Origin of the sequence: Variovorax ureilyticus, assembly GCF_037889935.1 — a bacterium.
GTDB lineage: Bacteria > Pseudomonadota > Gammaproteobacteria > Burkholderiales > Burkholderiaceae_C > Variovorax > Variovorax ureilyticus.
In genome coordinates, this window is record NZ_JBBKZU010000007.1 from 1 (window position 1) to 56145 (window position 56145).

Sequence of the window (56145 nt, forward strand, 5' to 3'; positions counted from 1 at the left end):
GCCCGTCATGAGGATGAGCGTGTTGCCATCGGGCCTCGCGCGGGCTGCGGCGGCGCTCGCGATGTTGCCGCCGGCGCCCGTCTTCGCATCGACGATGACCGGCTGGCCGAGCTCGCGCGACAGGCCCTGCGCGACGAGGCGCGCGATGGTGTCGGCATTGCCACCCGGCGCGAAGCCTTGCAGCAGGGTGATGGGCTGGTCCGGCGCGGCGGCGGCGCCTGTCGCGATGCAGGCGGCGAAGGCCGCCTGCAGCAAGGCTCTGATCATTTGTGTCTCCTGTTCTTTTGATGGGGCGAACCGCGGATCGCCCTTCTCTCTCTCTCTCTCTCTCGATGCGAGCCGCGGCTCAGCCGCCTTGCCGCTCGTAGCCGGTGCTGCCGCCGAAGAGCGTGTGGCGCTGCGACCAGTCGTGCGTCTTCTCCCACAGCGCGAGGACCTGCGGCGCCTCGTCGACGAAGGACTGCAGGCGCTTCGCGTCGCGGCAGGTGCGGGTGGTCAGCTCCAGCCGATGGCCCGAGGGATCGAAGAAGTAGATCGAGCTGATGAAGTCGTCATGGTTGGTCGGCCCGACCACCTTGAGCCCCTTCGCCTCCAGGTCGGCCTTGGCCTTGACCAGCGTGTCCATGTCCTCGACCTCGAAGGCGAAGTGCTGGATCCAGTCGGGCGATTCCATGTCCTTGACGTTGCCCGGATCGCGCGGGCATTCGAAGAAGGCGATGTTGCTGCCGTCCTCCATCTCGAAAAAGATGTGCACGTGCGGGCTGTACTTGCCGGTGGAGGGCACATGGTCCTCGCCCATCGCATGGGAGAACTTCAGGCCCAGCACCTCGGTGTAGAAGGTGGTCGTCTCGCGCGCGTCGCGGCAGCGGTACGCGGCATGGTGGAGTTTCTTGCACAGCATGGCGTCCTCCTCAGGCCTTCGCGACGGCGTTGTCGATCGCGCCGAAGATCGACGCGCCCCCGGCGTCGAGCATCTCGATGCGCACGCGATCGCCAAAGCGCAGCCATGGCGTCGTCGCACGGCCGGCGGCGAGTTCCTCGTCCGCGCGTTTTTCGGCAAGGCAGGCGTAGCCGGTCTCCGGATCGAGGTTCGACACCGCGCCCGCGCCGATGATCGTGCCCGCGCTCAGGCTGCGCGTGCGTGCCGCATGCGCGATGAGCGCCCGGTAGGTGAAGAACATGTCGCGCGCTGTGTTGGCGCGGCCCATCGGCTGGCCGTTGATCGACGAGAGGATCGGCAGGTCGAGCTTCTCGCCATCCCAGGCCGCGCCGAGTTCCTCCGGCGTCACGGCCACCGGCGAGAACGAGCTCGTCGGCTTGGCCTGCATGAAGCCGAAGCCCTTGGGCAGCTCGGTGCGCGTGATCGTGCGCAGCGTGAAGTCGTTGAGCAGCATCAGCAGCTTGATGTGGCCCGAGGCCTGCGCGGCGGACGTGCCCATCGGCACATCGCCCACCACCACCGCGAGCTCGGCCTCGTAGTCCAGGCCCAGTGACTCGTCGGGAACGACCATCGGATCGCGCGGACCGATGAAGCGGTCCGACAGACCCTGGTACATCAGCGGGTCGGTCTTGTAGTTCGGCGGCATGTCCGCGCCGCGCGCCTTGCGTGCCTTCTCCATGTGATGCAGGTACACCGAGCCGTCGAGGAACTGGAATGCGCGCGGCAGCGGGCTTGCGAGCTGCTGCGGATCGATCGCGAAGGACCGCGGCTCGTCGCCCCGGGTCAGCGCGGCGTACACCTCGGCCAGCGCGGGCGCGGCGCGGTCCCAGTCTTCGATGGCCTGTTGCAGCGTGGCGGCGATCTGCGGGACCCGCACGCCGCGCGAGAGATCGCGGCTGACCACGACCAGGGTGCCATCGCGGCCGCCTTCCTTGAGGCTTGCCAGTTTCATGTGTGTTTCTCCAGATGCGTTGTTCGACGCAAATTGTGGAAACACGCGCATCGCGGCAAGCCCGGATTTCCGCCCAGCGGAAACGACTTGCGAGGGCCGCCTCGCCCGCTATCCGCCCGGGCGCAAAGGCACTGGCGCGACCGTGATCTCGTTGCGACGATGGTCCGGAGAATTCAGAGGGCTCGATTCTGAAATGACCAGCCAGGTTGCACTGACGCCGAACAGCGCAATTGCAAGCCAACGCACGGCGCGCGCCTTCCAGACCGCCAGGATTCCAAGTGTTGCTGAACTTGCAGCCAGGCCGAGCAAGGCAGGATCGTGCATGGAATGAGTATTTCTTCGCCGAGGTCGGGGAGGTCAGCGGAGGTCAGTGGGAGCGATGTTCACGGGCGTCGCGCGGCGCGAAGCTGCGCGATGGCCGAAACCACCGCATACCGATGGCGGGGTACGCGAGCGGGCCGCTGGGAAGCAGACGCATACGATCCTATCGACCCTGGCTCAACCGTCGGGCACCTTGTTCGGTGAGATAGACGCATCCATGTCGATCGACCGCCACAAGCCCATTGGAGAGCAGGCGACGTGATATGCCTTTTGCTTCCTCCGGAGTCGACTCGCCCGATCGCCCTGCCAGCGCCTGAAGTCGGTTCCACTGCGCATCGTTCAGTTGAATCTTCCTGTCCGGTCTCATGATCTACAAAGCGCATCCTGCCCTCAGGGCGCCATTCTTATGGCCCCGCAGGGGCACGACGTATGTCATTTGACATGGACCCCATGCTCCGAAACCCTAAGGTGCTTGACCCGCGCGCAGGCGTTCCGGCAGACGCTCGCGCTTCCCTCCTACGTCTCATCCGCGTGCTCGGACGGAGCCTGCGTCTCCCATGTGCACGGTTGTCGGGACTTGCGTTTGTCGCGCATCGAAGCGCGGCGAGGCGGTCGCGGCGTGAGGTGACTGGCGAGGCCGATCCGGCCGTACTTCGCAGCATGAAAGGAGAACGGGATGACCGACAACGAGGGCCCCGAGATGGCGCGCGCCGAGTTGGCGCGGTCGAGAGCGGCGCTGCTGTCGCTGATGGGCTACAGAAAGGTCGATGAGCCCTCGGGCGTGGCAAGGATGGAACGACTCCCCACGTTGCGGCCGGAACGGGAGACGGCGCTTTCGCTCGCTCGCCCCGTGGTCGGCAGATGGTGGACTCATCATCCGGCCCATGACGCCGTCGAGCTCGCAAAGCCTCTCATGGAGGATCTCGCACGCAAGCATCCTTGGCGGTTCGTCGCGTTCGGCGCCGGCGCGGGTGTCGCGATGGTGCTGCTCAAGCCGTGGAAATGGGTGCCTGCGGTCGCGGCGGCAGGCCTGCTGCTCGGATGGAGCATGCGCTGAGCGCGAAGAGCCGGCGGTCCCTGTGTGCGTCGTCGCTTACCTGCTTTGAAGGCTCGACCCTACTTGCGCGTTTCGAGGACTCCAAAGAATCGCACGATGTCCAACACGGAGAAACCAAATGCTCAGATGGGCCATCATCTTCGCGATCATTTCCCTGGTTGCCGGAGTCTTCGGTTTCACCGGCATCAGCGCCGGCGCTGCCGGCATCGCCAAGTTCTTCTTCTTCATCTTTCTGATCGTCACGATCATCTTCTTCGTGCTCGTAGCCATGGGAATTGGCGCAGTTGCCTGAATCGAGTACGCCAGCGGCCTCTGCCGCTCGAACCGCAGACGTGAGCGGCTCAGGAGGCCTTCCCTCTCAAGGAAAAATCAAATGTCTAATCCCTGGACGACAAGCAATCCATTCATGAGCATGTGGCTCACCGCCGCGAATCAGGTGATGGCGGCGACACGCGGCGTGATGGCCGCGGAGATGCAGCGCCAGACCGCAGCGATGCAGGCAGAGTTCGAAAGACAAGTCGTCGACTTCTGGACGGGTGGCTGGATGACGAGTCCCCAGATGAAACCGCGCCGTCGGCGCTGAGCCGGGGGCTTGCGCCGGAATGATCTTTTCAGCCAAGGAGAAACACCATGGGACTGCTCGACTTGCTACACCAGGCGGTCGCCGGAAATCCGGAGGCCCACTTCGATCAGGTGGTGCAGAAGGCATCGCCCGATGAGCTCGGAGCAGGACTCGCTGCTGCGATGCGCTCCGACCAGACGCCGCCTTTCGGCGACATTGTCGGAAAGCTCTTCAACGTATCTTCTTCGGCGCAGAAGGCAGGCTTGGTGAACCAGATACTTGCTTCGCTGGGACCGGCGGCACTGTCAGCGGCGGAGGGCGTCCTGGGGCATCTCCTCTCCCCCGGTCAGACACAGTTGACTCCGGACCAGGCATCACAACTGACGCCCGGGCAGGTCACCAGCATCGCCTCGCACGCGGAGCAGGCGCATCCAGGCGTGGTCGACGAGGTGAGCCGGTTCTATGCGCAACACGCGGGGCTCATCAAGCTGATCGGCGGTGCAGCCTTGGCGGTGACGCTCGCCAAGATGAAGGAGCACGCGACACAAAGCCCGCCTGAGAAGCCGTGATCTGCGGACCCCCGGATTCCACCTGATCTTCCTTCGATCCCGTTCGCCCGTGGCCGCCGCGCAGGGATGGCGCCGGGGCCCTCGTCGATGCACACGGCGGGGCGTCGTGCTCGGGCCGTGCAGGGACTCGCCATCGTGGCGGGTCGATCGACTGGACCTTCTGGCGCACGGTGCCGGATGCATGGACGCTCGCCGGCGCGGCGCTCATCATCGCGAGCGGCATCTACCTCGTGCGGCGCGAATTGCCGCCGGGCGATCGGCTCTGAGGCGCCCTCAGGCATCGACGCCCGTATGGCGAGACGCGAGCGACGCGCGGGTCGCCTCCAGAAGCTTCCTGGCCCCGACGACCTTCCGCGTCGCCGTGATGCCGCCCAGGAAACCGAGAAGGGAAACGACCACCACCAGGGCGGCAACGAGGGGGTGATTCGTGCCCACCAGGTGATAGGCCCAGAGACCCCCCAGCACCACGGCTCCGATACCGCCGAGATTCGACCCGGCAGGCCTGCAGGCGATTTCACCCGTCTCGTGATTCACCCATCCGATCAGGCTCTGCCAATCGCCGGGGCGTTCGAGCACCGCGGTGATCGTCATGCCGGCCTCGATCCGCGGCGATCCGGCAACCGCGACGCCGCGCACCTCGACCTCTTTGGCCTGAAAACCGAACACCGTCGATGGCACGCGGCCTCGCCGCGCTCCGCGAACGATGTCGAAGACCCGGTCGAAGGTGATGGTGATCTCGTGCATGCGCCAAGGCTATCCGGTTTCAAGCCGGCGGCGGCGGCCTCAGGCCCTGCGCTCCAGCACCTGCAACGTGGGGCGCTCGCCGCTGGCCTTGCCGGTGATGGGTGGGTTCGGCAGCCGGGCCTCGCCCGGTTCGATGACGAAGTGATGGTCGAGCGAATACCACGGGCCGCCGACATCGGCGTCCGGCGCCGGCTCGTCGGTGTGCAGCACGTACTGGCCGATCAAGGCTTGCGTCACGCCGAACTGCACATCGGTGTCGAGCCGCGGGTCGTCGCTCGAATAGACCTGCGAGAACTGTGTCTTGAAGCCCGGCTTGTAGATCATGAAATGGATGTGGGCCGGCCGCATGTTATGGCGGCCTTGCGCGCGCAGCAGCGCCCCGACCGGGCCGCTCAAGGGGATCGGGTAGCCCGCGGGCTTCACGCTCCTGAACGCGATGTGGCCGCGCGCATCGGTGGTGAGCTTGCCGCGCAGGTTCATGTCGGCCTGCGCCGGGTCCTGGTTCTCGTAGAAGCCCTCCGCCGAGGTATGCCACACATCGACCTCGGCGCCTTCCACCGGGCGGCCTGCGTTGTCGCGCACCCAGGCGTTGACGAAGATCGGCGCGCCCGGCGTGGGCGAGCGGACGATCGACTCCCCGTTCGCCGTCGCCGGCGAATGCATGCGCCAGAAGGGGCCCATGAGGTTCGCAGTCGTCTCCGTCTGGCCGTGGTCGCCGTTGTTGAGCAGGCAGACCAGCGCCGATACACCCAGCGATCCGGCGGCGAGGACCACTTCGTTGTGCGATGCGGTGGTCAACTGCCCGAGCTGGGCGATGAGGCCACAGGCCTGATGGAATTCGGCCTCGGTCAGCCTGGCATCGCGCACGAAGCCGTGCAGGTGCTGCACCGCCGCGGTCATGATGTCCTTGAACCGCGGGTCGTCGCTGCGCGCCAGTTCGTTCAGCACCGCGGTCGTCACGTCCTGTTGCGTCTTGATGATCACGGGGAGACTCCTTGCCTTGGCGGATCACGATACTACCGAGTGCGAAGGGGCTTGTTGCGGAAGGACCGGAGGCGTCTTCAATATGGTCCGCCGGAAGTCAGGAAGGCGCCGGAAGCTCGGGTCCGAGTGAAATTCCTTCGCTCATCGACCACTGGAGAACCATCATGGGATTGCTCGATTTGCTGCAGCAGGCAGTTGGCGGAAATCCGGAAGCTCACTTCGACCAGGTCGTGCAGAACGCATCGACCGACCAGCTCGGCGCAGGTCTCGCCGCCGCGATGCGCTCCGACCAGACCCCGCCTTTCGGCGACCTCGTCGGAAAGCTGTTCAACGTCTCCTCGTCATCGCAGCAGGCGGGCATGCTGAACCAGATCCTCGCCACGCTGGGCCCGGCCGCGGTGTCGGCGGCGGCGGGCGGCGCCCTGGGCCGCGTCCTCGCGCCGGGACAGACCCAGTTGACGCCGGACCAGGCCTCGCAGCTGACGCCCGGGCAGGTCACCGAGATCGCGGCGCACGCCGAGCAGGCGCATCCGGGCATCGTCGACGAGGTGAGCCAGTTCTACGCGCAGCACGCCGGGCTCATCAAGATGATCGGCGGCGCGGCGCTGGCAGTGACGCTCGCGAAGATGAAAGAGCACGCGACCCAGCGCTGAGCGCGTCGCGGCCGCCAGCGACTTGCCATCGGACCCGCCGGCCCGGAGAATTCCTCCCAGCACGGCCGCATGCGGCTGGCGGATGCGATGAACCCCGACCCTGCCCCTCCCGTCGCACTGGTCGTCGACGACGAGCCGGTGACCCGCCTGATGGTGAAGCGGGCACTGGAGAAGCTCGGCTGCGCACCGGTTCTCGATGCCCCCGACGGCATCGCCGCGCAGAAGATCCTGCGCGAGCGCCCGGATGTCGCGCTGGTGCTGACGGACATCATGATGCCCCGCATGGACGGCCTGGAACTGCTGCGCTGGGGGCGCGAGGCGGTGCCGGACGCCATGTGGATCGTGCTGTCAGGCCTTGAAACCTTCGACTCGGCAGTGACCGCGATCCGGCTGGGCGCCTTCGACTTCCTGCCGAAGTCGCCCCATTCGGAAGAGATGGCCGTTGCAGTGCGCAACGCGCTGGAGCGGCGCCACCTGCTGGCCGAACGCGAGCGCCTGCATGGCGAACTGCAACGCAAGGTCCGACAGCTCGAGGAGACCTCCGAGGTGCTGCGCCGCGACCTCGAACGGGCGGAGGTGATCCAGCGCGCCCTGCTGCCTCGCAGCCCGCCGCCAATGGAGGGTTATTGCATCCAGGCGGTCTACCGGCCGGGGCAGCACGTCGGCGGCGACCTCTACGACGTGGTGCGCCTGGGTGAGCGGCATCTGGCCTTCTACCTGGCCGATGCCACCGGGCACGGGGTGACCTCGGCGATGCTCTCGGTGCTCTTCAAGCAGCGGCTGGTGCTGGTGGACCCCGCGACAGGCATCGCGCTGCCGCCGGCCGAGGTGCTGGCCGCGGTCAATCGCTCGATCTGCGAGGCGCATGCCGCACCGGGCCTGTTCCTGACCGCCGTCTTCGGCCTGCTGGACACGGGGGAGTCCAGCCTCACGCTGGCATCGGCCGGCCACCCGCCGGTGCTGCACGCTCGCGAGGGCCGGCCCACGCGCCTGATCCGCCGCACGGGCCCGGCGCTCGGGCTCGCGCAGGATGCGCAATTCGGCGAGGAGCGGATGCAGCTCCTGGCGGGGGACCGCATTCTTCTCTACACCGACGGGCTCCTGCCCTCGGGCTCGGAGCGCGAACTGGACCTGCTGCAACAGGTGCTCGAGAGGCCGCTCGCCAGTGCGCAGGAAGTGATGACGGATCTTCACCGCCAGGCGCCGGCAGACGCCGACCGGGACGACGTGACCATCCTGCTCATCGATGCGCACGCGGGCGCCTCCTGGTTCGACAACGGCGCCGAGACCCCTGCAAGCGACGCGCGTGGCGCCCTGCGGGCCGGGGATGAAGTCGTCTTCTACGGCGAGACGGACCATGCCGCCTACGTGGGGCTGCGCGGTCGCGCGACATGGATGCATTGCGATGCCTTCCACGAAACCGCGCTGACCGTGCTCGATGGCGGCCGCCGCCTGGTGCTGGACCTCTCCGGGTGCGAGTACCTGGACAGCACCTGTCTGGGCACGGTGCACGAGCTGGTCGCCCGCGGCGGCGTGTCGCTCGCGGGCGTGGCACCTGCGGTGCGCGGGCTTTTCGAGGAGCTGAGCATGCAGCAGGTGCTCGACGCGATCCGCGATGACCTGCCCGCCGCGCCCGAGATGCACCCGTTGGGTACGGCGAGCGACCACGCCGCCCCGCAGGAGCGGATCCTGCGCGCGCACGAGGCGCTGTCCGCGCTGAGCGAACGCAATCGCGAAGAGTTCAAGGACGTCGTCGAATCGCTGCGCAGCGAACAGGGTGGGCCCGCATGAGCCGCCCGGCCGCTCCGAAGGCGAATACCGAAGCGCTGCTGCGCGGAGATTACCCAATGACCACCGCCGTTCGCGTACTGCATCTGGAGGACGACCCGGCCGATGCGGAACGCATCCGCAATGGACTGCGGGGCGAGGACGTGACCTTCGAGATCGTGTGGGTCCGCAACCGCGAAGACTTCGCCGCCGCACTGCAGCAGCAACCCTTCGACCTGGCGCTGATCGACAACGAGGCGGGCGGCGTCGACCTGATGCACCGGGTGCGTCAGCAGCATCCGGAGATGCCGCTCATCATGATCACCGCGCACCTCCTGACCGAGGAGGAGGCGCTGGACTGCATGAAGGCCGGCGCGACGGACTATGTGCTCAAGGACCGCCTGCGTCGTCTGGGTTTCTCGATGCGGCGGGCGTTCACCGAAAGGCAGCAGCGCAAGGCGCTGCGGCAGGCCGAAGAGGAATTGCGCGCCCTGAACGCCGACCTGGAGGCGCGCGTGCACCAGCGCACCGCCGAACTCGAAACCGCCAATGCGTTCCTGAACTCGGTGCTCTATCACATCCCCTATCACATCATTGTCAAGAACGCCGACGACCTGACGATCGTGCGCGTCAACCGCAGCTTCGAGGAATTGAACGGGCGCCGCGAAGAGGAGGTCGTGGGGAAGACCGTCCACGACTTCGTGGTCTCCAAGGAAGAGGCCGACTTCTTCGCCGCCAAGGACAGGGAAGCCATCGCGCTGGGCCGCGAAGTGGACATTCCCGCGGAGCCCCTGCATGCGCGCGACGGCAGCGTGCGCGTGCTCCATGCGAAGAAGCTCCCGATCCTCGACGAGACCGGCCGCGCGCGCTACGTGCTGACCCTGTCGGAGGACGTGACGGAAAAGAAGCGCAAGGAGCGCGAGATCGAGCGGCTCAACGCCGCGCTGGCGCAGCGAAGCGAAGAGGTGGAAGCCGCCAACCGCGCCAAGGGCACCTTCCTGGCGACCATGAGCCACGAGATCCGCACGCCCATGAACGGCATGCTGGGCATGCTGGAGCTCCTGAGCCTGACCGAGCTCGACGCCGAGCAGCGCGAGACGCTCGGCTTGGTGCGCGAATCGAGCCGCTCGCTCTTGCGGGTCATCGACGACATCCTCGACTTCTCGAAGATGGAGGCCGGCAAGCTGGAGGTGCGCCCCGAGGTCGTCTCGATCAAGCGCCTGATCGAGGAGGTGCACAGCATCTATCTCGGCAACGCCAGCAGCAAGGGACTGATCGTGCGGCGAATGGTGGACGCGCGCATCAGTCCGGCGCTCCGGGTCGATCCGGTGCGCCTGCGGCAGATCCTCAACAACTTCGTCAGCAACGCGATCAAGTTCACCACCGAAGGCTGGATCGACATCAGCGTGCAATGGCTGGGACGTGCGGACGGACAGGAGCGCCTGCGCTTCGAGGTCAAGGACACCGGCGTCGGCATCTCGCCGGAAGACCAGCAGCGGCTGTTCCAGCCTTTCACGCAGGCGGAAGGCGATGCGGCGCGGCGGCGGCCGAGCGGCACCGGGCTGGGGCTGGTCATCTCGCGGCAGCTGGCGCAGTTGATGGGCGGCTCGATCCGCCTGGAAAGCGAGCACGGCCGGGGCACGACGCTCATCCTGGAGCTGTCGCTGCCCATCGCGGAGCAGCCGCCCGGCAGCGGCGACGGGACCACGGGCGCGCATGCGGTCGACACCGCCGCGCGCCGCATGGCGCCCAGCACCGCGCAGGCCGAGACGGAAGGCACCCTCGTGCTGCTCGTCGACGACCACCCGGTCAACCGCATGCTGCTCATGCGGCAGGTGCGGGCGCTCGGCTATGCCGCCCAGACCGCCGACGACGGCGTGCAGGCGCTGGAGATGTGGAAGTCAGGCCGCTTCGGGCTCGTCATCACCGACTGCCACATGCCGCACATGGACGGCTACGACCTCGCGCGCAACATCCGCAGGCTGGAGCCCGGGATCGGGCGCGCACGCGTGCCGATCGTTGCGTGCACCGCGAACGCGATGCAGGGCGAGGCGGAGTCGTGCCTCGCCGCCGGGATGGACGACTTCCTCGTCAAGCCGGTGGAGCTGGCGCAGCTCAGCGAGAAGCTCGATCGATGGCTTCCGCTCGCAGGCGCCGCCCCGATGCCCACGGCATCGGTCGACGCGAGCCGCGGCGACGCGCCCTCCTCCAGCCCGATCGACGAGGCGCTCCTCGGCGCGAAATGCGCGGGCGATGCGTCGATGATGGCCGAGGTCATCGCCGCCTTCCGGCGAACCTGCGAGGACGACTCGACCGCGCTCAGGCAGGCCGTGACCGCCGACGACGTCGCCCAGGTCACCCAGTTCGCCCATCGCATGGCGGGCGCCGGGAAGATGGTCGGTGCGCTCGCCTTCGCATCCGCATGCGAAAACATCGAGCGCGCCAGCCGCACCGGCCAGTGGAAGAGCGTGGTCGCCGGCATGCCGGTGTTCGAACACGAACTGGCGCTTCTCGCCGCCTACTTCGAACGCCACGCGCAGCAGCAGGTGCTCGGGGGCGCGTGATCAGAACACGTGACGAATGCCGAAGTCGTAGCCGTAGGCGGTGTCGGCGCGATAGCCGGCGCCCGGACTGACCAGCTCTGCAATGCCGGGATTGATGTAGCCGACGTTTCCGTTGGGCGGCAGGGCCGGCGGAATGGCCGCGCCGTTCTTGTTCTTCGTGTAGGCCACCGTTGCGTAGAGCAAGGTGCGCTTGGAGAGGTTGTGCACGTAGCCCAGCGCCAGCTTGTCGGCCTTGGGGTCCGGCACGCCGAAGACCGGGACCTGAGCGACGTTGTTGAGGTCCGCCTGAAGGTGCGAGTACGTAGCGCGGATCATCCCTGGGCCGATGGGCACGGTCACGCCCAGCAGATAGCCGGTGATCGTGATGTCGCCTGACGGCCCGGACAGCAGCGGAACCGAGCGGTCGTTCTGCAGTTCGACGTGCGAATACTCGCCGTACAGCTTCGCCGGCCCGAAGTCGTAGGAGGCGCCGACGTTTCCGGTGTTGAGGTATCTCGTGAGCCCGGCGAAATAGTTGTCGCCGATCACGCTCGAACCGTAGGCCGCGGCCACGTCGACCGGACCGTTCGCGTAGCCCACGCGGCCCCCGGCGTAGCGCCCGGTGCGCTGGGTGTTCGGGAGATCCGGGGTCACGCTGCCGGGGTCGTACTTGGTGTTCTCGCCAAGGGCGTACATCACGTGGCCGTAGAAGCCGCCCAGGTTCGGAGGCAGCCAGTAGCTGACGCTGTTGCTGGCACGCACGTAGTTCGGGTTGACGATCTGGCTGCCGATCGTGCCCGCGCTGCCTGCGCCGCCGAGCAGCATGCTGATCGCCACGGCGCCGACCCCGACGGTCTGGAAGGGGTCGAAGACGTTGTCGTTCCAGAAGGTGGGGGTGTAGTCGCGGCCCAGCCGCACCTCGCCGAAGGCACCTGACAGGCTGACCGTCGAACGCCGGTTGAAGGCCAGGCCGATCGGCGTGACGCTCGCGCCCGTGTCGTTGGCAATGCCGGCTTCGAGCCAGAAACTGGCGGCCAGGCCGCCTCCGAGGTCCTCTGTCCCGCGAAAGCCGACCCGGCTGCCCGTGTAGTTGCCGGACGAGAGCACCCACTGGCTCTGGCGCACGTCCGGGCGTGGCAGCGCCGCTGCGGGATTGGACGGGTTGAACACGTTGAGCGCCGTGTTCACGTACTTGCTGTTGGTCTGGTAGTAGCTCACCGCCGCATCGACGACGCCGAACAGCGTGACCGAGGACTGCGCAGAAGCCGAACCGGCAGCGACCAGGGCCGCCAAGGCGGCGAGGGATTTCTTCACGGGCATGCCTCCTGACCTCGAAGCAGCCATCCTGCATGAGCACCGCCCTGGGTGCAAGCCCGGCGCCGGCATCCGTGGCGAACGCGCCGCAGTGTCATCCGGCAGCGACGGTGCCTTGGCAATAATCGCCTGGCTGAAACCCACACTTGCGACATGCACACGCCCCAACACCCGGACCGCATCGCCCTTCACAACGAAGTCCACGCCCGGCCGCCCGAAGCCATGACGCCGCCGCTGGCGATTGCGCATCTCGTGATGCTGGCGGACCCGTCGCAGCGCGAAGAAAGCCGCCGGCACCTCGCCTCGCTGCTGCGCGACCACCATGTCCCGCCGCCCGACGAACAGGTGACGCACCTGCGCACCGAACTGGGCGCGCTCCGGCTGCGCTGGGAAATGCACACCGAGTTCGTCACCTGGACGTTCACCCTGCGGATCCGGGAGGACCAGCTCGCCGCGGCGGATCTCGCCAGCGCGCTGGACGCCGCCCCCCGCGAATGGCTCGACGGACTGCCGGGCCAGTGCATCAGCAGCCTCGACCTCTGGGTGCTTCCCGGGGCCCGCTGCAACGGCGACGACCGCTTCCGGCAGCGCCTGCTGCACGAGGACCTGCTGGTGGGCTCGGCCGTGGCGGGCGAGCAGGCGCAGGTGTTCACGGACTTCGCGATCCATCCGAACGGCTCCTCCCGCCTCCTGCTCTACGCCGGCGACCTGCCCAGCCGGCGGCTCGGACGGCTGGTGCAGCGACTGCTGGAGATCGAGACCTACCGGATGGCCGCGATGCTGGGCCTGCCCACCGCGCGAAAGACGGGCATCGCCCTCGCGAGCGCGGAGAGCGACCTCGCAGGGCTCGCCCTGGCCATCCAGAGCGCCGAGCGGCAGGAAGAAGCGCAGCTCCTGGACCGCCTCACGCGCCTGGCGGCCCAGGTGGAGAGCCAGTACGCCGCGACCCATTCGCGCTTCTCAGCAAGCAGCGCGTATTTCGAACTGCTCGATCAACGCATCGCGCAGGTCGGTGAAGTGCGTCTCGAAGGACTCCAGACGATCGGCGAATTCATCGATCGGAGGCTGTCCCCGGCGCGTAAGACTTGCGAGTGGGCGACGCGGCGGCAGGACGCGCTCTCCAGGCGCATCTCTCGCGTGAGCAGCCTGCTACGCACCCGCGTGGAGATCGAGCAGCAGCAAAGCAGCCAGGCACTGCTGGCGGCGCTCAACCAGCGGCAGGACCTCCAGCTGAAGCTGCAGGCCACGGTGGAAGGCCTCTCGGTCGCGGCGATCACCTACTACATCGTGGGGCTGGTGAGCTACCTCGCCAAGGGCGGCCAGAAACTGGGCTGGCCGCTGTCGGCGGAATCGACGGCGGCGTTGGCGATCCCGGTGGTGGCGGGGTCCGTCTGGTGGTCGCTGCGACGGCTGCATCGGAGCATGTTCTCGCATTGAAGCCATCGCTTCGCACGCCACTGGGCTGACGGGCGCCCTTGGCAGTGGTCGCGGCTGATCTGCGTGCGCGCTCTAATCGGAACCAGCAGCTGCGGCGACTCGCTGTCAGGCGTGGTGGAGGGCCGAAGCGAACTCGCCGAAATTCAAAGCACAAACGGCACCAGCGCCGCCACGCGCCGGCTGTAGTCCACATACGCCTCGCCGAACTGCTCGCGCATCCAGCGCTCCTCCATGCGCAGCTTTCGCCACAGCGCCCCGGTGGCCAGTGCCAGGGCGACAACGCCTCCGAGCTCGCCGCGAGCGATGACCGATCCGACGAAGGCCAGCAGCAGGCCCGTGTAGATCGGATGGCGCACGACGCTGTACGGCCCCGTGGTGATCAGCTCGTGATCCCGCTTGACCGTCACGATGCCGCTCCAGTTCCTCCCCAGATACCGGCGCGCCCAAACGCTGAACATCAAGCCGGCCAGAGTGAGCGCCGCTCCAATCCAGAAGGTCCACGCAGCGCGAGGCAAGATCCGCAGGCCGAGCCACGGCCACTGCGCACTCGAATGCCATACCAGGCCGACGGCCACCACGAGCGGCACGATATGCAACAGCCGCGAGCCAACCGGCTCCTGGCGCGCGGTGGCCTTGACGTCGCGCGACATCGCCCACCAGTACGCAGCCCAGGCGATCCACATGGCGGGAATCATGTTTCGATAGACGAGGCCCATGGGTACTTCCCTCTGCGTCGAGCATCCAGTCTATTGAACCGTTTCCCCTTTGGCGGGAATGAACCGTTCCCGCCGTGCGAGACATCGAGACATCGAATGACGCCAGGAACACCTCCGAAAGCCCTCCCTCGACGCGAGGAGTACAGTCCCCTGCACGCTCCCTCCCAGGAGGCTTCCATGCCCAGCAGGCCCCTCGATGCCATTCGGCCGCACGACGAGGGAATGGCCGTGGCCGATCGCGCCGAGGCGAGCCTCGTGCACCGGACCGCGGAGGGCGAATTGCAGTCCTTCGAGCAGCTCTACCGCGCCTATCACCCGCGACTCACACGCTTCCTGGACCGGTTGACGCGCCGCCCCGCACTCGTCGGGGAACTGCTCAACGACACGATGCTGGTCGTCTGGAACCGCGCCGCGAGCTACAACGGCCAGAGCAAGGTATCGACCTGGATCTTCGCGATCGCCTACCGCAAGGCCATGAAGGCCCTCAGTCGCCTGGACGAGCCGTTGCCGGACGAGCCCGACGACGATCAGCCCGCGCCGCCCGAGTCGGGCCCCGAATACCACGCAGCCCAAGCGCAGATTCGCGAGGTGCTGGCGCAGGCCATGGATCACCTCTCGTTCGAGCAGCGCGCGATCGTCCACCTGGCCTACTTCCACGGCATCAGCTGCCGAGAAATCAGCGAGATCGTGGGCTGCCCCGTCGACACGGTGAAGACGCGCATGTTCCACGCCAGGCGCAGACTGAAGACGCTGCTGGCGGGCCGGCTGGAGGATTGGCTGTGAGCCGCCCGGCCGCTCCGAAGGCGAATACCGAAGCGCTGCTGCGCGAAGGTACTCCAATGAGCCCCCGCCCGGCCGCTCCGAAGGGGGCTCGCACCGCAGTGCGCAGCACGGAGGTCAACCCATGACCGGACGGGTGGTTCAACTCGGCACGGATCTGCATCAAAAGGTGCAGGCCCTGCTGCCCTGGTACGTCAGCGCGAGCCTCGACGACGAAGATCGCGCCCGCGTCGAGGCGCACATCGCCGAGTGCCCGCGTTGCCAGGCCGAGCTGGCCTGGGAGCGGGAGGTGCAGGCCGCATATGCGCAATCGACGCCGGGCACCGTCGGTGATGCCGCCCAGGGATTCGCGCAGTTGCGCGAGCGCATCGCTGCCCGGGCATCCCCGCCGCAGGGCCGCGGCCTCCTGGCGCGACTGAAGGCGCACTGGCGCGAAACCCCCGCGTGGACACGCTGGGCATTGGCGGGCCAGTGCGCCGTGGTCGCGGCGTTGGGCAGCGCGCTGCTCATCGCACCGACGCCCGAGCCCGGGTTCCGGGCACTCGGCGAACCGCCGAGCGGTTCCGGCGCCGGGACACGGGGCAATCTGATCGTCAGATTCCGGCCCGAAGCCACCGAGCAGGACATGCGGCGCGTGCTGCGCGACAGCGCGGCCAGGCTCGTCTACGGGCCGACCACCACCGATGCCTACCTGCTGGCGGTGCCGGCCGGTTTCGAATCCGAGGCGGTGAGACGACTGCGCAGCGAACGCGCTGTGCTGCTCGTCGAATCGCTCGATGGCCGGGCAGCGCCATGAGGCGGCTCCTCCTTTTGGGAGCCTGGGCCCTCGCCTTCGGCGTGGCGGAGCCGCTTGCGCTCGCCGCACCGGATGAGCCAACCGCGGCGGTGGCAGCCGCGGCTGTGTCGGCGCCCGCGCCCAACCAGCAGGTGCTGCTGCTGTTGCGCCTTCCGCCGGAGCATTACCGGCCCGAGAACGCCTATTCGGGCGGCTACGGCGACGGCCCGGCGCATGGCGCACGTCGCCGCATGGCCGCCGCGCTGGCTCAGGAACACGGGCTGACGCTCGTCACCGACTGGGCGATGCCGCTGCTGGGCCTGGACTGCTTCGTGATGCAGGTGCCGGACGACCAAGTGCCCGAGAACGTCGCCCAGGCCCTGTCCCACGACCCGCGCGTCGCCTGGGCCCAGCCGATGAACCTGTTCCGCGCTCGCGGCCACGACGATCCCCTGTACCCGCTGCAGCCGGCGGCGCAGGCCTGGCACCTGCTGGATCTGCATGCGATCTCGACCGGGCGCGACGTGCGCGTCGCCGTCGTCGACAGCAGCGTCGACGCGCGGCACCCGGACCTCGCCGGCCAGGTCGTGCTGAAGGAGAACTTCGTCGACAACCACCGGGACGTTCCCGAGGACCACGGCACCGCGGTCGCCGGCGTCATCGCCGCGCGCGCCGACAACGGCATCGGCATCGTCGGCGTGGCGCCGAATGCACGGCTGCTCGCGCTGCGCGCCTGCTGGCAGGAAAGCACGCAGGCCACGCTGTGCACGAGCCTGAGCCTTGCGATGGCGTTGCACTTCGCGATCACGCACGACGCCGCGGTCATCAACCTGAGCCTGAGCGGGCCGCCCGATCGGCTGCTGGACGGGTTGCTGGAGGTGGCGCTGTCGCGCCACATCAGCGTCATCGCCGCCCTCGACCGGAAACTGCCGGACGGCGGTTTTCCTGCCTCGCATGCGGGCGTCGTGGCCGTCGCCGACGACACCGGCGAGCCGGCCTTGCGCGGCGCACTGCTCGCGCCCGGCCGCGATGTGCCGACCACTCTGCCGGACGGCCGTTGGAACCTCGTGTCGGGCTCGTCCTATGCCGCGGCCCATGTTGCGGGGCTTTTTGCATTGATGCGCGAACGGGCGCCGGCCAGCATGGCGGCGCCGTCCGTCGCCAGCGTCGTCTCCTTTCCCGGTGGAGGAATCGACGCCTGTGCCACACTGGCACACGTCGCAGGCGATGACGCCTGCGCGCGCACCGTGACACGCTCGATGGCACATTCCAACGTCCGTCAGTGACATGCCGACCGCCGGTTCGCGTGCGGCGCTGTGTCCCTCGTTGTTCCTCGTCTGCGGCATGGCGTTCGCGCAGGTCGGCGGGAACATCGCGTTCCTCTCGGACGACCGCTATCGCGGCATCTCGCTCAGCCAGGAAAAGCCCACGCTGCGCCTGAGCGCCGCCTACGACCATGAGGACGGCTGGTTCGGCGGCGGATCGCTCACCGAGGTGATGCTCTACCGTCCGCGCTGGCAAGTGCAGGTGCTCGGCTACGCAGGCTATGCGGGCCGGCTCTCGGATCGATTCGGCTGGGAAGCAGGCGCCACCGTCGTTCACTTCGGCGCGGACTCGCACTACGACTACCTGGAGGCGTTCGGCGGCCTGAGCGGTGAACGCTGGAACACGCGATTGCACTACTCGCCCGACTATTTCGGAAGCGACGTGCGCACCGCATACGCCGAATTCAATGTCGGGCTGCCGATCTCGCCCCTCGTGCGCGTGACGGCCCATGCCGGGGCCTTGATGCGGATCGGCGGCGCGCCCGTCGAAGGCCGGCGCGTCACCTTCGACGGAAGCCTGGGACTCGCGATGGCGCGCGATGCATGGGAAGCGCAGATCGCCTGGGTGGCGGGCGGGCGCAGCGCCATCTATCCGACGGCCTATGGGCGCGCCTCGCAGGGCACGCTGATGCTGAGCGCCTCGCTGTCCTTCTGATTCGCGGGCGTGAACCTTTGGAGCCCGGGCCGGAATACACCGAGCCCGAACCGAAGGAGATGCAATGAGCGCCAATCGCCCGAAGCTGTACCGGCTCGCCTGTGCGGGCACATTGTTCCTGGCTGCCTGCGGCGGCGGGGGTGGATACGGAGGCCGCGGCGCGATCGCGCCGGGCTTCAGCCCCATGACCGGCATGGGCACCGTCACCGGCGCGAGCTTTGCCGCGACCACCCTCGTGTCGGACCTCCCTGCTGCGAACTCGCTGTACAGCAACTCCAACACCGACCCGCACCTCATCAAGCCATGGGGCGTGGCCTTCAATCCGAGCGGCTTCGTCTGGGTCGCGAACAACGGCACGTCGACCTCGACGCTCTACGACGGCAACGGCGTTCCCCAATCGCTGGTGGTGTCGATTCCGTCGGGGGCTACCGGCATCGTCTTCAACGGGCATCAGGACTTCATGGTCACGCGCGGCGGTGTCTCGGGCGCGAGCGCCTTCATCTTCGTCGGCCAGGGCGGCACCCTGTCGGGCTGGTCGCCCGGCGTCGACATGACGCATGCGATCACCGTCTTCGACGGCGGCGGCGCGGGCACGGTCTACACGGGCCTCGCGATCGCGAGCCAGGGCGCATCCGACTTCCTGTACGCGGCGGACTTCCGTCATGCAGCGGTCGACATGTTCGACTCGACTTTCACGAAGATGAGTGTCGCCGGTAGCTTCATCGATCCGGCCATTCCCTCCGGCTACGCGCCGTTCGGCATCCAGGCGATCGGCGGCCTGATCTACGTCAGCTATGCCAGGCAGGGTGCGCAGGCACTCGACGCGGTCGCGGGTGCCGGCCTCGGCGCGGTCGATGCCTTCGACACCTCGGGCCGTCTCGTCCGCAGGGTGGTTCCGCCTGGCGGCCCGGTCAATGCGCCATGGGGCATGGCGATGGCGCCGGCGAGCTTCGGACCGTTCGGCAACGCCCTGCTCGTCGCGAACAGCGGCGACGGGACCATCGGCGCATTCAACCCGACCACCGGTGCGTTCATGGGGACGCTCTCCACGTCGACCGGAAGCCCGATCGCGATCGAAGGCCTGCGCGGCATCGCTTTCGGCAACGGCCTCAACAACCAGCCGACGAGCACCCTGTTCTTCGCCGCAGGGCCCGGCGGAGGATCCCATGGCGTCTATGGCCGCATCGACGTCCGTTGATTTCGCTGTCACTGTTCTCGAGGAGCAACGCACCATGAAACAAGCCATCGTGATGTTCATTTCCGGCGTGTCGCTGGCCTTCAGCCTGTCCGCGCTGGCGGCAGGCGGCGGAGGGGGAGGAGGCGGAGGGGGAGGAGGCGGGGGTGGAGGAGGCGGGGGTGGACCCGGCGACCTGATGTCCAATCCGGATCCCGACTTCAGGGCCGGCATGGCCGCCGTCCGCAAGGGGGACTGGAAGCAGGTCGAAGCGCACATGGCCGTTTACGTCGTGCGCAGCCCCGGCGATGCCGATGCCTGGAACGAGCTCGGCCACGCCCATCGAAAACTGGGCAACATGGAGGCGGCACTGAGCGACTACGACAAGGCGCTGAAGATCGACCCGAAGCACAAGGGCGCGCACGAGTACCTCGGCGAGGCCTATCTGCAGATGGGCGATCTTCCGCGCGCCGAGCGGGAGCTGAAGGTGCTCGATTCGCTCTGCTTCTTCCCGTGCGAGGAGCACACCGACCTCAAGAACGAGATCGCGAAGTACCGGAGCCGGCAGGCGAAGACGGGTATGTGATGCTTCCGATGCGCGCGCGCTTCGTGGGCCTCACGCTTGCCGGGGCGATGTGCGCTGCGGCATCCGCGAACGTGCCGCAGGTCGAAATCGAGACCAACGGCCAGGGCGACGACATCACCGTGACCGCGTCCGCCGAAATGCTGGTGGATGCGCGCATCGCATGGGACGTCATCACCGACTACGACCATCTCGCCGAATTCATCCCCTACATGCGCAGCTCGCACGTGGTGCGGCGCGACGCCGACCGGGTCGTCATCGAGCAGACCGGCGTCTTCAGCTTTCTTTTCTACCGGCAGCCAGTGCAGGCGCAACTGGCCGTGGTCGAGTCGCCTCCGCGGCGCGTCATGGCACACGCCGTCGGCGGGAACCTTCGCGAGATGGAGGGCCGCTACACGCTCGAGAAGCTGCCCGCCGGCACCGTGCGCCTGAGTTATTCGGCGCGGCTGGTGCCTGACTTCGCGCTCCCGCCCGTCATCGGCAGGGCGGTGATTCGCTCGGTGCTCGCGAACCAGTTCAGCGCCATGGTCAAGGAAATCGAACGCCGCGACGCCGAAAAGGAGCGTTGAGCGCCCCTACTGCAGCGCGACGCTGAAGCCGACGGTCGTGATCCCCCCCACGGAGCGCGCGAACACGGTGCCGTTGTGCATCACCGCCACCGCCTTGACGATCGACAGGCCCAGCCCGTGGTTCTCCCCGCTGTTGCGGCGCGAGGTGTCGATGCGATAGAAGCGGTCGAAGAGCCGCGCGAGCTGTTCGGGCGCGATCGGCGCACTCGGGTTCGAGAAGCTCACCTCGGCCGAACGTCCATGGCTTCCGATGCGCACCAGCACCTGCGCGCCGGGACGCGAATGCTGGATCGCGTTCTGCAGCAGGTTGGTCAGCGCACGGCGGAACAGCGATGTTTCGATCGGCGCCACCGCATCGCCCTCGACCTGCACCGTCATGCCGGCCTCGTCCAGCAAGAGATCGAGGAACTCGACGGTCTTGCCGACCTCCTGCGCGATCGACGACGCGACCAGGCCGCGCGCACGCACGCCCTGCTCGGCACGCGCGAGGAACAGCATGTCGGCGACGATCGCGCGCAGGCGCTCCACTTCCTCCAGGTTCGATTGCAGCACTTCGCGCAGCTCGGGCGCGTTGCGCTCGCGCCCGAGCGCGACCTGCGTCTGGCCGATGAGGTTCGCGAGCGGCGTGCGCAACTCGTGCGCCACGTCGTCGCTGAAGGTCGCGAGCTGCGCGTAGGCGGCATCGAGCCGGTCGAGCGCGGCGTTGAAGGAAACGCCGAGCCGCGCCAACTCACGCGGCAGCGCGGGCAGCTGCAGGCGCAGCGCGCGGTTGTCGGGGCCGATCCGCTGCGCCTCTTCCGACAGCCGCTCCACCGGTCCGAGACCGATGCGCGCGATCCAGTAACCCAGCGCCGCCGCCAGCCCGGTGCCGGCCAGCGTCAGCAGCAGCAGCGCGGTCTCGAAATTGCGCAGCGTGTCGCGGAACGGCTGCGCATCGACGCCGGCCATGAAGCGCACCGCCGGCCGTGCCGCCGTTGCGGGCATGGTCCGGCTGTGCACGCGCATGCGGAGCGTCTTCGCCGAATCGGGCAGGCGCACCTCCACGCTGTCGCGGCCGGCGTCGATCGCAGACATGACCTCCGCCGCGTCGTCGCCGAAGCGGTAGGCCGGGTCGTCGCTCCACATCCAGGTGCGCGTGCGCGAGTCGGCACTGCCAAGGGTGTCGAGCTTCTCCTGGATGCGCTTACCGAGGTTCGGCGCGCGCCCGTACTGGAGCATGTACGAGATGTCCTCCAGCCGCGCATCGATCTCCGCCTGCTGGTGGCGCACCAGCTCGCCGGCCAGCACATGGTGCAGCGCGAAGCCCAGCAGCGCGAAGACCGCCAGCGCCGCAGCGGCGAACATCAGCGCCAGTCGGGTGGCGATCGAGTTCCTCATTCCGGCTCCGTGCCGCCGCGGTCCTCCAGGACGTAGCCCATGCCCCGGATGGTGTGCAGCAGGCTGTGGCCGAAGGGTGCATCGATCTTGGCGCGCAGGCGCTTGATCGCGACTTCGACCACGTTGGTGTTGCTGTCGAAATTCATGTCCCACACCAGCTCGGCGATCACGGTCTTGGAGAGGATCTCGCCCTGCCGCCGCGCCAGCACCGCGAGCAGCGCGAATTCCTTGGCCGTGAGGTCGATGCGCTGGTCCTGCCGCCACGCCTTGCGGCTGATGAGGTCCACGCGCAGGTCGCCCACGCGCAGCAGCGTCGATTCGTGGCTGCGCCCGCGCCGCGTGAGCGCCTGCAGCCGCGCGAGCAGTTCCAGGAACGAGAAGGGCTTGACGAGGTAGTCGTCCGCGCCGTCCTGCAGCCCGCGCACCCGGTCGGCGACGCCGTCGCGCGCAGTGAGCATGATGACCGGCGTGTTCTTCACGCTGCGCAGCGACTTCAGGATCGAGAAGCCGTCCAGCCCCGGCAGCATCACGTCGAGCACGATCACGTCGAAGTCGTAGTGCAAGGCCATGTGCTGGCCGTCGATGCCGTCGAAGGCGAGGTCGACGACGCAGCCCTGCTCGGTCAAGCCCTGGCAGAGGTAGTCGGCGGTCTTGCGCTCGTCTTCGACGATCAGCACTTTCATTCGGCGATGGCTCCCGCGGGAGCGTCAGGCAACCGGCGCTCGCGGCGCGCCGCCTTGCGGCGCACGTACCAGTGATGCGCGCGGTCGAGGTACAGGTAGATCACGGGCGTGGTGAACAGGGTCAGCATCTGCGACAGGATCAGCCCGCCCACCATCGCGTAGCCCAGCGGCCGGCGCAGCTCCGAGCCCGAACCGTGGCCGAGCATCAGCGGCAGGCCGCTCAGCAGCGCGCACATGGTGGTCATCATGATCGGCCGGAAGCGCAGCAGGCAGGCCTCGAAGATGGCGTCGCGCGGCGACATGCCCCTGTCGCGCTCGGCGTGCAAGGCAAAGTCGACCATCATGATGCCGTTCTTCTTCACGATGCCGATCAAAAGGATGATCCCGATCAGCGCAATCACGCTCAGATCGTACCCGCCGGCCATCAGGATCAGCAATGCGCCCACGCCGGCCGACGGCAGCGTCGAGAGAATCGTGAGCGGGTGGATGTAGCTCTCGTACAGCAGCCCGAGCACGATGTACACCGACACCAGTGCCGCGAGGATGAGGTAGGGCTGCGTGCGCAGCGAATCGCCGAAGGCCTGCGCGGTGCCCTGGAAGGTGCCGCTCAGCGTGGCCGGCACGCCCATCTGCGCCTGCGCGGCGTTGATGGCGTCCACCGCCTGCCCCAGCGACGTGCCGGGCCGCAGGTTGAACGAGAGCGTCACCGCCGGGAACTGGCCCTGGTGGCTGATGGAAAGATAGCCGGTGTGGCTGGTGTCCAGCTTGACGAAGGTCGACAGCGGCACCTGCTGGCCGCTGATCGGCGAGGTCAGGTAAAGGTGGTCGAAGAGCGTCGGATCGCGCTGCAGCTCGGGCGTGACTTCCAGCACCACGTTGTAGCTGTTGAGCTGCGTGAAGTACTGCGCCACCTGGCGCTGGCCGACCGCGTCGTAGATCGTGGCGTCGACCATGGCCGGCGTGATGCCGTAGCTGGAGGCGCGCTGGCGGTCGATGGTCACCATCGCGGTCGGCGCGGCGTTCTGCTGGTCCGATGTGACGTCGGTGAGCCCGGGCAGCTGCCGCAGGCGCGCGAGCAGCTTCGGCGCCCACTGGTTGAGCTCGTCGAGGTTCGAGTCGGTCAGCGTGTACTGGTATTGCGTGCGCGAGAGCCGGCCGCCCACGTTGATGTCCTGCCCGGCCTGCATGTAGAGCGTGATGCCCTGCACCGGCGCCAGCTTGGGCCGCAGGCGCGCGATGATCTCGTCGGCGCTCGCGGTGCGGCCTTCGTCCTTGGGCCTGAGGCCGATGAAGAAGTTGCCCGAGTTGAAGGTGCTCGCGCCGGCCTGCATGCCGAAGCTGGTGATGTCCGGATCGTCACGGATGATGTCCGCGAGCTTGAGCATGCGGTCGTGCATGGCCTGCGACGACGAATCCTGCGCGGCGTCGGCCGAGCCGAAGATGAAGCCGGTGTCCTGCTGCGGGAAGAAGCCCTTCGGGATCGCGACGAAGAGCAGCACCGTCGCCGCCACCGTGGCGATGAAGCTCATGAGCGTGATGAACGGATGCCGCAGCACCACGGCGAGGCCGCGCTTGTAGCCGTTCAGCATCGCGTCGAAGCCGTCCTCGAACCACTGGTAGAGCTTGCCGTGCTTCTCGCCTTCCGTGTGCGGCTTCAGGAAGCGCGCGCACAGCATCGGCGTGAGCGTGAGCGAGATCAGCACCGACACCACGATCGTCAGCGTCACCGTCACCGCGAACTCGCGGAACAGCCGCCCGACGATGCCGCCCATCAAGAGCAGCGGAATGAACACCGCCACCAGCGACACCGAGATCGACACGATGGTGAAGCCGATCTCGCCCGCGCCCTTGAGCGCCGCCTCCATCGGCGGCATGCCCTCTTCGACATGGCGGTAGATGTTCTCCAGCATCACGATCGCGTCGTCGACCACGAAGCCGACCGCGATGGTCAGCGCCATCAGCGAGAGGTTGTCGAGGCTGTAGCCCACCACATACATCACCGCCGCCGTGCCCAGCAGCGCGAGCGGCACCGTGACGCTCGGGATGATGGTCACCGTGAGGTTGCGCAGGAAGACGAAGATCACCGCGACCACCAGCGCGATCGACAGCAGCAGCGTGAACTCCACGTCCTTCACCGAGGCACGGATGGTCTGCGTGCGGTCGATCAGCGTGTTGACCGTCACGCTCGGCGGGATCGAGGCCTTGAGCTTGGGCAGCGCGGCCTGGATGCGGTCCACCGTCTCGATCACGTTCGCGCCGGGCTGCTTGGTGATCGCGAGCATGATCGCGCGGCCGTTGTCGATGTCGCTGTCCCCGCTCGCGCCCTTGCCGGCATAGCCCCAGGCCGCGACCTTGGCGTTCTCGGGCCCGTCCACCGCCACGCCGACATCGCGCACGCGGATGGGCGCGCCGTTGCGCCAGGCCAGCACCATGTCGTTCCACGGCGCGGCTTTCAGCAGCTGGTCGTTGGTATAGACGTTGAACGCCTGCCGCTCGCCGTCGATGGTGCCGGTCGGCTGGCTCACCGTGGTGTTGGCGATCACGCCGCGCACCTCCTCCAGGCCGAGGCCGACCGCCTTGAGCTTGGCCGGATCGATCTGGATGCGCACCGCCGGCTTCTGCACGCCGAAGATGTTGACCAGCCCCACGCCCTGGATGCGCGAGATCTGCTGCGCGAGCACGTTGTCCGCGTAGTCGTTGACCTGCGTGAGCGGCAGCACCTGCGACTGCACCCCGAGGATCAGCACCGCCGAATCGGCCGGGTTGATCTTGCGGAAGCTCGGCGGGCTCGGCAGGTTCTGCGGCAACTGGCCGCCGGCCGCGTTGATCGCGCTCTGCACGTCGAGCGCGGCGGCGTCGATGTTGCGGTCGAGGTCGAACTGCAGCGTGATCTGCGACAGCCCGAGCGAGCTGGTCGAGGTCATCTGCGCGAGCCCCGGGATCAGCGAGAACTGCCGCTCCAGCGGCTGGGCCACGCTCGCGGCCATGGTCTCCGGACTCGCGCCCGGCAATCGGCCCGTGACCTGGATCGTCGGGAAGTCGACCTGCGGCAGCGGCGCCACCGGCAGCAGCGGCCAGGCGACCAGGCCGATCAACAGCAGCGCCGCGGCGAGCAGCGAGGTGCCGATCGGGCGCTTGATGAAGGCGGCGGAGATGCTCAACGCTTTTCTCCTCGGGCCTGTTCTCCGGCCTCGGCGACCTCGGCCTTGCCGTTGAGGCCGCTGCCCTGCTGCCGCTCGACGATGCGCGCGCCCGGCGTCAGACGGTACTGCCCGTCGGTCACCACGCGGTCACCCGCCGCAAGGCCCTTGGCGACCACCGCCTTGCCGCCCACCGTATCGGTCACTTCGATCAGCCGCGCGTCGACCTTTTCATCCGTGCCGACCACATAGACGAAGAAGCCATCCTGGCTGCGCTGCACGGCGGCCGAAGGCACCGTGAGCGCATCGGCGCGCTCGCCGAGCACCAGCCGCGCATCGACCGACTGGCCCGGCCACAGCTTGTGCGCCGAGTTCGCGAACTGCGCCTTCATCGAGATGGTGCCGGTCGCCGTGTCGATCTGGTTGTTCAGCAGCACCAGCTTGCCGCTGGCGAGCACCTCGTGCGTGTCGCGGTCGATGGCGTCCACGCGCAACGGCTCGTGCTGCGTGTCGAGCGCCCTGTTCACGGCCTGGAAGCTGCCCTCCGGAAGGGTGAACTGCACCGCGATCGGATCGATCTGGTTGATGACCAGGAGCCCGTTGGCATCCGCCGCGTGCACGATGTTGCCCGGGTCGACCAGCCGCGCGCCCACCCGGCCGCCGAGCGGCGCGGTGATGGTCGTGTAGCCGAGCTGCACCTGCGCGACATGGACCTGCGCGTCGTCGCTCTTCACCGCCGCCTGCAGCTGGTTGACGAGCGCGCGCTGCGTGTCCAGCGTCTGCTGGGTGGTCGCGTCTTCCTTGATCAGGTCGCCGTAGCGTTGCAGGTCGGCGCGTGCATTGGCGAGCTGGGCCTCGTCCTTGGACTTCTGCGCGAGGCTCTGTTCGAGCTGCGCTTGATAGGTGCGCGGATCGATGCGCGCGAGCACCTGGCCGGTCTTCACGTCCTGCCCTTCCTTGAACTCCACGCTGTCGAGCTGGCCGTCGATGCGCGTGCGCACGGTGACCGACGCGACCGTCATCACCGTGCCCACGCCGGTGCGCGCGATCGGCACGGTTTCGCTCGCGACCCGGGCCGTGCTTGCGGGCACGGGCGGCGGGCCCGCCGTCGGCGCAGCGTGCGGCCGCCACATGCGCCACGCACCGGCAGCGATGATCAGCACGGCCAGCAGCGCGATCGTGCCGGCGAACCACCCGCGCCGGCGCGGATGGGCTTGGGGTGTGGGGGTGTCCATGTCGTTCATTCGTTCGTCGAAGCCACCGGGCCGGATGCCGCGGCGGAGGGGGTCATCGGACTCGCGCCCGAGGCGGCCTGGAGCTGGCTCGTGTCCCAGCCGCCGCCGATCGCCTTGATGAGCGCCACGCTGGCCGCGTACTGGCGGCCCTGCAGCTGGAGGGCGGTGCGTTCGTTGTTCAATGCGAGCGCCTGCGCGGTGATGACCGCGAGGTACGGGGCGGTGCCGGCGCGGAACTGGCTCAGCGTCACGCGTTCGGCATTGCGCGCAGAGCGCACCGCGCCGTCCTGCACGCCGCGCTCCTCTGCAATCAGGCTGAGCGCGGCGAGGTTGTCCTCGACCTCCTGGAAGCCCGAGAGCACCGTCTTGCGGTATGTCGCCGCCGAGGCATCGAAGACCGCGCGCGATTGCTCGACCTGCGAGGCGCGCAGGCCGCCGTCGAAGATCGTCCCCGCAAGCGCGGCGCCGAGCGCCCAGACGCGGTCAGGCGTCGCGAACCAGGGCCCGAAGCCCGCACCGCTGAAGCCGCCCGCCGCCGTGAGCGCGAGCGTCGGATAGCGCGCGGCCTGCGCAACGCCGATCCCGGCATTCGCCGAGGCGACGCGGCGCTCGGCGGCGGCAATGTCGGGCCGGCGCTCCAGCAGTTCGGAGGGCACGACCGCAGGCACCTGCGGCAGCGTGAGCGCGAAGCTGTCGGGCGCGATCGAGAAGCCCGCCGGCGTGCGGCCCAGCAGCACCGCGATCGCGTGTTCGGCCTGCCGGCGCGCGAGTTCGATGTCGATGGCCTGGGCCTGCGTCGATTGCAGCGTCGTGTTGGCGAGCTCGACATCGGCGCGCGTGGCGACGCCGCCGCGGTACTGGCTCTGCGTGATCTGGAGCGACTTCCGGTAGGCCTCGACCGTGCGCGCGTAGAGCTGCTGCTGCGTGTCGGCCACGCGCAGCAGGATGTAGTCGCTGACGACCTCGGCCTGGATCGCGAGCCGCGCGGCCGCGAGGTCGGCCTCGCTGGCCTGGGCGTTGTCGCTCGCACCTTCGATGGCGCGCCGCGCGCGGCCCCAGATGTCGGCCTCCCAGCCTGCTTGCAGCGACCAGGCGTGCGAGTCGCCGAGCTTCGAGCCGAGCACGGTCTGGCTTTGGCCACGGTTCACCGAGGCATTGGCCGTGAGCGTCGGGAAGAGCGCCGAGCGGGCGTTCTGCACCAGCGCCTGCGCTTCGCGGTATTGCGCCTCGGCGACGCGAACGTCCTGGTTGGCGCGATTGGCCTCGTCCACCAGTCCGTTCAGGCGGCTGTCGCCGAATGCCGTCCACCACGGTTGGACGGCATCGACGCTGCCGGGCGCTGCCGGCTTCCAGTCGGCGCCTTCCTTGAACACGGGCGCCGAGACGCCTTCCGGCAACGAGGGGCGCTGGTAATCGGGTCCGACAGCGCAAGCCGTCAGCGATGCGGCCAGGGCCAGACACAGTATTCGCATGCGGCCACTCTAGGTGGCGACCCGGAACGCCAGGCTGACAGCGAGATGACAATCCTGTCAGGTGAAGGCGCGGGTCGGCTGCGCAGTTGCCGGGCAGGTCTTGTGGCGGTCGGGAACCAATCAAATATTCGTCCTGCCATTGAGCGACCCGGATGCCCGGCGGCGGTCGTTCGGCTCGTCTTCGCAGGCAGAATGGTGCTCACTTGGACCCGCCCGAAGGTGCCTCATGGTCTGTTTTCGGTTGCTGCTTGTCGTGTGGCTTGCCTCTTGTGGCGGCCTGGCTCACGCGGCCGCCTGGCGGTGCACCCTTCACCACGTCTACGAGGTCAAGCCTGGCGGCGCGCTCGAGCAGCAGAAAGAAGATCCAGTCCTGATGCACTTCCAGCGCGTGGGTGAAATGCTGCTGTATGACGAGGCCACGGGATCGGTTCGCTACCTGAGCGCCGGAAGCACCGTGTGGCGACTGACCTTCCAGGTCTGGCAAAAGGGTGACGACCACAAGGACTCTGCGATGGCGCTCTTCATGGACCCCGCCGGTGGCTCGGTGATCGTGCTGAGGATCCATACCGGCAACAAGGAATCCCGTGACGCGAACAGGTTCTCGTTCGTGGATATGAGAGGGTCGATCGGGACCGGGACTTGCGCGCAGATGGCCAGCGGCTGACGGCGGCAGTTCTTGTCTGCGCACGCACTCTGTTCAAGCAGTTCCTTCAACACCGCAGTCTTCGCGGCGCATGCCGAGGCAGCGGTCGCCGCGCTACGCCGCGCGCGGCGAGGCGGGCACCAGACCATAGCGGGCCATGACCGAAATCAAGGCCGATTTGTCCGGCGGACCTCCAGCGTTCACGACTGCGCCCACGTCCCGAAAGTACTGGGCTCCGATATCCGGCGACTGCACGATGAGGGCTCGGACTTCTGCGCCGAAAGGGTTCGAGAACTGGTGGACGCTCCCCCTGGGGCTGTACATGCACTCTCCAGCGGCGAGGTCTCGAACTTCGGCGTCGACGCAATACCGGAGGGTTCCTTCGAGAACGTAGATGCATTCGTCGTTCTTCGTATGGCTGTGCGGCGGCGGCACGTTGGAGCCCGGCGGCACCTTGAGTTCGAACATGCCGACGCTGTCCGTCTCCGAGCCGTCGACAAGATAGCGAATGGACAGTTGACCAACCTTGATGGGTGAGGAATCGGTCATTTCAGATCCTCCATCGACGATGACGCAGCATGATGCCGCAATCGGCCTTCGACTGGAACCGCCGGTGCGGGCCGACGAGGTCGGGGAACAATCGGGGACATGAAAGTGAGCTTCCTCCTTTATCTGGCCGCACTCGCAACAGGCGTGCTGCATGCCGCTCCCCGGGCGGGCGACGTCACTGCGGGAAGGGCAGCGTTTGCAGCCTGTGCGTCATGTCACCAGGTCGGCCCTGCCGCACGCCACGGATTTGGTCCTCGACTGAACGGCATCCTCGGTCGTCGCGCCGGCACCGAACCGGGCTTCGCGTACTCGCCGGCGATGCGGAAGTCGGGAGTCGTCTGGTCGGAGCAGACACTGGCTGCGTACATCCGTCGCCCCGACGATGTCGTGCCCGGAACGATCATGCGTTTCAGCGGATGGTCGTATGGCGATCAGAAGCTGGCCGACCTGTTCGCCTATCTGCGGACATTCCCGCCGACCGACTGAGCGGGAAGCGCGTTCCAGTCGCGCCTGCGCGAGAACCCCAAGCGGGCTTGCTACGGCGTCGTGACCACCTGCGACCGGCCGTTCGGCGGCAGTGAGCGCGAGCGCTGCGCTCAACTGCCGGGCAGCGAAAGCTTCGCCGAATTCTTGACCTCTTCCATCACCGCATAGGTGCGGGTCTCGCGCACGCCCGGCAGTTGCCAGAGAACGGTGCCGGCGAAGTTCCGGTAGTCGTTCATGTCCGAACTGCGCGTCTTCAGCAGGTAGTCGAAGCCGCCCGCGACCATGTGGCATTCCATGATCTCGGGCCGCACCTGCACCGCCGCCTTGAACTCGTCGAACACATTGGGCGTGGTGCGATCGAGCAGCACTTCCACGAACACCAGCATGCCCGCGCCGAGCTTCAAGGGATTCAGGCGCGCCTCGTATCCCAGGATGTAGTTCTCGCGCGTGAGCCGCTGCACGCGCGCCAGCACCGCGGTGGGCGACAGCCCGATCTCCTCGGCCAGCTTGAGGTTCGTCATGCGGCCGTCGTCCTGCAGCGCCGAGAGGATGCGCAGGTCCAGCCGGTCCAGTCCGAGCTGTTCGGCTGCGCGTTCTAGAGATTTATTCGGTCTGCTCGTAGACATTCGAAGCAATATTCGGATCGATTGGCGGAATTATGCGAGTTGTCACCACCGAACAGCCATTTCCATGTCAATCCCGGCACCCTTCGATCCTTCCGCCCCCTTCCGCGGCTTTGCCGGCGGCCCCTCCGAGCCCTCCGCGCTTCGACAACGCATCACGCAGGCCTATCGGGAGGACGAGCCGGCAGCCGTCGAAAGCCTGTTGTCCCAGGCCAGGATGCCCGCTGGCATGGCGAGAGACGCCAATGCGCTGGCGATGCGACTCGCGAAGGTTCTGCGCGAACGCAAGGGCTCCGCGGGACGCGCCGGGATCGTGCAGGGGCTCCTGCAGGAATACGCGCTGTCTTCGCAAGAGGGCGTGGCGCTGATGTGCCTGGCAGAAGCCCTGCTGCGCATCCCCGACACCGAGACGCGCGACGCGTTGATCCGCGACAAGATCTCGCACGGCCAGTGGCAGGACCATGCGGGCCGCAGTCCATCGCTCTTCGTCAATGCCGCGACGTGGGGCCTGTTGCTGACGGGCAAGCTGGTGTCCACGCACAGCGAGTCGTCGCTCTCCAGCCTGCTCACGCGCCTGATCGCCAAGGGCGGCGAGCCGCTGATCCGCAAGGGCGTGGACATGGCCATGCGCATGATGGGCGAGCAGTTCGTGACGGGCGAGACCATTCAGGAAGCGCTCGAGCACGCACGTTCGCTGGAGGCCGAAGGCTTTCGCTATTCGTACGACATGCTCGGCGAGGCGGCGATGACTGCCGCGGATGCGGATCGCTACCGGCTGTCCTATGAACAGGCGATCCACGCCATCGGCAAGGCTTCGGCAGGCCGCGGTGTGTACGAGGGCCCCGGCATCTCGCTCAAGCTGTCGGCGCTGCACCCGCGCTACAGCCGCGCGCAGTACGCACGCGTCATGGACGAGCTCTATCCGGTGGTGCGCAGCCTCGCGACGCTCGCGCAGCGCTACGACATCGGCCTGAACATCGATGCCGAAGAGGCAGACCGGCTCGAACTCTCGCTCGATCTGCTCGAGAGGCTGTGCTTCGAGCCCGCGCTCGCGGGATGGAACGGCATCGGCTTCGTCATCCAGGCCTACCAGAAGCGCTGCCCCTTCGTCATCGATTCCGTGATCGACCTCGCCCGGCGCAGCCGTCACCGCGTGATGGTGCGGCTCGTCAAGGGCGCCTACTGGGACAGCGAAATCAAGCGAGCGCAGGTGGAGGGCCAATCCGGCTTCCCGGTCTACACGCGCAAGGTCTTCACCGACGTGTCCTACCTCGCCTGCGCACGCAAGCTGCTCTCGGCACCGGCGGAGATCTATCCGCAGTTCGCGACGCACAACGCCCACACGATGGCGGCCATCTACACGCTGGCCGACCCCGGCAGCTACAAGCCCGGACAGTACGAATTCCAGTGCCTGCACGGCATGGGAGAGCCCCTCTACGAGCAGGTGGTCGGGCGCACCGAAGCCGGGAAGCTCGGGCGCCCCTGCCGCATCTATGCGCCGGTCGGCACCCACGAGACGCTGCTGGCCTACCTGGTTCGCCGACTGCTGGAAAACGGTGCCAACACGTCGTTCGTGAACCGCATCGCCGACCCCTCGATCCCGCTGGAGTCGCTCGTGGAAGACCCCGTGGCGGCCGTCGAACGCATGGCGAAGGAAGAAGGCCGCGTCGGGCTGCCTCACCCGTCGATCCCTGCCCCGTCCGATCTGTACGGAAAGGCGCGACGCAACTCGGACGGCCTGGACCTCACGAACGAAGAGACGCTTCGCGCGCTCGAGGCCGTTCTCCAGGAAGGCGCGCACGGCAGATGGACGGCCGCGCCGATGCTGGAGCGGTCGTTCGGCGCGGACCTGGCACCTTGGGAGCCGGTGCTCAATCCGTCGGACCACCGCGACGTCGTGGGCAAGGTCCGGCCAGCGACGCCGGCCGAGGTGGATGCCGCGGTGCAGTCCGCATCCGAATTCGCCGGCGCGTGGGCGGGCACTCCCGCGACGCAAAGGGCCGCCGCACTCGAGCGCGCCGCGGATCTCCTGCAGGCACGACTGCCGCAACTGCTCGGCCTGCTGGCCCGTGAAGCGGGCAAGACCTACGCCAATGGCGTGGCCGAAGTCCGCGAGGCCATCGACTTCCTGCGCTTCTACGCCGCACAGGCACGATCGGACTTCGATCCGCAGACCCATCGTCCTCTCGGACCGGTGCTGTGCATCAGCCCGTGGAACTTCCCGCTGGCCATCTTCGTCGGCCAGATCGCGGCGGCGCTGGCTGCCGGCAACACGGTTCTCGCCAAGCCCGCCGAACAGACGCCGCTGGTGGCTGCCGAGGCTGTCCGGCTGTTGCACGAAGGTGGCGTTCCGCCGGCCGCCATCCAGCTTCTGCCGGGCGAAGGCGGCACGGTCGGCGCCCGCCTGGTGGCCGACGCGCGGATCCAGGCCGTGATGTTCACCGGCTCGACCGAGGTCGCGCGCATCCTGCAGCGCACGCTCGCACAGCGACTGGGCCCTACGGGAGCGCCCGTACCCTTGATCGCCGAAACCGGCGGCCAGAACGCGATGGTGGTGGACTCGTCGGCGCTGGTCGAACAGGTGGTCGCCGACGTCGTGGCGTCCGCGTTCGATAGCGCAGGCCAGCGCTGCTCAGCGCTGCGGGTGCTCTGCGTGCAGGAGGACGTGGCGGATCGCCTGCTGCACATGCTGCAGGGCGCGATGGCCGAAGCGACGGTCGGCAACCCGGCGGCGCTGCGCACCGATGTCGGGCCGGTCATCGATGCGCAAGCGCGCGAGACGATCGAAGCGCACGTGCGCGAGATGCAATCGCGCGGTCGGCGGGTCAAGCGACTCGGCCGATGCGATCAGGACGCCGTGCACAACGGGACCTTCGTGGTGCCCACGCTCATCGAACTGGACAGCATCGGCGAGCTCAAGCGCGAGGTGTTCGGGCCCGTGTTGCACGTGGTGCGCTATCGCCGCCAGGACCTCGATGCATTGATGGCCCAGATCGCAGGCACCGGCTATGGCCTGACCATGGGCATCCACACGCGGATCGACGAAACCATCGAGCGGGTGCTGTCGCAGGCGCACGTGGGCAATGTGTACGTGAACCGCAACGTCGTCGGCGCCGTGGTGGGTGTGCAGCCGTTCGGTGGCGAAGGCCTCTCCGGCACCGGGCCCAAGGCGGGTGGTCCGCTTTACATGTACCGGCTCCTGTCGGCGCGCCCGCAGGATGTTCTGGCGCGGGCATGTGCGAAAGCACTGCCTGGGGCGGTCGAGATGGACGAGCAGGCGCCCGCGGCACCTGCGTTCGAATCGCTGGTGCGCTGGACCGCCAGCCATCGGACTCGCGAGCTCGCGGCGCAGTGCGAGCAAATCCTTCGGATGGCGGGCGAGCGGCGGCCGCACGTCCTTGCGGGTCCGACGGGCGAGAAGAACGTCTACTCGATCCTTGCGCGCGAGGCGGCGCTCTGCCTCGCGGACAACGAGGATTCGCTGCTGCTCCAGCTCGCCGGGGCGCTCGCGGTGGGCTGCAGGGTCATCTGGCCCCTCCATGCGGAGACGCGGAAGCTGCTCGCGAGCCTGCCGCTGGACGTGCAGGAATCGATCGCGCTCGCGAACGATTGGACTGCGCCGGGCGTCGAGTTCGATGTCGCGCTGTACCAGGGGGCCCAGGCGGGACTTCTCGATCTCTGCGCTCGGCTGTCCAGGCGCGATGGTCCGATCGTGGGCGTTCGGCGCTTCGACGCCGAGGCCGGCGAATTGCCCCTGGAGGCACTGGTGATCGAGCGGGCAGTCAGCACCAACACGGCAGCAGCAGGCGGCAACGCGAGCCTGATGACCATCTCCTGACGGCCAAGGGCCTTCTCCGCCGTCGGGTCGACGACCCAAGCCGCCTTCCTTGCATGGCGGCGGGCGATCGATCAGATGTGCATGGCAGCCAGGCCGCCGACGACCAGGCCGATGCCCGCAACGGCAAGCATGCCCCACTCCAGCCACTTCCTTCTCGTCAGCAATGCCATGGCAGCCAATGCGATGGAGACCTGCAGCGCGGTGGTCGCCTGCGCCCACCGGTGATGCTGATGCATGGCCGCTTCCGATTTCTGGTCCCAGTCGGTGGCCTCGGCTTCGAGCTTCTGCGCGACCAGCAGGATCTCGGCTTTCTCCTGTTCGTACCGCGAGACCTTCGTCTGCCATTCCCGCCTGCGTTCTTCGGGCGACATGTCCCTGGCGAACTCGGCGAGCGACTGCTTCGTGCTCTTCGACTGGAAGTAGTTCCATTGATTCGAGGCTTCGGTCTTCTTCATGCCGGCGTTGTTCTTGTAGAGCCCCGCGTTGGCCTGGGTGAGCCCTCCCATGTACGCGAAGATCGCTCCCACCGTGGCGATGACAGCCGTCCACACGGCGATCTGACTGGTCATGCTTCTATGGGCGGTGCTTGCAGACCCTGATTCAGCGTCGTCGTGGGCACCAGCGTGCTCGAGTTCATGGTCGTGCGGGCCGTGCACGTGAAAACTGCCTGCGGACATGGATTTCCTTGTGGTCGTGGGGGAAGCAAGTATGGCGAGGAGATGGCGCTCGGCGGTGCGACCCGGGAACAATCGGGCGTTGCGTGTCGCTTTTTTGCAAGAACTTCGGACAGCGCCGAGCGCGCGCTTCAGGTCAGACGATGGTGATGCGTGTCTCGCGCTGCGAAGGTGCCCGTCTGGTGCTTGACATCCGAGGCGTCACGCCCTGGCGCGGGTACCGGCAAACGCAGGCACAGGCAGGTCTGTCCCGGCTGCGAGCGCAGCATGAGCATGCCCCCAAGAGCAGCGGCGCGCGTGCGCATGTTCGTCAGACCTCTGCCGGGCGGCGCGACATTCGCATCGAAGCCATGGCCGTTGTCGCGCAGCTCGACCTCGATGACTTCACCGCCCGAATCGTCGGCGGGCACCACTCGGGCGTTCAGGTGGGCCTCGGTCGCCGCCGAGTGCGTCATCATGTTCGAGAACGCCTCGAACAGCAGCATCTGCACTTGGTGGCATTCGCGCACGCCCCAGCCCGTCATGACCGGCAGAGGGCTCACGTCCCAATGCAGATCGATACCGGCAGCCTGCAGGCGCGGCCCCAGCCGGTAGCGGACGGCCCCGAGGGCCGAGGCCACGTCGCCATCGCCGTCATGCATGGCGTCCACGGTGAGCTTGAGCTGATCCACCGCGTCGCGCAGATGCAGTGCGACGTCGTCGCGCGCCGCCCCGGGCTGCTGGGCAATCCGCAGCAGCCCGACGAGTTGCGCCCCGAGGCCGTCGTGCAGGTCCCGCATCACGCGCTGGCGCTCCTCGAGCGCGCCGCGCGCCTTCTCTCCATCTCGCTCCCGCGCGAACGCGTCCTCCAGGGCCGCGTTGCGCCGGTCGAGCTCCGCTTCCAGCGAAGCGTTCATCTGCGCCATCGAGCGAGCGTCCTTGCGCATGCGCTCGGCGATCACCCAGGCCAGCGAGATCGCGAAGCCAACCCAGGCAAAGCGGATCCAGGGCACCATGTCGTAGGCTTGGGGCGAGTAGCGCATCACCCACATGTCGCGCGCACCGGTCAGGACGATCAGCACCACGGCCAGGCCGAGCACGCGGTGCTCCAGCACCCCACTGCGCAGGGCCACGCGCAAGACGGTGACCATCATCGCGAGCCCGACGACGAGGTTCAGCACGTGCCACAGCGGCATCAGCCACAGCCACGGACCGAGGATGCCCAGCGCCGCCGCGAGCGGCGCCACCCAGGCCATGAGGCCGAGGAAGCGCGCCAGACGGGAATCGTCCCGCCCCACCACGGCCAGGGCGAAGCGGCACAGCAGGGGAATCGCCGCCTGGAAAGCCGCCAGCGGCAGAACGCCCCACCAGGGCCAGGGCAGCGGCGCGTGCGTGAAAAGCACACGCACGGTCTGCACGGACCAGAGCAATTCGCCGAGTCCGTAGTACAGGTAGATCGATTCACGCTGGCGCAGCCACACCAGCAAGGAAAGCGCTCCGAGGACGCCGCTCACGATGGCGATGAAGCGGCCCCCGCTGATATGCCAGAACTCGGCGCGTTCATACAGCGGACGCACCTCGTCCACGCTGCCCGTCACGATCGGCGACAGTCCGCCCTGCCGCGCCGCCTGGGCCGCGATGGTGACTTCCACGCGGCGCGGCGACGCCGAGCGCGAAGGCGGCAGTTCGAAGTACTGCGGCGCGAAGGAAGCGTCGTCGTAGGGCCCGGGCGGAATGGCGCCGAAACGCGCGAGTTCCCGTCCGTCCACGGACACGCGGAAACTGTTGCCCAAGCGGGGCACGAAGAGCGCCATCGGAACGGCGGGATCGGCCACGGGCAGGTCGAACGCAAAACGGGCCTCCCCGTCGACTGCCCCCTGCCGTTGGTCCCAGTGATAGGGCAGGACCACGGTGTTCGGCGTTTCGGCGCGGGCTGGCGCCTGGCCCTGCAGGGTCAGCGTGAGCGCAGCCTCTTCGATCACTGTCACGGCATGTGCCGAGATGCTCCACGAGAGACCCAGGATCGCGAACAACAGTGTTAGCAGGCGCCACCGCAGCGCTTCGTTTTGTCGGTCCATTGCGCGGGGACTTTAGCAACAAATTGTTGCAGGCCGCCACGCTTCGAGAACCAGAGCTCCGGGCGAAAAATTCTTCCGCGCTGCTCTTTGCTTGAGCATCGCAGTCGAAGCCAAGCTGGGCGCGGCTCCGGCGAGATGCTCATCCCGTTATCCACAAGGTCATCCACCGGCGACGGGGAAAAAGCAGCCTTGACTTCTCCAGCCCCTGTAGACGCCCGCGCTGAATTCGGGCGCGATGAGCCGCGTCGATCGCCCGTCCAGCCCAGCGTGGGGCGAAGCGGCAGGCCATTGTTTCCGGACGCTGAACACTACTGTTCCAACTGCCGCGTTTTCGCCCGGGTGATATGCCCCAAACTCTCGTCACACGGAGGCAGCAATGAACACGACATGGAACTTCATCTTGGCCGGCGCAGTGACCTTGGCTTGCGCGGCGGGCGTCATCGACGGCGAGGCCGCGAAGGGCGAACTGCGACTCGCCGAGGCGGCGACGTCCATCAGCGCGGGCTCTGCAACGCTCGATTTACTGGCCGGCGCCACCACCGCCGTCGCTACCGCGGCCCGATGACCCTCGTCGGGCGGATCCTGGCGGGAACCTGTCCAGGGATCGCATCGGGTCCGGACACCGCTTAAGTTCCGCCTAAGGCGCGCGGCACAGACTCATCCCCGGCAGCCCGCTTTTCTCCTCCCCCCTCCCTCCCTCGAGGGCTGCTGTTAACCCGCTCCGGCGGGTTTTTCTTTGCCCATCTGCGGTTCACGATGGCCGGATCGGCAAGACGCGCGGAAGGCGGCAGGGCTACACTGCCCCTCCCAGCCAAGCGCGCTCCGGGAGGCAAGCTCCGATGCTGAAGCGATCCCTGTTCTCCATCGCCCTGTCGGCCTGTGCCGGTTTCGCAAGCGCCGCCAGCAATTGCGACGACATCGCGGCCCAGATCGACGCGAAGATTCGCAGCGCCGGCGTCACGCGCTTCACGCTCACCACGGTGACGGCCGATGCCGCGGCCCGCGGCAAGGTCGTCGGCACCTGCGAGCGTGGTACCCGGAAGATCGTCTACGAAGCGGAGGCCACCACCTCCTCCTCCTCTCCCCCCTCGTCACCGTCCGGGCGCAGCAACGACGGCATCCTGACCGAATGCAAGGACGGCTCGGTATCGATCGGAGGGGACTGCAGGAAGTGAGCGCGCGAAGGCCGAGGCTCAGACGCTCAGCGAGCCCCTGAATCCGCGCGCTGCGTAGTAGGACTCGGCCCCGTTGTGGTAGACGAAGACCTTGCCGTAACGCCTGTCGCAGAAAAGAGCACCACCGAGTTCTCTGACTTCGGGCGGCGTCGCCACCCAGCTGGACGTCTTCATGTCGAACTCCCCGAGCTTCTGAAGCTCGCGGTATTGCGTCTCCGTCAGCAACGAAACGCCCATGGCCGCAGCCATGTCGACGGCGTTGTCCCGCGGCTTGTTCTGCTTGCGGGATCTCAAGGCTTCTGCGTCGTAGCACAGGCTTCTGCGCCCCTCCGGGCTTTCGCTGGCGCAGTCGAAGAACAGATAGGCACCGCCATCGTCCGCGACCCCGATGACATCGGGTTCGCCCCCCGTCGTTTCCATCTCGAAGAGCGACCTCAGCTTCTCGGGGTGGTTTCGCAAGCGACCATGGACATCGGCCCAGTCGACCCCTGTGTGCCTGTGCATGTTCCGCTCGAACCGAGCCTTCAGTGTGTCGATGAGGGTATCGCGTTGCTGTGCCTTCATGTCGCTTGCTATCGTTCCTTTGCGCCCATGCCCAAACGCGCGCGAATCGGCGGGTCGCCCACCGCGGAGCGGACCAACGGCCCGAGAGGATGCGTGCCTTCGGCCTGCACCTTGGCTTTCTTACGAGCTCTGGCTTCTCATTTGCTCCAGCGTCTTTCCTTCTGCAATGGCCTCTTTGAGCCAGCGTGGCTGCGGGCCCCGGCCGGTCCACGAATGACCCGCACCGTCGCTGTAGAGAACACCGGAAGGCCGCCGCTTCTTCATGTTCTTTCTGGTGGCAGGCTTTGTAGCCTGCGCACTCACTTGAAAGTCCTCGAGTTTCTTTCCGGCAGCCAGAGCTTCGCGTAGCCAGGTCGGCCGCTTGCCCCAGCCGCCCCAGGTGTTGCCCTGCCCATCGCCGTAAGCAATTCGGCCTTGCTTCTTCTGCCCGGGGACTTTCGCGGCACGTTCCTTGGTGGGCTTTGTCGCGGTTCTTCCGAAGAGCTGATCGGGCGTCAAACCGTAATGAGTAATCGCCACTCGAATACGGTCAATGACTCCGGCCACTTCCCTCGCCAATGCCGCGTCCGCTTCTTTCTGCAGTGCGGCAATCTTCTTCTGAATCTCCGCGTAACTATTCGCCATGGAACTGGCCCTTTCAGTTGAATGAGTCCGCAAGCTTAATGGCTCCGGACATTCAAAGCTGCATGGGGCCTGACTGCCAATTGGCTCAGTGATCGGCGGCCACGGCAGTGCTTCCCACTGCCGAGCGGCTCATGCGATCGCTGTACCGCGACCGGAGCAACGCCGCGGCGCCCCACAGCAGCGCGACGTTGGCGAACAGCCCGGTGCAGACAACCAGAGCAGCGCGGTCGGCAAAACCTCCGCTCAGATCGAAAGCAAGCATGGCAAGCGACCACGGCAGCGCGCAAAGGATCGCAGCGATCAGAAGAACGTCGTGCTCGCGAGGCCACAGGGCCGTCACGGCGAGTACCAGCGCGATTGCCGTTGCGACGCCGGGCACCCACCACGCGCAGCGATACCACAGCGGCTCTTTGTAGGGCGATGACATGACGAAATTCTGCGACGCGCCAACGAACTGCGCCCGATAAATTTCGCACGGAGCGCGTGAGCTTCATCGACTGTCGCGCGGCACCGACATCCCGTCTGCGTGCGTACCCGTTGACGACCTTCAACTAAGCGCCAAGCGCCTGCAGCAGGACGTCCAGCATCGCGTCGGCCGTGGCCGCGCCCGACAGGGCCAGCCTCCCGTCGAACACGAAGAAGGGCACACCGGGGACCGCATACCGCGCGCCGGCAGGACGCTCTTCATCGGCGCCGCGAATCTCGGTCTGCAGCGCGCATTCCAGCGCCAGTCGCTCGAGCACGGACTCATCGCCAATGTCTTCGCCTTCGAGGAAATAGGCCGTGAAGATGCGATCGATGAACTTTGCCTGCTGGGCCTGGGCGGTGCGCGCAACCCACGCATGCGCCTTGGCGGTGTTCGGCAGCAGCTCGATCCGATCGAAGGCGAATTGCACTCCCGCGGCGGTCCCGGCCTGCTGCACCTGGGCGCGGCGCCGTGTGACGGCTTCGGGACTGCCGAGGCGTGCCACATAGAAAGCCTGGTAGGGCACGCCGCCGACGGGCGTGTCGGGAAGCAAGGCATGCGAGCGCCAGACGACATGGGGCTGCGCGTCGGGCCGCAGTTCGGCCAGTTTGCGCACCGCCGCGTCGAACTGGCGCTTGCCGATCAGGCACCACGGGCAGACGAAATCGAAGAAGACCTCGACCGTCATCGGGCGCGTTGCAATCGCGCCCTTCGCGCCCTTCGGTACGACCATCGACTCGGACACATCCATGTAACAGGTTCCCTTCATTCCGGCCGCCGCGCCGACCCTGCGTATTCAGGGAAAGCCGATCGCGCCAGTGGGCAAATCTATCCTCCGGCCGTTCGGGCGGCCCCCTCCGCCATGGAGGGGGCCCCAGACCGGTTCGCCGCCCAGAATTCCGTATCGCCAATGTGCAGTGCTTGCTGCGCGTCGAGCCCCTCCATCACGAACATTCGAGGACACACCACCATGACCTACCAGGCGCCCGTCAAAGACATGCTGTTCTGCATGAACGAACTGGCCGGCATCGAGCGCATCGCCACCCTGCCCGGCTTCGAGGACGCCGGCATCGATACCGCACAGGCCGTGCTGGAGGAATGCGCCCGCTTCACCGAAGGCGTGATCGCGCCGCTCAACGCCGCCGGCGACAGGCAACCTTCCTGGTGGCAGGACGGCCGCGTCACCACCACGCCGGGCTTCGCCGACGCCTACCGGCAGTTCGGCGAGGGTGGCTGGCAGGGCCTGCAGCACCCCGCCGAGTTCGGCGGGCAGGCGCTCCCGAGGACCATCTCGGCCGCCTGCGCCGAGATGCTCAACAGCGCCAACCTGAGCTTCGCGCTGTGCGCGATCCTGACCGACGGCGCCATCGAGGCGCTGCTGACCGCAGGTTCCCAGGCACTGAAGGAGCTCTACCTGCCCCGCATGATCTCGGGCGAATGGACCGGCACCATGAACCTCACCGAGCCGCAGGCCGGCAGCGATCTGGCACTGGTTCGCACCCGCGCCGAGCCGCAGCGCGACGGCACTTACAAGGTGTTCGGCACCAAGATCTTCATCACCTACGGCGACCATGACATGGCGCAGAACATCGTCCATCTCGTGCTCGCGCGCCTGCCCGGCGCACCCGAGGGCGTCAAGGGCATCTCGCTGTTCGTGGTGCCGAAGTTTTTGGTGAGCGCGGACGGCACGCTCGGCGAGCGCAACGACGTGCAATGCGTGAGCATCGAGCACAAGCTCGGCATCAAGGCCAGCCCGACCGCCGTCCTGCAGTTCGGCGACGGCACCGCGGGGAGCATCGCGGACCGCAGCGGTGCCGGCGCCATCGGCTACCTGGTAGGCGAGGAGAACCGCGGCCTGGAGTACATGTTCGTGATGATGAACGCGGCCCGCTACGCGGTCGGCCTGCAGGGCATCGCGGTGGCAGAGCGTGCGCGCCAGCTCGCGGCGGCCTATGCACGCGAGCGCGTCCAGTCGCGCCCGGTAGATGGGTCGCTGCCCGGCGCGGCGCCGATCGTCCACCACCCGGACGTGCAGCGCATGCTGCTCACGATGCGCGCCCAGACCGAAGGCTGCCGCGCGCTGGCCATTGCCGCGGCCGCAGCCGGCGACGCGGCGCATGCGCATCCGCAGGCCGATGTGCGCCGCCGCGAACAGGCGCTCTACGAGTTCCTGGTGCCGCTGGTCAAGGGCTACTCGACGGAAATGAGCCAGGAAGTCACGAGCCTGGGCGTGCAGGTGCATGGCGGCATGGGCTTCATCGAGGAGACCGGCGCCGCGCAGCACTACCGCGACGCGCGCATCCTGACCATCTACGAGGGCACCACCGCGATCCAGGCCAACGACCTCGTGGGCCGCAAGACGGTGCGCGACGGTGGTGCCGTGGCACGCGCCTTTGCCGAAGAGGTCGCGGCGGTGGAAGCCCAGCTGCGTCAACGCGACAGCGATGCCGCACAAGCGATGGCCCAGCGCCTGGCCGTGGGCCGGGAGGCCTTCCTCGAGGTCGTCGACTGGGTACTGGCACGTTTCAAGTCCGACCCGAATGCGGTGTTCGCCGGCTCGGTGCCCTATCTGCTGCTCACCGGCCAGCTCGCGGTCGGCTGGCAACTGGGGCGCTCGCTTCTCGCGGCGGAAGACCGCCTCGCCGCTGGCGACGATCCGGCGTTCATGCGCAGCAAGATCACCGTGGCGCGCTTCTATGCCGATCACATCCTCACCCGCGTGCCGGGCCTGCGCGACAGCATCGTCTCGGGCTCGGAGGCGATCGTGGAGATGGCGCTCGAGGACTTCTAGGACAGAGAGCTTCGCGCACGGCGCAGCGGAGAAGCGCAGTGAAGGCGCGACATTCTCATCGGCTGCGCCTCACGCACCGTCGAGTGCCGGAGCCGCCACGCGCCGTCCGACCTCAGCGCAGATAGGCCTGCACGAGCGAGACCCAGTAGCTCGCCGTACTCGGCAGGATCTCGTCGTTGAAGTCGTACCCCGTGTTGTGCACCATGCAGCCCGGTCCGCTGCCGGGCTTGCCGTCGCCGTTGCCGACGATGAAGTAGCTGCCCGGCACCGCATTCAGCATGAACGCGAAATCGTCGCTGGCCTGCAGCGGCGCCATGTCGGGGATCAGCGCCTTCTCGCCCATCGATGCGAGCGCCACCTGACGTGCGAACGCGGTCGCGGCCTCGTCGTTCACGCAGGGCGGCATCTTCCACTGGTAATCGACGGTGGCGGTGGCGCCATGCACCGCGGCCTGGCCTTGCGCCATCGCGATGATCCGGTCGCGCAGGAAGGCCCGCACCTCCGGCTTTCGCGCGCGGATCGACAGCTTGAGTTCCGCGCTGGCGGGGATGACGTTGGGCGCCTTGCCGGCGCTCATTGCGCCCACCGTGACGACCGCCATGTCGTTGGGATCGACCTCGCGCGACACCAGCGTCTGCAGCGCGAGGATCAGGTGCGCCGCGACCATGATCGGATCGACCGTCGTATGCGGCATCGCCCCATGGCCGCCCTTGCCTTCGATGGTGATCACGGCGGTGTCCGAAGAGCTGTAGATCACGCCCGGCAGAAAACCGAACTGCCCGGCGGGAAAGCCGGGCTCGTTGTGATAGGCGTACACCGCATCGCACGGGAAGCGTTCGAAGAGGCCCTCTTCGACCATCTTCTTCGCGCCCATCAGGCCTTCCTCGGCGGGCTGGAAGATGAGGTTGAGCGTGCCATTGAAACCCTTGGTGACCGCCAGCAGTTGCGCCGCAGCGAGCAAGGTGGCGGTGTGTCCGTCGTGGCCGCACGCATGCATGGCGCCCGGCTTGCGGCTGGCCCACGCGAGGCCCGTGGTTTCGGTCATCGGGAGGGCATCCATGTCGGCGCGCAGCCCCAGCCGCCTGGCCCCATCGCCGACTGTGAGCGTGCCCACCACGCCGGTGCCGCCGATGCCGCGATGGACCGTGTAGCCCCATCGCGCGAGGCGCTCGGCCACCAGCTCGCTGGTCTGGAACTCCTCGTAGCCGAGTTCGGGATTCGCATGGATCTGCCGCCGCAGGCCGACCATCTCCTCGGTCGAGGCCCGGATGCCTGGATGGATGGGAACTGAAATCATCGGGGAGCCGCCTTCAACGCACTGGGATCGCATTTTCCACGCCAATAATGCGGGCTGCCGCGATGGCCTCGATATTGCTTCGGAAAGCGGCTCCGCAGGAATGTCCCCGACGATGACTGATCATTTGAAGAACCCCACGCTCCCTCGCCTGACCCGCCGCCAGCTGACCCTCGGCGCGCTTGCCGCCGCCGGCGGCCTCGCCACCACGCGCTACGGCCGCGCGGCCACCGGCAAGGGAACCGCGGTGCTCGCCATCGACGCCGATCCGCCGACGCTGAACCTCGGCACGACCACCGACTTCGCGGCCGGCGATGTCTCGGCCAAGATCCTCGAAGGCCTGGTATGGCTCGATCCTCAATACAACGCGAAGCCCTCGCTCGCCACCGCATGGACGGTGTCGCCCGACGGCAAGACCTACCGCTTCACATTGCGCCCGGGCGTGAAGTGGCATGACGGCAAGGACTTCACGAGCGCCGACGTCAAGTTCACCCTGATGGAAGTCATCGGCAAGCTGCATCCGCGCGCGGCTCCGGTGTTCAAGAACCTCGGCGTCGAGGTCGACACGCCCGACGCGCTGACCGTGGTGGTCAGGTTGCAGAAGCCTTACGCCCCCCTGCTGTCGCAGATGACGGTGTTCGATGCGCCCATCCTCCCTCGCCACCTCTACGAGGGCAGCAACATCGGCACCAACCCGGCCAACCAGAAGCCGGTGGGCACCGGTCCTTTCAAGTTCGGCGAATGGAAGCGCGGGGCCAGCATCAAGCTCGTGCGCAACGACCAGTACTGGGACGGCGACAAGCCCTTTCTCGAATCGATCATCTTCCAGGTGATTCCACAGGCGGCCAACCGGGTGCCCGCATTGCAGACCGGCGAGATCGACGAGCTGCTCGACTTCTACACGCCCAAGCCCGAAGTGCCCCGCATCCTCGCGGACAAGAACCTGGCGCCGCGCCGCGGCGTGAACATCCCGGCGGTCTACTTCCTGATGTTCAACACGCAGTCACCGCTGTTCTCGAAGATCGAGGCGCGCCATGCCGCGGCCCTGGCGATCGACCGGCAGCGGCTCGTCAAGCAGGCCATGAACGGTATCGCCCGACCGGGCGCGGGTGCCTTCGGCGATGGTTTCAAGTGGCTCTTCAACGATGAGGTGAGCTACGCGAAGAAGTACCCGCTCGATCCTGCGCGCGCCAAGGCCCTGTTCGAGAAGGCCGGCGCCAAGGCCGGCAGCACGACGGTGCGCATGCCCTTCGACGCGAGCCGTGCGCAGATGCGCGCACAGGCGCAGATCATCCAGGACAACCTCCGCCAGATCGGCCTCGAAGTGAAGCTGGAGCCGCTGGAACGCTCGGTGTACTACGACCGCGTGTTCGCCAAGCGCGACTACGACATGATGCTGGGCTCGTACTTCTCGGCCGGCGATCCGGCCATCGGCTATACGCGCCTGTACAACACCTACACCGGCACCGCGCCCAACACCAACGCGAGCGGCTATTCGAATCCGAAGGTCGATGACCTGCTGGGCCGCGCCGCGACGGCCACCGATCGCGACGTCCGCGCCAAGCTCTACAAGGAGCTGCAGGTGATCCTCAACGAGGACCTGCCGACGCTGGTGCTGTTCGATGAAGAGACGGTCGACACGGCGAGCAAGAAGCTCACGGGTGTGTTCCCCGCGCTCGATGCCCGCGACCAATGGGCCGGCGTGAAGCGCACGGACTGACCGCGGTCAATGTCCTCCTTCATCCTGCGGCGCCTGCTGCACGCGATCCCGCTGCTGCTCGCGGTGGTGGTGCTCAACTTCCTGCTGATCGCCTTCACGCCGGGTGATCCGATCACGCTGCTGGTGGGCGACTTTCCCGCGCCGCCCGAATACCTCGAGCAGATGCGCCGCGAGTTCGGGCTGGACCAGCCGCTGTGGATCCAGCTGCTGCGCTACCTGGGCAAGGTGGCGCAGGGCGACTTCGGCTATTCGTTCGCCAACCAGCAGCCGGTGGCGGCGCTCATCCTCGAACGGCTGGGCGCCACGCTGGAGCTCACCATGACCGCGCTCGCCTTCGCGAGCGTGCTGGGCATCGTCTTCGGCGTCATCGCCGCGCGTTCGGCTGCACGCACGGGCCCCGGGCTGGTCGACTCGGCGATCCAGGGGGTGTCGTCGGCGGGCTATTCCATTCCGGATTTCTGGCTCGGCCAGTTGCTGATCCTCGTGTTCGCGATCTGGCTGGGATGGCTGCCCTCGCAAGGCAACAACCCGGTTCGCGGCACGGCGCCGGGCTTCGAAGGCTTCGTCCAGCATCTGTCGTACCTGGTGCTGCCGGCCTTCGCCCTGTCGCTGCGCTATCTCACGCTGATCACGCGCATCACGCGCGCCGCGATGCTGGAGGTGATGAACGCCGACTTCATCCTGGCCTCTCGCTCGCGCGGCGCATCGGAGTGGACGGTCGTCGTGGTGCATGCGCTGCGCAATGCCGCGGCGCCGGTGTTGACGGTGATCGGCTACAACGTCGGCTTCGTGCTTGCAGGCTCGGCGTTGATCGAGGCCGTGTTCGCGTGGCCCGGCATCGGACGGCTGCTGTATGAATCGATCTCCAAGCGCGACTATCCGGTGATGCTGGCGATCCTGCTGATGGTGTCGGTCACGGTGGTCATCGCGAATCTCGTCACCGACATCATTCATCGACTGATCGATCCGCGGATCGAAAGAGCATGAGCGAAGCGCCGGGCCGCCCCAAGCAAGCTCGCGCCGCAGTGCGAAGCACGAAGGTTTCTCGATGAGCGAAGCGGCACTGACTCCTGTTGCGGTCCCGGCAGTGGGCACGCCCTTTCGCAAGGCCGTCTTCTGGCGACGCCTGTTGCGCCGGCCGACGACGCTGCTTGCGCTCGTCTTTGTCACGCTGCTCTTCGCGTTCGCGATCCTCGCGCCGCTGGTCACTGCCTACGACCCGCTCGGCGGCGGCGACAGCTCGCTGCTCGAACCGCTCTCGCCCGGCCACTGGCTCGGCACCGACGACCTCGGCCGCGACATCTGGGCGCGCGTGGTCTTCGGCACGCGCATCTCGCTCACGGTCGGCGTCATGAGCGCCCTGTGCGCGGTCGTCGTCGGCGTGATCGTCGGTGCGCTGGCGGGCTACTTCGGCGGCTGGCTCGACGCGCTCCTGATGCGCATCGCCGAGTTCTTCCAGACGCTGCCGCGCTTCGTCGTGGCGCTGATCGTGATCGCGCTGTTCGGCACCAGCGTCTTCAAGATGATCGTGGTCATCGCGGCGCTCTCGTGGCCGCAGCTCGCACGGGTGGTGCGCGCCTCGGTGGCCGCGCTCGGGCAGTCGCAGTTCGTGGATGCGGCGCGGGTGGCCGGCATGGGGCACGGCGCGATCATCGTGCGCGAGATCCTGCCCAACGTGGCGGCGCCGATCGTCGTGCTCGGCTCGCTCGACATCGCGATGGCGATCCTGATCGAGGCGAGCCTGAGCTTCTTCGGGCTCGGCGACCCGAATCATGTGTCATGGGGCGCGATGCTCAACGACGCGCAGCAGTACCTGCGTAGCGCGTGGTGGATGTCGGCATTTCCGGGTCTCGCCATCGCGCTCACGGTGCTGTCGTTCAACGTGCTCGGCGATGCCTTGAACGATGCACTGAATCCGAGGGGGCCGAAATGAGCGCAGCGCCGGGCCGTCCCAAGCAAGCTCGCGCCCCCTCGGGGGGCAGCGAGGACACGAAGTGCCGAGCGTGGGGGTCGAAATGAGCATCGCGGATCTCCTGCTCGACCTGCGCGGCCTGTCGGTCGACATTGGCCGGGGCCCGACCGCACTGCGGGTGGTAAACGATTTGTCGCTGACGGTGCGCCGCGGCGAAGCAGTAGGCCTCGTCGGCGAATCGGGCTCGGGCAAGTCGATGACCGCCTTCGCGATCATGAACCTCTTCCCGTCACCGCTGGCGCGGGTGGCCTCGGGACAGGTCCTCCTCGAAGGCCGCGACCTCGCGCAGCTGAACCCCGCCGAACTGCGCGCGGTGCGCGGCGCGCGCGTGGGCATGGTCTTCCAGGACCCGACGAGCTACCTCGACCCGCTGATGCCGGTCGGACGCCAGATCGCCGAGCCGCTGCGTGCGCACGGGCGCACCGAAGGGCTGGAGGCGCGGGTGCTCGAACTGCTCGACATGATGGAGCTGCCCAACGCCGCGCGGGTCGCGCGCCAGTACCCGCACGAGCTCTCCGGCGGCATGCGCCAGCGCATCCTGATCGCGGCAGCGCTCGCGATGCGGCCCGCGCTGCTGATCGCCGACGAGCCGACCACCGCCCTCGACGTGACCGTGCAGGCGGGCATCCTGAAGCTGCTGATGCGCCTGCGCAGGGAGCTCGACCTCGGGATCCTGCTGATCACGCACGACCTCGCGGTGGTGGCCGAGACATGCCAGCGCGTCAACGTGATGTACGCCGGCCAGGTGGTCGAGTCGAACGAAGTCGCACCGCTCTTCGCGGCGCCGCGCCATCCCTACACGCAGGGCCTGTTGGGCAGCATCCTGAGCCCGCGCTCCCGTGCGCATTCGCTGTTCTCGATTCCAGGCAGCGTGCCCATCGCGGGCCACTGGCCGCCAGGGTGCCGTTTCCATCCGCGATGCCCGATCGCCCGCGACGGGATTTGCGACAGCGCGGTGCCGGCGCTGCGACCGCGCGCGGCGGGCGCCGACCGCTGCCACCTGAGCGACGAGCCGATCGCGGCCGACGCGTGGCGGCGCAACGAGGTCACGTCAGCATGAACGCAGGCACGAACGCACCGCTTCTCGAAGCCCGCGACCTGACCCGGCTCTTTCCGGTGCGCGCGAGCGGCGGGCTGTTCGGCGCGCGGCAGATGCAGCGCGCGGTGGATCGCGTGTCCCTCACGATCGGCGCCGGTGAAGTGCTGGCGCTGGTCGGCGAAAGCGGCAGCGGCAAGACCACGCTCGGCCGCATGCTGCTGGGCCTCACCGCACCGAGCGAAGGAAGCATCCTCTACAAGGGCATGGACGTCGCGACGCGGTCCGGCGAAGCGGCGCGCAGTTTTCGCCGCGAGGTCCAGGTGGTCTTCCAGGACACCGGTGGGTCGCTGAATCCGCGCCGCACCATCGGCCAGAGCGTGGCGCTGCCGCTGACCTATCACCGTGGACTCGACCGGCCCGCAGCGGCGGCCGAGGTCGATGCACTGCTCGATCAGGTCGGACTGCCGGCCGCGCACTTTCGCGACCGGCTTCCGCACGAGCTCTCCGGCGGCCAGCGCCAGCGCGTGGGCATTGCGCGCGCGCTCGCATCGAACCCCGCGCTGATCGTGGCCGACGAGCCGGTGTCCGCGCTCGACGTCTCGGTGCGCGCGCAGATCCTCAGGCTGATGTTCGACCTGCAGCGCGAGCGGAGTCTTTCGTACCTCTTCATCACGCACGACCTGGGCGTGGTGCGCGCCATGGCCGACCGAGTGATGGTGATGCACCAGGGCCGCGTGGTGGAAAGCGGCGATGCGGACATCGTGCTCAACGCGCCGCGCGATCCCTACACCCAGCGATTGCTGGCTGCCACGCCGATTCCCGATCCGTCGCGCCAGCTCGAAGCGTTCTGACCTCGCCATGAACCGTCACTTCACCGAACCCACCACCGGCTATTGGCAGCACATTGTTCCGGCCAACGTGGTCGATCGGATGGAGGCGCCCTGGCAGTTCGGCTACCCGGCACGCCTGCCGGACGGGCGGGTGCTCGTGCTGCCGATCCGGCAGCTTGCCAACGAGCCCTCGCATGCCGTCGCTTCGCTGCTGGTCAATCACGCGTCGCTGGAGGTTGTCGACACGCTGGGCGCGATGCTGGCCGAACGCCTGTCGGTACATGCGCCCGAACTGGTGATCGGGCTGCCCACGCTCGGGCTCGCGCTCGCGCCCGTCGTGGCGCGGGCGCTCGGTCATGCGCGCTATGTGCCGATGGGCTACTCGCGCAAGTTCTGGTATGACGAAGCGCTGTCCGCCGCGGTGCATTCGATCACTTCGCCGACGCCGGGCAAGCGCATCTACCTCGACCCCAACCTCCGACCGCTGATCGACGGCAAACGGCTCGTGCTGGTCGACGACGCCGTCAGCACGGGCACGACCTTGCTCGCGGCGTGGAACCTCATCGAGTCGCTGGGCGGCCAGGTGGTCGCGTGCGGCGTCGCGATGCTGCAGGGCCGCCGCTGGATCGAGCGACTCGGCGCCGAACGCGCCACGCGGGTGGTCGGCGTGTTCGAGAGTCCCTTGCTGAAAGCCGTGCCCGACGGCTGGGTGCTGCGGGAATAGCCCCCACGCTCCCCCACTGCGTGTGAGTCGCTGCCCCCCAAGGGGGCCGCAGGCCGCCTTGGGGCGGCCCGGCGCCGGCCTTGATCAGCTGGCAGCGCGCGCGAGCGCATCCAGCACCACGCGACGCAGCAATGGCTCGTCGGCCACACTGGCCACCTGTGCATTGGGCTGGGCACGCCTCGGTACGCGCCATTCGACCACCGTCATGCCGCGGGTGTGCTCGCCCTTGCATTCGGCCACCACATGCGCCGGCCGGAAGCTCATCCCCTCGGGCGCGACCAGCACAGCCGCGGCCGTCGGGTCATAGAGCGACATCGGCAGCGCGCCCGCGGGGCTCGCGATGCGCACGTAGCCGAGCAGCAGGTCGGCCAGCACCTCGGCCTTGTCGGAGCCGAGCGCCCGCAGCGCTTCGGCATCGCTCGCGTGCACGCGTACCTGCCGGCATGCATCGAGCCCGACCATGTGCAGCGAAACGCCCGCATCGAGCACGACATTGATCGCTTCCGGGTCCACCGCGGCGTTGAATTCCGCCGCCGCGGTGTGGTTGCCCGGCCCGGCACTGCCGCCCATCCACAGGAGCCGGCCGATCCGCGCTGCAAGCGCGGGGCGCCCCTGCAGCACGAGCGCGAGATTGGTGAGCGGGCCCAGCGCCAGCACCGTGGCCGGCTCGGAGGTGGACTCAAGATAGTCCCCAAGCGCGGCCACCGCATCGCCCGACGCCAGCGCCGCCCGCGTCTTCGGCAGGCTGCGACCCGCCGAGGCCATGGCATCCGCGCCGAGGATGTTCTGCGCCGTGACCAGTTCGCTTGCGATCGGCTGCGCACTGCCTGCGTGGATCGGGAACTCCCATTCGAAGAGAGCGGCAGCCCGCAGCGCGTTGTCGATCACCATGTCGAGCGGTGCGTTGCCGGCGACGAGCGACATGCCGTCCACGCGCCAGGGCGGCGTCCGCGCGACCGTGAGCACGGCGGCGAGATCGTCGAAGCCCATGTCGGTGTCGATCCAGACGCGCTTCGATGGCTTGGGGTGTCCGTTCATGCGCCGTATTGTCCCGCAGGGCTCTGCGTCCGATTCGTTCGGCTTGCCATCGCCTCGCGCCGGCGGGACACTGGAAAACCAACTGAATCAGGAGGTCCCGATGCGTCGCCTTTTCGCCAACCGCCTGGCCGTCGTCACCGCCATCGCCGTGGTGCTCGGGTCGCTCGTCTTTGCGGCCGTGCGCGTCGGCAACTAGGCACCAGGGCCGGCGAGACGCGCCGCGGACTTCGCGCAGCACCCGCTCGCGCGTTCGCCTGACGCAGGGGGCTATCCGCTCCGGGCTTCAATCGGATTGCCGTAGATCGGCTTCGCTCCGAACTGCGTGCTGATCGCGTGCGCCACCCCGCACGCGAGCATGACCGGCACCGTGAGCTGGAACTGGTCCGTCATCTCCAGCACCATGACGATGGACATCAAGGGGGCATGCGTCACCGCGGCCAGCACGGCCGCCATCCCCACCACCGCGAACGCGCGCGGATCGCCGACCCATGCCACCGGCATCCAGCTCGCAGCGATCTGGGCCAGCACGCTGCCGGCGGTTGCGCCGACGAACAGCGAAGGCGTGAACACGCCGCCGATAGCACCGCTGCCTGAGCTCAGCGCGGTCGCCGCGACCTTGGCGACGAGGATCACAGCCAGCCACTGCCACAGGTGCTCGCCCTGGAGCACCTGCGAGACGACGCTGTAGCCATTGCCCCAGACCTGGGGAATCGCCGCCGAGATCAGCCCCACCAGCACGCCGCCGATGCCCAGCCGGATCGGCATCGACTTGATTCGCGCGAAGAGATCGCGCGTCTTGTCGAGGAGACCGAGCCATACCCATCCGATGCCGCCGAACACGATGCCGGACAACAGCGCGACGCCCAGTCCCGTCGGCAGCACCGGCTTGCCCGACAGGACGTACAGAGGCGTGGGCTCGACCAGCCAGTAGATCAGCGCACTCGCCGTCGCGGATGCGATCAGCACCGGCGCGACCGTGCTGCGCGCGAAGAACCCCAGCGCCAGTTCGAGCACGAACACCACGCCGGCAATCGGTGCGTGATACGCGGACCCGATGCCCGAGGCGATGCCGCAGACCATGATGGTGTTGCGCTGCTCGGGCGACAGGGCCACCCAGCGCGCCAGCCATGAACTCACCCAGGCCGCGAGCTGCACCATCGGACCCTCGCGCCCGATCGCTGCACCCGTTCCGATCGAGAACAACGCCGACAGCGTGCGGGTGAAGGTCGTGCGGTCGTTCAGGTCGACGCGGCCGGCGCGTGCGGCCTCGATGTAGTCGAGATTGCGATCGCCACGCGGGCCCTTCGCGGCCCATCGGCCGCCCCAATGCAACACGAGCCCGGCCAGCAGGCCGCCGACGGCGCAGACCGCCGCGCGATGCCAGGCCGACAGCGAGATGGCCGTCTCCACGAGTCCGCCGGTGTGCCCGGTCGCCAGCCACTCGACCTGCTGCGTCAGCCAGCGAAAGCCGATCGTCGATGCGGCGCCCAGTGCGCCGGCGATCGCCGCCCAGATCCAGAGCTTGATCGCTTGAATTGTTGGCCTCAGCACGTCGATACGTTCGCGCGAACGAATTGCAGCGTCTCGTCGCGATGCAACGCTATTCGTCCGGCTCCAGGAAGCGCACGCGGCCGGTCTGCAGTTCGTAGACGGCGCCAACGAGTTTCATCACGCCTTCGCGCTCGCGCGCCTGGGCTTCCGGGGTGGCGCGCAAGGCTCGCACGGTGTGGCGCACGTTCGCCTCGACGGCCTGATGGAGCAGCGTCATGCGGGGCAGCGTGCCATCGAGACCTTCGAGGGCCGGCTCGATGTCCTCGAGCAGGATCTCGATCCTGCTTTTCTGCCGGGCACCGTGGAACCGCGAACCGATCGCGGCTTCCACCGCGCCGCACCCCTCGTGCCCCAGCACGACGAACAGCGGTGTCTTCAGGTGCGAGCCGGCGTACTGCAGCGTGCCGAGAATGCTCGGCCCGAGGACGTTGCCCGCCACGCGGATGACGAACAGCTCGCCGAAGGAGGCGTCGAAGACCAGTTCGGGCGGCACCCGGCTGTCGCTGCATCCGAGGATGGTCGCGAACGGCTGCTGTCCCTTGGCGAGTTCGGCCAGGACTTCCTTCTGGACCGTCGGAAAACGCGCGCGGCCCTGGATGAAACGCTCGTTGCCTTCCTGAAGGCGGGTCAGCGCTTCGGCGGCGGTGCAAGGTGGGGATGAAGTTGACATGACGTCGGCGGTGTCCAGCGCCGAACATAGAGGCGCTGGCCGACATGTGTCAACACGACGCCGCGGGCATTGCGCCGTCGCACTCAAATTCCCTCACCGGCACGCGAAGCTCGCTGCCTTGTCCGCATCTCCCCCGACATATTGCGCAGACTGCGGATAAGGACACAGCGGCCGGCTTCGCTCCGACCCGTCGGGCCGCTGTTGCACGGCGATGAGCGAAGCCGGCGCCCGGCCCGCCTCGACCCAGTCGATGACGGCGGTCACCGCATCGAGCACGTTCGGTGCGTTCCCGTTCCCGCAGTGCTGCATGCCCGGAGCCATGAACAGGCGATAGCTGTCGTCGAGCTTGACGGTGGCACGACCGGCCTCCTCGTAGTAGCCGATGGTCATCATCGGATTGAGCGCCGGGTCGGCCCAGCCGTGATAGGTGATCATCTTTCCGCCACGCGCCTTGAACGCGCCGAGGTCGGGATTGCGAGCATCCAGCATCTGGCTCATGAAGCTCGTGGACCGATAGCCCTCGTCGAGGTTGAACGTGCGCCAGTCGGCATCCGGACGGCTCGCGGGCTGATCGGCGAAGTAGCGCAGGAAGGTCTGCGCGTAGGCGCTCTGGCGCGTTTCGCCGGGCGGCAAGGCCTGCCCGACGGATGCAAGGCGCGCCCCCGGCGGCGGGGGCGGCGGTGGAATGGACACGAACCACTCGGCCCAGCCGCTGATCCCGTTGGTGTCGGGTGCCTCCGAGCCCCAGGGCCACGCCGGGAACACGCTCTTGCCCTTGTGCTGCATGTCGGCGTGCACCGCCTCCAGCGCCGCGATCTGCGCTTCGCTGAGGCCCTGCAGGTCGGTCCTCGGATTGATCCTGCACTGGCGCGGATCGTTGATCACGCCGTCCTGCAGCCCGTCGGCCGCGTCGCACTTCGCGACGATGGCGCGGCCGATCTCCGAAAGCTGCGCCGAGGTGAAGCCCGCCTTGCTCACCAGCGGTGCGTACGACACGTAGTCATACATCGTCCCGGTGAAGTTGAGCACCGGCGCGCCCGCAGCGATGCCGTCGAAATCGGCCGGATAGCGCTGTGCGGACATCAGCCCCTGCCGCCCCCCGGTCGAGCAGCCGTCGAAATACGACCTGGCGGGCTTGCGTCCATAGAACGCGGCCGCCAGGTCCTTGGATGCCTGGGCGGTCAGGTGAACCGCGCGATGGCTGTAGTCGACGAGCCTGGCGAGATTGTTCTGCGCGAAGGTGCCGAGCGGCTGGGCAACGGCGTCGTGGCCGGTGTTCGTCTGCGCCGCCACGAAGCCCCGCTTGAGCGCTTCGTCGCGCAAGGCCGCGCGGTTGGGCGCGTCGATCCGCTCGCCGGCATAGCCGCCGTTGCCGCGCATGTAGAGGCGGCCGTTCCACCGCATGGGCAGCGCGACTTCGATCAGCACTTCAGGGTCGAGCATCGCGACGATGCGGCAGAAGTCGGGCACGCCCTGCGCGGCCGTCATGACTTCCGAGGTGAGGACGGTCATCCGCGCTCCGTCGACCGACACCACCTGTTGCCCGAGCTTCGCGCAGTCGCCCGTCGACGTGGCGACCGGATTGGTGTAGTTCGCCGCCGACTTGCCGGCGTCCCTGAAGCTGCCGACGTTCTGCGCATGCGCCGCAAGGCCCAGGGCCGCGAGGCACAGCGCCGGGCCCAGACTCTTCCGCTGGATCATTGCCTTGTCTCCTTCTTGTGATTGGCTTGGTGAGGCAATGGCTATTTGACACGACGGCCGAGGAAATCGAGCACGTGTCGGTTGAACTCCACCGGCTTCTCGAAATAGGTCGAGTGCCCCGCATCGGCGACCACCACGACTTCGCTGCCGGGGATCCAGCCGGTCAGCTCGTTCACGACGGACACAGGAACGATGGGGTCTTCGCTGCCCACAAGCAGCAGCGTCGGGCAGTGCACGTCGCGCAACGCGGCCATGGGGATCACGCGGCCGGGCTGCATCAAGGAAGCGAGCGTGGCGCCCCAATCCGCCGCAGCGACCGAATGCGTGCTGGGGTTGAAGTGATTGATCTGCGCGTAGAGCGCCGCCTTGTCGGGATGCGTCTCGAGAAACCAGCGGCCCAGCGAACGCTGCTCGATGGAGGCCGCGCGCTGGCTGATCTGGCGCTTTTCCAGGATGCCGAGCAGCCCCGGATGATCGATGGCGAGCGAACTGTCGCAGGCCACGAACGCGGCCACGCGCTGCGGATGCGTCAGCGCCGTCTTCAGGCCGATCATCCCGCCCAGCGACTGTCCCACGATGCTCACCTGATCGATGTGCTCGCGGTCGAGGACGGCGATCACGTCGGCAACGAAGTTCTCCAGGGAGAACTCATCCAGCGGCGCCACCGACCGACCGAAGCAGCGGATATCCATCGTGAGGCAGGTGCGGTGGGGACTGAACACCGGCAACTGCTGCCACCATGTGGCGGCGTTCGAGCCGGCCCCGTGCAGGAAGAGCACGGCCGGCCCC

The 56145-nt window shown here is 67.7% G+C and carries 54 protein-coding genes (1 of these 54 only partly in view); 27 read left to right on the forward strand and 27 right to left on the reverse strand.

The window, feature by feature from the left end; all coding sequences use genetic code 11:
• The 4 genes from WKW77_RS16830 to WKW77_RS16845 all read right to left on the reverse strand — a co-directional run.
• Nucleotides 1-267, reverse strand: a 267-nt coding sequence (locus tag WKW77_RS16830) for a tripartite tricarboxylate transporter substrate-binding protein (RefSeq protein ID WP_340358009.1), incomplete at its 3' end; no start/stop codon positions are given.
• Nucleotides 268-346: 79 nt separating this feature from the next.
• On the reverse strand, nucleotides 347-901 hold the full coding sequence (locus WKW77_RS16835) for a VOC family protein (protein ID WP_340358010.1): 555 nt from the start codon (nucleotides 899-901) through the stop codon (nucleotides 347-349).
• Between the two features lie 10 nt (nucleotides 902-911).
• Nucleotides 912-1892 (reverse strand): fumarylacetoacetate hydrolase family protein, encoded by a 981-nt coding sequence (locus tag WKW77_RS16840; protein ID WP_340358011.1) that lies wholly within the window; start codon nucleotides 1890-1892, stop codon nucleotides 912-914.
• A gap of 108 nt (nucleotides 1893-2000) precedes the next feature.
• The gene (locus WKW77_RS16845; protein WP_340358012.1) at nucleotides 2001-2216 is read right to left on the reverse strand and encodes a hypothetical protein; all 216 of its coding nucleotides are present in this window, start codon (nucleotides 2214-2216) and stop codon (nucleotides 2001-2003) included.
• A 673-nt stretch (nucleotides 2217-2889) separates the two neighbouring features.
• Between WKW77_RS16845 and WKW77_RS16850 the strand changes: the two genes are divergently transcribed.
• From WKW77_RS16850 to WKW77_RS16865, 4 genes are all read left to right on the forward strand, one after another.
• On the forward strand, nucleotides 2890-3270 hold the full coding sequence (locus WKW77_RS16850) for a hypothetical protein (RefSeq protein WP_340358013.1): 381 nt from the start codon (nucleotides 2890-2892) through the stop codon (nucleotides 3268-3270).
• Between the two features lie 118 nt (nucleotides 3271-3388).
• The gene (locus WKW77_RS16855) at nucleotides 3389-3562 is read left to right on the forward strand and encodes a DUF1328 domain-containing protein (protein ID WP_340358014.1); all 174 of its coding nucleotides are present in this window, start codon (nucleotides 3389-3391) and stop codon (nucleotides 3560-3562) included.
• A 114-nt stretch (nucleotides 3563-3676) separates the two neighbouring features.
• Nucleotides 3677-3853, forward strand: coding sequence for a hypothetical protein (locus WKW77_RS16860; RefSeq protein WP_340358015.1), 177 nt, complete (start codon nucleotides 3677-3679; stop codon nucleotides 3851-3853).
• Nucleotides 3854-3900: 47 nt separating this feature from the next.
• Entirely contained in the window at nucleotides 3901-4401 is a 501-nt protein-coding gene (locus WKW77_RS16865; RefSeq protein WP_340358016.1) for a hypothetical protein, read from the forward strand.
• A gap of 273 nt (nucleotides 4402-4674) precedes the next feature.
• Here the strand turns inward: WKW77_RS16865 and WKW77_RS16870 are convergent, their stop codons facing one another.
• Both WKW77_RS16870 and WKW77_RS16875 read right to left on the reverse strand, forming a co-directional pair.
• Nucleotides 4675-5145: a hypothetical protein gene (locus WKW77_RS16870; RefSeq protein WP_340358017.1), complete on the reverse strand. Its 471-nt coding sequence runs from the start codon at nucleotides 5143-5145 to the stop codon at nucleotides 4675-4677.
• Nucleotides 5146-5184: 39 nt separating this feature from the next.
• Nucleotides 5185-6129, reverse strand: coding sequence for a dioxygenase family protein (locus WKW77_RS16875; protein ID WP_340358018.1), 945 nt, complete (start codon nucleotides 6127-6129; stop codon nucleotides 5185-5187).
• A 164-nt stretch (nucleotides 6130-6293) separates the two neighbouring features.
• On the opposite strand from WKW77_RS16875, the gene WKW77_RS16880 reads away from it, so the two are divergent.
• The 3 genes from WKW77_RS16880 to WKW77_RS16890 all read left to right on the forward strand — a co-directional run bounded on the left by WKW77_RS16880 (nucleotide 6294) and on the right by WKW77_RS16890 (nucleotide 11113).
• Nucleotides 6294-6782 (forward strand): hypothetical protein, encoded by a 489-nt coding sequence (locus WKW77_RS16880; protein WP_340358019.1) that lies wholly within the window; start codon nucleotides 6294-6296, stop codon nucleotides 6780-6782.
• 87 nt (nucleotides 6783-6869) lie between these two features.
• The gene (locus WKW77_RS16885; protein WP_340358020.1) at nucleotides 6870-8573 is read left to right on the forward strand and encodes a SpoIIE family protein phosphatase; all 1704 of its coding nucleotides are present in this window, start codon (nucleotides 6870-6872) and stop codon (nucleotides 8571-8573) included.
• Nucleotides 8570-11113, forward strand: coding sequence for a response regulator (locus WKW77_RS16890; protein ID WP_340358021.1), 2544 nt, complete (start codon nucleotides 8570-8572; stop codon nucleotides 11111-11113). Before WKW77_RS16885 ends, WKW77_RS16890 begins: the two co-directional genes overlap by 4 nt.
• On the opposite strand, the gene WKW77_RS16895 is transcribed toward WKW77_RS16890, so the two are convergent.
• Entirely contained in the window at nucleotides 11114-12406 is a 1293-nt protein-coding gene (locus WKW77_RS16895) for a porin (protein WP_340358022.1), read from the reverse strand.
• Between the two features lie 153 nt (nucleotides 12407-12559).
• Between WKW77_RS16895 and WKW77_RS16900 the strand changes: the two genes are divergently transcribed.
• Nucleotides 12560-13843: a DUF3422 family protein gene (locus WKW77_RS16900; protein WP_340358023.1), complete on the forward strand. Its 1284-nt coding sequence runs from the start codon at nucleotides 12560-12562 to the stop codon at nucleotides 13841-13843.
• Nucleotides 13844-13986: 143 nt separating this feature from the next.
• On the opposite strand, the gene WKW77_RS16905 is transcribed toward WKW77_RS16900, so the two are convergent.
• Nucleotides 13987-14559 (reverse strand): methyltransferase family protein, encoded by a 573-nt coding sequence (locus WKW77_RS16905; protein WP_340358024.1) that lies wholly within the window; start codon nucleotides 14557-14559, stop codon nucleotides 13987-13989.
• 177 nt (nucleotides 14560-14736) lie between these two features.
• On the opposite strand from WKW77_RS16905, the gene WKW77_RS16910 reads away from it, so the two are divergent.
• From WKW77_RS16910 to WKW77_RS16940, 7 genes are all read left to right on the forward strand, one after another.
• Nucleotides 14737-15342 carry an RNA polymerase sigma factor gene (locus WKW77_RS16910; protein WP_340358025.1) on the forward strand — a complete coding sequence of 202 codons (606 nt, stop codon included), beginning with the start codon at nucleotides 14737-14739 and terminating at the stop codon, nucleotides 15340-15342.
• A gap of 121 nt (nucleotides 15343-15463) precedes the next feature.
• A complete protein-coding gene (locus WKW77_RS16915) occupies nucleotides 15464-16135 on the forward strand; it encodes a zf-HC2 domain-containing protein (RefSeq protein WP_340358026.1) in 672 nt (223 codons plus the stop codon).
• A complete protein-coding gene (locus tag WKW77_RS16920; RefSeq protein ID WP_340358027.1) occupies nucleotides 16132-17400 on the forward strand; it encodes a S8 family peptidase in 1269 nt (422 codons plus the stop codon). Before WKW77_RS16915 ends, WKW77_RS16920 begins: the two co-directional genes overlap by 4 nt.
• A 1-nt stretch (nucleotide 17401) precedes the next feature.
• Complete coding sequence (locus tag WKW77_RS16925) at nucleotides 17402-18094, forward strand: TorF family putative porin (protein ID WP_340358028.1); 693 nt, start codon at nucleotides 17402-17404, stop codon at nucleotides 18092-18094.
• 64 nt (nucleotides 18095-18158) lie between these two features.
• The gene (locus WKW77_RS16930) at nucleotides 18159-19292 is read left to right on the forward strand and encodes a TIGR03118 family protein (protein ID WP_340358029.1); all 1134 of its coding nucleotides are present in this window, start codon (nucleotides 18159-18161) and stop codon (nucleotides 19290-19292) included.
• A gap of 34 nt (nucleotides 19293-19326) precedes the next feature.
• Entirely contained in the window at nucleotides 19327-19854 is a 528-nt protein-coding gene (locus WKW77_RS16935; protein ID WP_340358030.1) for a tetratricopeptide repeat protein, read from the forward strand.
• Complete coding sequence (locus WKW77_RS16940; RefSeq protein WP_340358365.1) at nucleotides 19854-20420, forward strand: SRPBCC family protein; 567 nt, start codon at nucleotides 19854-19856, stop codon at nucleotides 20418-20420. Before WKW77_RS16935 ends, WKW77_RS16940 begins: the two co-directional genes overlap by 1 nt.
• A 6-nt stretch (nucleotides 20421-20426) precedes the next feature.
• Here the strand turns inward: WKW77_RS16940 and WKW77_RS16945 are convergent, their stop codons facing one another.
• Genes WKW77_RS16945 through WKW77_RS16965 form a run of 5 tightly spaced genes read right to left on the reverse strand, consistent with a single transcriptional unit; the run spans nucleotide 20427 to nucleotide 28327 of the window.
• Entirely contained in the window at nucleotides 20427-21797 is a 1371-nt protein-coding gene (locus WKW77_RS16945; RefSeq protein ID WP_340358031.1) for a heavy metal sensor histidine kinase, read from the reverse strand.
• Nucleotides 21794-22480 (reverse strand): heavy metal response regulator transcription factor, encoded by a 687-nt coding sequence (locus WKW77_RS16950; protein WP_340358032.1) that lies wholly within the window; start codon nucleotides 22478-22480, stop codon nucleotides 21794-21796. The genes WKW77_RS16945 and WKW77_RS16950 overlap by 4 nt, the downstream gene beginning before the upstream one ends.
• A complete protein-coding gene (locus WKW77_RS16955) occupies nucleotides 22477-25641 on the reverse strand; it encodes an efflux RND transporter permease subunit (protein ID WP_340358033.1) in 3165 nt (1054 codons plus the stop codon). Before WKW77_RS16955 ends, WKW77_RS16950 begins: the two co-directional genes overlap by 4 nt.
• A complete protein-coding gene (locus WKW77_RS16960; protein ID WP_340358034.1) occupies nucleotides 25638-26855 on the reverse strand; it encodes an efflux RND transporter periplasmic adaptor subunit in 1218 nt (405 codons plus the stop codon). The genes WKW77_RS16955 and WKW77_RS16960 overlap by 4 nt, the downstream gene beginning before the upstream one ends.
• Before the next feature lie 5 nt (nucleotides 26856-26860).
• On the reverse strand, nucleotides 26861-28327 hold the full coding sequence (locus WKW77_RS16965; RefSeq protein WP_340358035.1) for an efflux transporter outer membrane subunit: 1467 nt from the start codon (nucleotides 28325-28327) through the stop codon (nucleotides 26861-26863).
• 226 nt (nucleotides 28328-28553) lie between these two features.
• Between WKW77_RS16965 and WKW77_RS16970 the strand changes: the two genes are divergently transcribed.
• Nucleotides 28554-28991, forward strand: coding sequence for a hypothetical protein (locus WKW77_RS16970; protein ID WP_340358036.1), 438 nt, complete (start codon nucleotides 28554-28556; stop codon nucleotides 28989-28991).
• Nucleotides 28992-29084: 93 nt separating this feature from the next.
• Here WKW77_RS16970 and WKW77_RS16975 read toward each other — a convergent pair whose 3' ends face one another.
• Complete coding sequence (locus WKW77_RS16975; RefSeq protein ID WP_340358037.1) at nucleotides 29085-29519, reverse strand: cupin domain-containing protein; 435 nt, start codon at nucleotides 29517-29519, stop codon at nucleotides 29085-29087.
• A gap of 99 nt (nucleotides 29520-29618) precedes the next feature.
• On the opposite strand from WKW77_RS16975, the gene WKW77_RS16980 reads away from it, so the two are divergent.
• Nucleotides 29619-30005, forward strand: a complete 387-nt coding sequence (locus tag WKW77_RS16980) for a c-type cytochrome (RefSeq protein WP_340358038.1) — start codon at nucleotides 29619-29621, stop codon at nucleotides 30003-30005.
• Between the two features lie 110 nt (nucleotides 30006-30115).
• Here the strand turns inward: WKW77_RS16980 and WKW77_RS16985 are convergent, their stop codons facing one another.
• Nucleotides 30116-30631, reverse strand: a complete 516-nt coding sequence (locus tag WKW77_RS16985) for an Lrp/AsnC ligand binding domain-containing protein (protein ID WP_340358039.1) — start codon at nucleotides 30629-30631, stop codon at nucleotides 30116-30118.
• A gap of 64 nt (nucleotides 30632-30695) precedes the next feature.
• Between WKW77_RS16985 and putA the strand changes: the two genes are divergently transcribed.
• Nucleotides 30696-34466, forward strand: a complete 3771-nt coding sequence (gene putA / locus WKW77_RS16990) for a trifunctional transcriptional regulator/proline dehydrogenase/L-glutamate gamma-semialdehyde dehydrogenase (RefSeq protein ID WP_340358040.1) — start codon at nucleotides 30696-30698, stop codon at nucleotides 34464-34466.
• 71 nt (nucleotides 34467-34537) lie between these two features.
• On the opposite strand, the gene WKW77_RS16995 is transcribed toward putA, so the two are convergent.
• Together WKW77_RS16995 and WKW77_RS17000 are read right to left on the reverse strand one after the other, a co-directional pair.
• Entirely contained in the window at nucleotides 34538-35143 is a 606-nt protein-coding gene (locus WKW77_RS16995) for a DUF4337 domain-containing protein (protein ID WP_340358041.1), read from the reverse strand.
• Nucleotides 35144-35271: 128 nt separating this feature from the next.
• Nucleotides 35272-37197 carry a sensor histidine kinase gene (locus WKW77_RS17000; RefSeq protein ID WP_340358042.1) on the reverse strand — a complete coding sequence of 642 codons (1926 nt, stop codon included), beginning with the start codon at nucleotides 37195-37197 and terminating at the stop codon, nucleotides 35272-35274.
• Between the two features lie 376 nt (nucleotides 37198-37573).
• On the opposite strand from WKW77_RS17000, the gene WKW77_RS17005 reads away from it, so the two are divergent.
• Entirely contained in the window at nucleotides 37574-37762 is a 189-nt protein-coding gene (locus WKW77_RS17005) for a hypothetical protein (RefSeq protein ID WP_340358043.1), read from the forward strand.
• Between the two features lie 274 nt (nucleotides 37763-38036).
• Complete coding sequence (locus tag WKW77_RS17010; protein ID WP_340358044.1) at nucleotides 38037-38372, forward strand: DUF1161 domain-containing protein; 336 nt, start codon at nucleotides 38037-38039, stop codon at nucleotides 38370-38372.
• Between the two features lie 18 nt (nucleotides 38373-38390).
• On the opposite strand, the gene WKW77_RS17015 is transcribed toward WKW77_RS17010, so the two are convergent.
• The 4 genes from WKW77_RS17015 to WKW77_RS17030 form a co-directional block, all read right to left on the reverse strand.
• Complete coding sequence (locus WKW77_RS17015; RefSeq protein ID WP_340358045.1) at nucleotides 38391-38936, reverse strand: DUF4256 domain-containing protein; 546 nt, start codon at nucleotides 38934-38936, stop codon at nucleotides 38391-38393.
• Between the two features lie 120 nt (nucleotides 38937-39056).
• On the reverse strand, nucleotides 39057-39560 hold the full coding sequence (locus tag WKW77_RS17020; protein ID WP_340358046.1) for an H-NS family nucleoid-associated regulatory protein: 504 nt from the start codon (nucleotides 39558-39560) through the stop codon (nucleotides 39057-39059).
• A gap of 85 nt (nucleotides 39561-39645) precedes the next feature.
• On the reverse strand, nucleotides 39646-39987 hold the full coding sequence (locus WKW77_RS17025) for a hypothetical protein (protein ID WP_340358047.1): 342 nt from the start codon (nucleotides 39985-39987) through the stop codon (nucleotides 39646-39648).
• A gap of 124 nt (nucleotides 39988-40111) precedes the next feature.
• Entirely contained in the window at nucleotides 40112-40795 is a 684-nt protein-coding gene (locus tag WKW77_RS17030; RefSeq protein ID WP_340358048.1) for a DsbA family oxidoreductase, read from the reverse strand.
• Between the two features lie 201 nt (nucleotides 40796-40996).
• Between WKW77_RS17030 and WKW77_RS17035 the strand changes: the two genes are divergently transcribed.
• Nucleotides 40997-42817: an acyl-CoA dehydrogenase gene (locus tag WKW77_RS17035; protein WP_340358049.1), complete on the forward strand. Its 1821-nt coding sequence runs from the start codon at nucleotides 40997-40999 to the stop codon at nucleotides 42815-42817.
• Between the two features lie 112 nt (nucleotides 42818-42929).
• On the opposite strand, the gene WKW77_RS17040 is transcribed toward WKW77_RS17035, so the two are convergent.
• Nucleotides 42930-44114, reverse strand: coding sequence for a M20 aminoacylase family protein (locus WKW77_RS17040; protein WP_340358050.1), 1185 nt, complete (start codon nucleotides 44112-44114; stop codon nucleotides 42930-42932).
• Between the two features lie 112 nt (nucleotides 44115-44226).
• On the opposite strand from WKW77_RS17040, the gene WKW77_RS17045 reads away from it, so the two are divergent.
• The 6 genes from WKW77_RS17045 (at nucleotide 44227) to WKW77_RS17070 (ending at nucleotide 50396) form a co-directional block, all read left to right on the forward strand.
• Entirely contained in the window at nucleotides 44227-45831 is a 1605-nt protein-coding gene (locus tag WKW77_RS17045) for an ABC transporter substrate-binding protein (protein WP_340358051.1), read from the forward strand.
• A gap of 9 nt (nucleotides 45832-45840) precedes the next feature.
• The gene (locus WKW77_RS17050) at nucleotides 45841-46818 is read left to right on the forward strand and encodes an ABC transporter permease (RefSeq protein ID WP_340358052.1); all 978 of its coding nucleotides are present in this window, start codon (nucleotides 45841-45843) and stop codon (nucleotides 46816-46818) included.
• A 61-nt stretch (nucleotides 46819-46879) separates the two neighbouring features.
• Nucleotides 46880-47764, forward strand: a complete 885-nt coding sequence (locus WKW77_RS17055) for an ABC transporter permease (protein WP_340358053.1) — start codon at nucleotides 46880-46882, stop codon at nucleotides 47762-47764.
• 82 nt (nucleotides 47765-47846) lie between these two features.
• Nucleotides 47847-48863, forward strand: coding sequence for an ABC transporter ATP-binding protein (locus WKW77_RS17060; RefSeq protein WP_340358054.1), 1017 nt, complete (start codon nucleotides 47847-47849; stop codon nucleotides 48861-48863).
• Entirely contained in the window at nucleotides 48860-49693 is an 834-nt protein-coding gene (locus WKW77_RS17065; protein ID WP_340358055.1) for an ATP-binding cassette domain-containing protein, read from the forward strand. The genes WKW77_RS17060 and WKW77_RS17065 overlap by 4 nt, the downstream gene beginning before the upstream one ends.
• A 7-nt stretch (nucleotides 49694-49700) precedes the next feature.
• Nucleotides 49701-50396, forward strand: a complete 696-nt coding sequence (locus WKW77_RS17070) for a phosphoribosyltransferase (protein ID WP_340358056.1) — start codon at nucleotides 49701-49703, stop codon at nucleotides 50394-50396.
• Nucleotides 50397-50480: 84 nt separating this feature from the next.
• On the opposite strand, the gene WKW77_RS17075 is transcribed toward WKW77_RS17070, so the two are convergent.
• From WKW77_RS17075 to WKW77_RS17095, 5 genes are all read right to left on the reverse strand, one after another.
• Nucleotides 50481-51434, reverse strand: coding sequence for a nucleoside hydrolase (locus tag WKW77_RS17075; RefSeq protein WP_340358057.1), 954 nt, complete (start codon nucleotides 51432-51434; stop codon nucleotides 50481-50483).
• Nucleotides 51435-51701: 267 nt separating this feature from the next.
• On the reverse strand, nucleotides 51702-52985 hold the full coding sequence (locus tag WKW77_RS17080; RefSeq protein WP_340358058.1) for a chloride channel protein: 1284 nt from the start codon (nucleotides 52983-52985) through the stop codon (nucleotides 51702-51704).
• A gap of 49 nt (nucleotides 52986-53034) precedes the next feature.
• On the reverse strand, nucleotides 53035-53655 hold the full coding sequence (locus WKW77_RS17085) for a carbonic anhydrase (protein ID WP_340358059.1): 621 nt from the start codon (nucleotides 53653-53655) through the stop codon (nucleotides 53035-53037).
• Between the two features lie 93 nt (nucleotides 53656-53748).
• Nucleotides 53749-55356 (reverse strand): tannase/feruloyl esterase family alpha/beta hydrolase, encoded by a 1608-nt coding sequence (locus WKW77_RS17090; protein ID WP_340358060.1) that lies wholly within the window; start codon nucleotides 55354-55356, stop codon nucleotides 53749-53751.
• A gap of 41 nt (nucleotides 55357-55397) precedes the next feature.
• A protein-coding gene (locus WKW77_RS17095) for an alpha/beta fold hydrolase (RefSeq protein ID WP_340358061.1) crosses the window boundary here: on the reverse strand, nucleotides 55398-56145 show its 3' portion. Its footprint extends 53 nt past the window's final position; only the last 748 of its 801 coding nucleotides appear in the window; its start codon lies off the right edge, out of view — the gene reads right to left on this strand; the stop codon is at nucleotides 55398-55400.

Coding starts and splice junctions, on each gene's coding strand:
- WKW77_RS16950 (WP_340358032.1), bottom strand. CDS start 22,480: ATGAAAGTGCTGATCGTCGAAGACGAGCGCAAGACCGCCGACTACCTC.
- WKW77_RS17030 (WP_340358048.1), bottom strand. CDS start 40,795: ATGAAGGGAACCTGTTACATGGATGTGTCCGAGTCGATGGTCGTACCG.
- WKW77_RS17000 (WP_340358042.1), bottom strand. CDS start 37,197: ATGGACCGACAAAACGAAGCGCTGCGGTGGCGCCTGCTAACACTGTTG.
- WKW77_RS16925 (WP_340358028.1), top strand. CDS start 17,402: ATGCCGACCGCCGGTTCGCGTGCGGCGCTGTGTCCCTCGTTGTTCCTC.
- WKW77_RS16855 (WP_340358014.1), top strand. CDS start 3,389: ATGCTCAGATGGGCCATCATCTTCGCGATCATTTCCCTGGTTGCCGGA.
- WKW77_RS16945 (WP_340358031.1), bottom strand. CDS start 21,797: ATGAGGAACTCGATCGCCACCCGACTGGCGCTGATGTTCGCCGCTGCG.
- WKW77_RS17065 (WP_340358055.1), top strand. CDS start 48,860: ATGAACGCAGGCACGAACGCACCGCTTCTCGAAGCCCGCGACCTGACC.
- WKW77_RS17020 (WP_340358046.1), bottom strand. CDS start 39,560: ATGGCGAATAGTTACGCGGAGATTCAGAAGAAGATTGCCGCACTGCAG.
- WKW77_RS17075 (WP_340358057.1), bottom strand. CDS start 51,434: ATGAACGGACACCCCAAGCCATCGAAGCGCGTCTGGATCGACACCGAC.
- WKW77_RS16910 (WP_340358025.1), top strand. CDS start 14,737: ATGCCCAGCAGGCCCCTCGATGCCATTCGGCCGCACGACGAGGGAATG.
- WKW77_RS17035 (WP_340358049.1), top strand. CDS start 40,997: ATGACCTACCAGGCGCCCGTCAAAGACATGCTGTTCTGCATGAACGAA.
- WKW77_RS17005 (WP_340358043.1), top strand. CDS start 37,574: ATGAACACGACATGGAACTTCATCTTGGCCGGCGCAGTGACCTTGGCT.
- WKW77_RS16975 (WP_340358037.1), bottom strand. CDS start 29,519: ATGACCGATTCCTCACCCATCAAGGTTGGTCAACTGTCCATTCGCTAT.
- WKW77_RS17050 (WP_340358052.1), top strand. CDS start 45,841: ATGTCCTCCTTCATCCTGCGGCGCCTGCTGCACGCGATCCCGCTGCTG.
- WKW77_RS16850 (WP_340358013.1), top strand. CDS start 2,890: ATGACCGACAACGAGGGCCCCGAGATGGCGCGCGCCGAGTTGGCGCGG.
- WKW77_RS16905 (WP_340358024.1), bottom strand. CDS start 14,559: ATGGGCCTCGTCTATCGAAACATGATTCCCGCCATGTGGATCGCCTGG.
- WKW77_RS16845 (WP_340358012.1), bottom strand. CDS start 2,216: ATGCACGATCCTGCCTTGCTCGGCCTGGCTGCAAGTTCAGCAACACTT.
- WKW77_RS17015 (WP_340358045.1), bottom strand. CDS start 38,936: ATGAAGGCACAGCAACGCGATACCCTCATCGACACACTGAAGGCTCGG.
- WKW77_RS16900 (WP_340358023.1), top strand. CDS start 12,560: ATGCACACGCCCCAACACCCGGACCGCATCGCCCTTCACAACGAAGTC.
- WKW77_RS16935 (WP_340358030.1), top strand. CDS start 19,327: ATGAAACAAGCCATCGTGATGTTCATTTCCGGCGTGTCGCTGGCCTTC.
- WKW77_RS16835 (WP_340358010.1), bottom strand. CDS start 901: ATGCTGTGCAAGAAACTCCACCATGCCGCGTACCGCTGCCGCGACGCG.
- WKW77_RS16880 (WP_340358019.1), top strand. CDS start 6,294: ATGGGATTGCTCGATTTGCTGCAGCAGGCAGTTGGCGGAAATCCGGAA.
- WKW77_RS17090 (WP_340358060.1), bottom strand. CDS start 55,356: ATGATCCAGCGGAAGAGTCTGGGCCCGGCGCTGTGCCTCGCGGCCCTG.
- WKW77_RS17070 (WP_340358056.1), top strand. CDS start 49,701: ATGAACCGTCACTTCACCGAACCCACCACCGGCTATTGGCAGCACATT.
- WKW77_RS17055 (WP_340358053.1), top strand. CDS start 46,880: ATGAGCGAAGCGGCACTGACTCCTGTTGCGGTCCCGGCAGTGGGCACG.
- WKW77_RS16865 (WP_340358016.1), top strand. CDS start 3,901: ATGGGACTGCTCGACTTGCTACACCAGGCGGTCGCCGGAAATCCGGAG.
- WKW77_RS16940 (WP_340358365.1), top strand. CDS start 19,854: ATGCTTCCGATGCGCGCGCGCTTCGTGGGCCTCACGCTTGCCGGGGCG.
- WKW77_RS16840 (WP_340358011.1), bottom strand. CDS start 1,892: ATGAAACTGGCAAGCCTCAAGGAAGGCGGCCGCGATGGCACCCTGGTC.
- WKW77_RS16930 (WP_340358029.1), top strand. CDS start 18,159: ATGAGCGCCAATCGCCCGAAGCTGTACCGGCTCGCCTGTGCGGGCACA.
- WKW77_RS17025 (WP_340358047.1), bottom strand. CDS start 39,987: ATGTCATCGCCCTACAAAGAGCCGCTGTGGTATCGCTGCGCGTGGTGG.
- WKW77_RS16870 (WP_340358017.1), bottom strand. CDS start 5,145: ATGCACGAGATCACCATCACCTTCGACCGGGTCTTCGACATCGTTCGC.
- WKW77_RS17045 (WP_340358051.1), top strand. CDS start 44,227: ATGACTGATCATTTGAAGAACCCCACGCTCCCTCGCCTGACCCGCCGC.
- WKW77_RS17060 (WP_340358054.1), top strand. CDS start 47,847: ATGAGCATCGCGGATCTCCTGCTCGACCTGCGCGGCCTGTCGGTCGAC.
- WKW77_RS16915 (WP_340358026.1), top strand. CDS start 15,464: ATGACCGGACGGGTGGTTCAACTCGGCACGGATCTGCATCAAAAGGTG.
- WKW77_RS17040 (WP_340358050.1), bottom strand. CDS start 44,114: ATGATTTCAGTTCCCATCCATCCAGGCATCCGGGCCTCGACCGAGGAG.
- WKW77_RS16980 (WP_340358038.1), top strand. CDS start 29,619: ATGAAAGTGAGCTTCCTCCTTTATCTGGCCGCACTCGCAACAGGCGTG.
- WKW77_RS16890 (WP_340358021.1), top strand. CDS start 8,570: ATGAGCCGCCCGGCCGCTCCGAAGGCGAATACCGAAGCGCTGCTGCGC.
- WKW77_RS16885 (WP_340358020.1), top strand. CDS start 6,870: ATGAACCCCGACCCTGCCCCTCCCGTCGCACTGGTCGTCGACGACGAG.
- WKW77_RS16995 (WP_340358041.1), bottom strand. CDS start 35,143: ATGTCCGCAGGCAGTTTTCACGTGCACGGCCCGCACGACCATGAACTC.
- putA (WP_340358040.1), top strand. CDS start 30,696: ATGTCAATCCCGGCACCCTTCGATCCTTCCGCCCCCTTCCGCGGCTTT.
- WKW77_RS16985 (WP_340358039.1), bottom strand. CDS start 30,631: ATGTCTACGAGCAGACCGAATAAATCTCTAGAACGCGCAGCCGAACAG.
- WKW77_RS16965 (WP_340358035.1), bottom strand. CDS start 28,327: ATGCGAATACTGTGTCTGGCCCTGGCCGCATCGCTGACGGCTTGCGCT.
- WKW77_RS16960 (WP_340358034.1), bottom strand. CDS start 26,855: ATGGACACCCCCACACCCCAAGCCCATCCGCGCCGGCGCGGGTGGTTC.
- WKW77_RS16970 (WP_340358036.1), top strand. CDS start 28,554: ATGGTCTGTTTTCGGTTGCTGCTTGTCGTGTGGCTTGCCTCTTGTGGC.
- WKW77_RS16860 (WP_340358015.1), top strand. CDS start 3,677: ATGAGCATGTGGCTCACCGCCGCGAATCAGGTGATGGCGGCGACACGC.
- WKW77_RS17085 (WP_340358059.1), bottom strand. CDS start 53,655: ATGTCAACTTCATCCCCACCTTGCACCGCCGCCGAAGCGCTGACCCGC.
- WKW77_RS16920 (WP_340358027.1), top strand. CDS start 16,132: ATGAGGCGGCTCCTCCTTTTGGGAGCCTGGGCCCTCGCCTTCGGCGTG.
- WKW77_RS17010 (WP_340358044.1), top strand. CDS start 38,037: ATGCTGAAGCGATCCCTGTTCTCCATCGCCCTGTCGGCCTGTGCCGGT.